Origin of the sequence: Lysinibacillus antri (genome assembly GCF_003977595.1) — a bacterium.
In the GTDB taxonomy this organism is placed as follows: domain Bacteria; phylum Bacillota; class Bacilli; order Bacillales_A; family Planococcaceae; genus Ureibacillus; species Ureibacillus antri.
The window spans coordinates 57,672-115,342 of record NZ_RYYR01000001.1 but is presented as its reverse complement, the minus strand read 5'-3'; the positions used below and the strand labels follow the sequence as shown (position 1 = coordinate 115,342).

The window sequence follows — 57,671 nt, the reverse complement described above, 5'->3', positions numbered from 1 at the left end:
GATACTTTGCAACAACGACAAAATTAATGCGTAAAGTCCCTGGTCGATTAGTAGGTGAAACGGTTGACCAAGAAGGACGCCGTGGGTATGTTTTAACGTTACAAGCACGTGAACAGCATATTCGCCGTGAAAAAGCGACTTCAAATATTTGTTCGAACCAAGCATTACTTGCTCTTGCAGCTTCTGTTGCGATGACAGCACTTGGTAAAGCAGGTGTGCAAGAAATCGCAAAACAAAACATTGTAAAAACTCGTTTTGCAAAAAATGCCTTTGAGAAAGCAGGTTTTGTTGTACCATTCCAAGGAGCACACTTTAACGAAATCGTTGTAAAAACAAATAAATCTGTAACTGAAATGAATAAAGATTTATTAGAAAAGGGCATTATCGGTGGTTTTGATTTAGGCCGTGTATACCCTGAATTAGAAAACCATGCGTTAATTGCTGTTACTGAATTACGTACAAAAGAGGAAATTGAAGCACTAGTTGCAGAAATGGGGGCTCATAATGCATAACGAAAATCAATCTCTTATTTTTGAGTTATCTAAAGAAGGGCGAGTAGGTTATAGTTTACCAGATTTAGATGTACCAGATTTTGATCTGAATGAACTATTACCAGAAGGATATGTTCGCGAAGAAGCTGCGGAACTACCTGAAGTTTCAGAGCTTGATATTATGCGTCATTATACGGCACTATCTCGTCGTAATCATGGAGTAGATTCTGGGTTCTATCCTCTTGGTTCTTGTACAATGAAATATAATCCGAAAATCAATGAAAATGTTGCACGTCTTTCAGGGTTTGCAAATGTTCATCCATTACAAGATGAATCGACCATACAGGGTGCGATGGAATTACTATATGAATTACAAACCTCATTAGTTGAAATTACAGGTATGGATGAAGTGACATTACAACCAGCTGCTGGAGCGCATGGTGAATGGACTGCTTTAATGATGATTCGCGCATTCCATGAAGCAAATGGAGAAGGTCACCGTACGAAAGTAATCGTTCCTGACTCAGCACACGGTACAAACCCAGCAAGTGCAACTGTTGCTGGATTCGAAACAATCACAGTTAAATCAAATGAAGATGGACTAGTAGACTTAGATGATTTACGTCGTGTAGTTGGGGAAGATACAGCCGCTCTTATGCTTACGAACCCAAATACATTAGGTTTATTTGAAGAGAATATTTTAGAAATGGCTGAAATTATTCATAGTGTTGGTGGAAAAGTGTACTATGATGGTGCCAACCTGAATGCCGTAATGTCAAAAGCACGTCCTGGCGATATGGGCTTTGACTGCGTACATTTAAACTTACACAAAACATTTACTGGTCCGCACGGTGGTGGTGGTCCTGGTTCAGGTCCTGTAGGGGTAAAAGCTGACTTAATTCCATTCTTACCAAAACCAGTTCTAGTAAAAACAGAAGATGGATCATTCCATTTTGATTACAATCGTCCACAATCAATTGGACGTGTAAAACCTTTCTACGGGAACTTTGGTATTAATGTTCGTGCCTATACGTATATCCGCTCAATGGGCCCGGATGGATTAAAAGCAGTAACTGAATATGCTGTATTAAACGCAAACTATATGATGCGTCGTTTAGAAGCTTACTTCGATCTACCATATAACCGCCATTGTAAACATGAATTTGTTTTATCTGGTCGTCGTCAAAAGAAACTGGGTGTCCGCACTTTAGACATCGCAAAACGCTTGTTAGACTTCGGTTATCATCCACCAACAATTTACTTCCCATTAAATGTGGAAGAAGGAATGATGATCGAACCTACCGAAACAGAATCAAAAGAAACGTTAGATGCATTCTGTGACGCGATGATTCAAATTGCGAAAGAAACGGAAGAAAACCCTTCAATCGTTCAAGAAGCACCTCATACAACGGTTATAAGCCGTTTGGATGAAACACGTGCTGCTCGTACGCCAGTTCTACGATATACAAAAGTAGAAGCATAATTATGGAAGGCGCCTCTTAATGGGGGCGTCTTTTCTTTTCGAAAAAGGACAAGTTAATCAGGTTTTAATTTTCACAAGGCATTAATATAGTGACATGAGGGAGGGGAAAGGTGCTTAAAGAATTCATTAACTTTGATCGATTGATTACAGGTGAAATTATTAAGTATCTATTCTGGATAGGCGCTGCAATTTCCGTTTTGATGGGGATTATTGCGTTTTTAACGGGTATTGTTACAGGGGAGTTTTTAGGGGCCCTTTTTGGTCTTATATTCATCATAATTGGTCCGTTAATTGTACGAATCTATTGCGAAATTGCCATTGTGTTTTTTAAAATTTATGAAGTGTTAAAAGAGATCAACGAAAAATAAATTTAGAACTAAGGTATTGATTATTGAACGAAAAAAACTCATATATAAAAGAATGGTTTATTTTAATAGGAAGAAACTCATTTTTTTCTATCTTTTTCGACATAGCTCGACGCGTTTATTTTAAAAAAATGGCCTAAAAAAACAGATATATATATATTGAAAAATGGGTGGCTCAATTACTTTTGAGCCATCCCATTTTTTGATTGTCGTTTTAACGCAAAAGATATAGTAAGAATTTCTTATTATGCTTTTGATTTTACTTTACCAGTCCAAGATTTAAAGCCACCTTGTAATTGGTAAACTTGATTGTATCCCTTCTTTTTTAAGAAAAGAGCAGCACGAGCACTACGCCCGGAATTTTGGCAGTAAAGATAAACAGGTAGGTCAGAACGTATTTCTTTATAGCGTTGACGTAATTGTGTTGATGGCACGTTACGAGCACCTAAAATATGACCTGCTTCAAACTCTTTTACTTCACGAACATCGATTAGTTGAGCTTTTCGATATCCTTGAATAAATTCATCCTGAGTTAAATTCGTTACTGCTTTTTTAAGTCGTAGCATATTTACTAGAACGTATATGATAATTAGACCTAGTATAATAGCAATTGTATAAAGTACTTCCACTAACTATTTCCCCTTTCTATCTTCATATCCATTATAAAAGAGAAAGTAGCGATAGTCCAATGAGTTTGTTAAAATGGTAATTATGTTAAGGAGATGAAGTGATGAAAGCAAAATGGTATTTTATAAACTCTGGACCATGTAGTCCGTCATATAATATGGCGTTAGATGAAGCATTATTGGATCTACATAGTGAAGGCAAAATTCCTCCTGTTATTCGTTTTTATGAATGGAACCCAGCCACTCTTTCTATCGGTTATTTCCAAAGTGCACAAAAAGATATTGATTTAGATGCTGTTAAGGCTCAAGGTCTAGGTTTTGTAAGACGGCCAACTGGTGGACGAGCTGTGTTACACGAACATGAATTAACATATAGCATTATCGTGTCTGAACAATACACAAATATGCCAGCAACTGTCACGGAGGCCTATCGTGTTCTTAGTGAAGGGTTACTCGTTGGTTTCCAAAACTTAGGGTTAGATGCCTATTTTAGTGTGCCGGATACAGAGGAAAAACGAGCGGATTTAAAAAATCCAAAAAGCGCGGTTTGCTTTGATGCACCAAGCTGGTATGAACTTGTTGTAGAGGGGAAGAAAGTAGCGGGAAGTGCCCAAACACGTCAAAAAGGTGTTATTTTACAACATGGTGCCATTTTACTAGATCTTGATGATGAAAAACTATTATCCGTTTTTAAATTCTCATCCCCAGAAGTAAAAGAAAGAATGCGAAGAAAGCTACCACAAAAGGCTGTAGCGATTAATCAATTAACAGATAAAACGATTACGATCCCTCAATGTATAACGGCGTTTAGAAATGGGTTTGAGGGTGCGTTAGATATTGAGCTAGTGCCTTACGAGTTAACAGCTGAGCAACTTGAATATGTAAAACAGCTTGAAGAAACAAAATACTTGACAGATGAATGGAATTTTAGAAAATAGCAATTAGAACGTACGTTTCTAAAATGTGAAAATTTTTTTTAGAGTTGAAAATCTTATATTTTCAAGGTTTTGTGCCGTTTTGAAAAAATCAAGCCCTTGCAATGATATTTTTTATGAGGTAATCTTTTCTAGTAATTAAAATAAAAAACCATATCTAGTATTACGTACATGATTGATGCACAATATATTGTGTTATCGTATGATGTATGTGATACTAGATATATTATTGTAAGGGAGGCTGGCAGATGGTAATGACAAGTAAGACTCAAGCAACCATCCTCGTAGAACAACTTAACAAGGACATTGAGCAATTTCCTCAAGTTCATCCAATCACACCAGATATGAAAATCACCCATAAAGGTGTATCAAGACTGGTGATGATTGACCGCTATTCATTTAAGGATACTGAAAAGAAAACATTAAAGCCTGGCGATTTTGTCGTATTAACGGTGAAGGAAGATCCAAAATTTCCTGCGCGAGGATTAGGGTATGTGCAATCAATTGACTTTGAAGCGAAAAAGGCAGAAATCTTAATTGAGGAAGAATATCGACATGTACTTGATACGCAAACAGAACAAGAAACAGGCATTATTGTTCGCTCCTTAGATGTGATTGAAAAGCCTCTTGAAGTTTTCTATGAACAAATCGCAAAACGAAATGCTACTGGGTTAGCAGTTGTAGAAGAAACCGAAGAAAAAAGACAAGAATGGTTTAATAAATTTTATGAACAACTCGTTTCATTAAAATTTATTCCTGCTGGTCGAGTACTTTATGGTGCTGGATCAGAAACAGAAGTTACGTTCTTTAACTGTTACGTAATGCCATTTGTCCCGGACAGCCGAGAAGGAATCAGTGACCATCGTAAATCGGTAATGGAAATTATGAGCCGTGGTGGTGGAGTTGGTACGAATGGTTCAACCCTTCGTCCACGAAATACACTAGCGCGCGGTGTCAATGGGAAATCAAGTGGTTCTGTATCATGGCTTGATGACATTGCAAAACTGACGCATCTGGTTGAACAAGGTGGGTCAAGACGTGGTAAGAGAATAGTTTAATTGAGAGTGCCTCGTCTATAAAATACCTCGTGAACTGCTGGGAAGTCTTTTACTGAAATATTTTCACTTAGCAAAATAAGGGTGATAAATATGGAAGTTTATAATACAAAATAGAGTTTAACAATGCTTCTGACTAATTATGTGAGAATAAGTATTATAAATGCTCTACTAGCTACAACGTAACTGGAAACGGTAAGCGTGAATGCTTAAAAATAGTAGAGGGATAAAGATTATCAGCAGCCAAGTTCCTGTAAAATGGAGAAGGTTCAACGGCCATCGAAAGCACATGCAAGGCATCAAGGCATGGAAGCGAGTAGAGTAGGGATGAAGCCATTCCGAAGTGCGAGGGCATCTACAATGATGTAAGATATGGTCTCAACATCTATGGTGACATAGAGAGTAAGTGTAGCGAACTTACGCAAGAAATCGGCTCAAATGATTATGCTAGCAGATTGGCACCCAGATATAGTGGAATTCATCATTTCAAAAATGCAAAATCCACGTATTTTACGGTTCCTAATTGAAAATACGAATGAAGAGTTAATCTCATCACTCGCAAATGAAAAATTAAAATTTAAACCATTAACACAACAAGAAGAAGCAATGTATCAAAGCATTGTAAATTATAAAAACATTCCTGGTTACGGTGGATTTAGCGAAGCAATTATTAAAGACGCAGAAGGTAAACTTCGTGACGGTGGAACATATAGCGTTCATAATCCGGAGTTTTTAACAGGTGCAAATATATCTGTTACTTTAACAAAAGATTTCATGCAAGCGATTGAAAACGATGAAGATTATGAACTTCGATTCCCGGATGTTGCGAACTATACGCCTGAAGAAATGGCTATTTATAATGAAAAATGGCATGAAATAGGGGATGTTCGTGAGTGGGAAGCGCTTGGTCATAGAGTTCGCACATATCGCAAAATTAAAGCCCGTGAACTGTGGAATTTAATTAATATTTGTGCAACTTATGCTGCTGAACCAGGGATTTTCTTTATCGATAACGCGAACGACATGACCAATGCTCGTGCATATGGACAAAAGGTTGTAGCGACAAATCCGTGTGGTGGACTTCGCCTCACGTTAAAAATTGCGGGATAAAGCGGGAAGGCTGAGACGCTAATCCGAACCGAAGACTAATGGTAAAGCGTTAGTCAGGGGCAACGCATACTCGGTGATCCTACTTATGTAGACTATAATCCGGGCAAGAGACCGCAACACTTGAAAAAGTGAAGAGATATGCTGAACTACCTCTGCACAACCAAAAAAATTCCAAAAAAGCTAGGATTTAAGGGGTGTGAAGACATGCTTCATAGGAATAAGGATTACAATAAATGGAGCATGCTGAAATGAAAGGGTAGAACTAGAGGATAAAAAGCCTTTAGGATAACAAAATGGAACAACCACTTGCACCGTTTTCTGTTTGTAACTTAGCTGCGGTGAATTTAGCTAAGTTTGCAGAGAAGGACACAAAAACAGTAAACTATAATGCATTACGCGAAACGGTTCAAATCGGTGTGCGGATGCAAGATAACGTTATTAACTCAACTCCATACTTCTTAGAAGAAAATCGTAAACAAGCATTAGGGGAGCGTCGTGTCGGTCTTGGTGTGATGGGACTAGCAGACTTACTCATCTATTGTGAAAAAGAATATGGATCACCAGAAGGCAATAAACTAGTTGATAAAATCTTTGAAACGATCGCCGTTGCTGCGTATGAAACATCGATTGAGCTTGGTAAAGAGCGCGGAAGCTTCCCATTCTTACAAGGTGAGACAGAAGAAGAAACAAATCGCTTAAGACAAGCCTTTATCAATACAGGCTACATGCAAAAGATGCCTGAGCATGTACGTCAAGGAATTTTAGAAAATGGTATTCGTAACTCTCATTTATTAACTGTTGCACCAACGGGTAAACATATTGCCCCATACATTTGTAAAAATGTAGCGTAAACTTGGCTATATGCGGGAAACTCTGGCGTATCTTTTACTACCTAGCTTTGCCAGCTACTATAGGGTAAAAACGTAAAAGTGTTGGTTTTCGCCTACCAGACAATCCGCAGGGAAGTCGTGGCTGACCCCTCAACGACTACATGCCGAGCAACCATTTGAAAAAGACATTCTAAAATGGTTGATGATATAGTCTGACCCATATGGCGACATATGGAACGGGTACTAATAATCCCGTCCTCTATATAGAGAGTAACAAAAGTGAGTACTGGTACAATGGTCGGAGTTGCAACTGGGCTTGAGCCTTACTTCTCCTTCGTATATTACCGTTCAGGTCGACTTGGTAAGTTTATCGAAGTGAAGGCAGAAATCGTTCAAGAATATATCGATCGACATCCAGAAGTTGATGAGAACAATCTACCAAATTGGTTCATCTCTTCAATGGAATTATCGCCTGAAGCGCATGCAGATGTTCAGTGTGTGATTCAGCGTTGGGTCGATTCATCTATCTCAAAAACAGTGAATGCGCCTAAAGGTTATACGGTGGAGCAAGTTCAAAAAGTATATGAACGTCTATATAAAGGTGGAGCAAAAGGTGGTACGGTCTACGTGGATGGTAGCCGTGATTCACAGGTGCTTACATTAAAAGCGGAATCTTCCCATGATGAGCAATTAGCATTCGATGAAGTGTTAGAGGAAAAAGTGAATGGGAAAAATCCTGTAGTTTTAGTGGATACGATTGCCCCTCTAACAACTACAAACGTGACAATTGGTTCTGAAGTAGGGAATACTTGTCCGGTATGTCGACAAGGTACTGTAGAAGAACTAGGTGGTTGTAATACATGTACAAGCTGTGGTGCCCAACTAAAATGTGGATTATAAGTGTAAAATTCACTCGCCAGTTTTAAAGTAACCAAAAACTAGTCTCTATATCTTAACAATAAAACGCCAATTTCTAATTATCGGAAATTGGCGTTTTTGTATGTAAACTATGAAGCCCAAAAGTAGTCATAGCTATTTTTAATAATTAGCACAACTGTCATGACAATGAAAAGTAGACGAACAAAGGTAGTTCCTCGATTTAATGTAAATTTCGTACCGGAGAAAGCCCCTGCCATCATCGATACTCCCATAATTAAGCCGTAAGAAAAGACGACTTCCCCGAGAAACAAAAACAGAATGAGCGCGGAAATGTTACTAATAAAATTTAATAGCTTGGCATTTCCGGCAGCTTGTAAAAAATCAAAGCCCATAATTAGAAAGATAAGGATAATAAATGACCCCGTTCCAGGACCGAAAAAGCCATCATAAAAGCCGATCAATACTAAACTACCAAAAAAGATAATTCTTCGTTTCCACGTAAATGGTTTTCAATCTTCCAGTTGTCCGAAGTCTTTCTTATATAGTGTATAAAGAAGAACGATGACGAGCATGACGATAATTAGGGGACGTAAAATTTCCGAATCAATCAAATGGACGGTCCAAGCGCGGAACATGGAAAAAATAAAGACAAAGGGTAAAATGGGGCCGATTAGTTTAAAGTCAACTTTGCCTGCTTTAAAGAAGATTAAAGTACCTGTTAAATTTCCCATAGAAGCGGCTAGTTTGTTTGTTGCAATGGCTGTGGAAGGGGGGAGCCCCACTAATAATAGTGCCGGTAACGTAATCAAACCACCGCCACCCACCGTTGCATTAATGAATGCCCCGACAAACCCGAAGAAAACTAATAATAGAACTTTTATTAAATCTAGTTCCGTGCTGTAAACTCCCTAATTTCTGCGATATTATCGAATCTGTCGGGAGTTGTGCATGCGTGCTCAAAAAATTACGTTAAAAAAGCGTGCTTGGCTTGTACCAAACACGCTTTACATTAATCATGATGTAATTCCATTGCTAGCTCTGGATTTTTTTCAACTTCGTGGAGCTTATTAAAGGAAGCAATGGCTACTTCAACCATTTCGTCTTTCGGCTCTTTCGTTGTTAATAATTGTAACCATAAACCAGGGTAGCCAAAGTATTTTAAAACTGGAATATCGCGTAGTGCATTTGTCGCTTGAAGCACTTCAAAGGAAATACCAAGTACTACAGGAATTAATAAAATACGAATGACAATACGTAACCATAATGGATCGGTCGGGAAGAAGAAGTAAACGAACATTCCAATGATTACAGTGAATAAAATGAAACTGGAGCCGCAACGATAATGTAAGCGAGATTGTTTTTGGACATTGGCAACCGTTAACTCCATGCCCGCTTCATAACAATTGATTACTTTATGTTCCGCACCGTGATATTGGAAGACCCGTTTTATGATCGGTGTCATCGATATAAAATATAAATACACAAGGAGTAATATGAGCTTAAACCCTGTTTCTAGGAATATTTGAGGATATTTCCCTGTTACCCATGGAGAAAATAACTCTGCTAAAAAAACTGGAACTAAAGTGAAGACAAATTTACCAAATATAAATGATATAACCCCGACAACCGCGACACCAAGAATCATTTGTAGCTTTGACATTTCTGGGCCATCAACCTCTTCTTCACCTGGGTCAACATCATAACGTTCACTTGCAAATTGTAAATGTTTTGCTCCGAGACCTGAAGATTCAATTAATGCTATTACACCGCGAACAAAAGGAATTTTCTTTAGCTTTTGAAAAATTGGCTTTTTTGGTTTTTTAGCATAGTAATAATCTATTGAATCATCATTTCTGCGGACTGCTGTTACGGTATGGTCCTGTCCACCAAACATAACGCCTTCTAGAAGTGCTTGACCGCCATAAACAGGTGCTGAATTACTCAAATTATGTACACCACTCTCTCAAAATATAAAACTAATAGCTATACTATTGTACTAAATTTTATGCAAAACCTCTACATTTTCGCATAACGAAATTTATTTATGGGGAAACTAACATAAAAAAGAGGTGTTGTAAATGATTTATTTAGCTGTTGTGACGAGTATTTTTGCGTCGATTTTTCTAACCATTTCAATGAAAGTACTTTCACTATTCCATTTTGTTAAGTGGAGTCCAGTAGGCTATACAAAAAGGTTAGGTATTCTTGAAAATAGTCATTGGTCCATCAAGTGGTTATTCCTATTAATTATCGTGTTTCTCATTACATTGATCTTTTATTTAATTATGCAATATATCATTCTTGTTCCGCATTTTTTAACTTCATTAGTTATTGGCGCATTATTAGCTTTGATTATTGAGTGGTTTATTTTTGAATTACCAGCAGAGTTATCGTCTTTTAAAAAATTATCTATTCCTTTTATGGTAACGGTGATTGTCACTGCTCGATTCGTCTTCGAAACGGCTGCATATCATTATCGCGCTCATGCTGAACGAAATAAGTTGCCCTATAAAGACACTGTGATAAAATAAATAAGTGGTAATTTTTCGCTAATAAAGGAGAATAATGAATGAAGCTATTAGTATTAAATGGCCCCAATTTAAATCGGTTAGGTAAACGTGAGCCAGAAATCTATGGCAGCGAAACGTTGGAGGATGTGAAAGAAAAATGTACATCTCTCGCTTCGTCATTTCAAGCAACTTTGGATTTTAAGCAATCGAATCACGAGGGAGTACTAATCGATTGGATTCATGAAGCGGAGGATACTGGAGTGGATGGGATTATTTTTAATCCTGGTGCCTATACACATACAAGTATTGCGCTTAGGGACGCCATTGCAGCGGTAAATGTGCCTGTCATAGAAGTGCACATTTCCAATATACATAAGCGAGAAGCATTTCGTCATGAATCAAAACTTGCAGCAGAATGTGTAGGGCAAATTTGCGGGTTAGGTACATTTGGCTATGAGCTAGCCATTAGAAAGTTCTTAGAACAATAAAGAGAGGATCTTTGACATGTTAAAATTAGAAAAGTTGCGTAAAGCGTTAGTAGAAAATAATATCGATGGGCTACTGATTACAAATGAATTTAACCGTCGTTATATGACTGGCTTTACAGGTAGTGCGGGTGTAGTGATTGTATCGAAAGATGATTCGGTATTTATTACGGATTTTCGTTACACGGAGCAAGCTAAAAAACAAGTTCAAGATTTTCGAATTGTTCAACATGATGGTGTTCTTTACAAGGAAGTTGCGAATCAAGTAGAGAAAATGGGTATTAAAACATTAGGTTTCGAGAAAGATACAATGACTTATGGGACATATGAAACTTATAAATCCTTATTAAAAGCTGATTTAGTGCCGTTTTCTGGATTAATTGAAAAAATACGCTTGATTAAGACTGAACAAGAGATTAATATTATTAAGGTTGCATGTGAGATTGCAGATCAAGCATTTACTCATATTTTAAAGTTTATAAAACCAGGCTTGACTGAGCTTGAAGTATCGAATGAATTAGAATTTTTCATGCGAAAACTTGGGGCAACTTCATCCTCTTTTGACACAATCGTTGCAAGCGGCGTGCGTAGTGCCTTACCACACGGAGTTGCCACAGATAAAGTGATTGAAAAGGGTGATTTCGTCACACTTGATTTCGGTGCATTATATAATGGCTATGTCTCAGATATAACACGTACAATCGCAGTGGGGCAACCTTCTGAAAAACTGATCGACATGTACAACACTGTTTTAGAATCGCAACTTTTAGCGTTGGAAAAGGTTGGTCCTGGTATGACAGGCATTCAAGCAGATGCGGTAGCTCGTGATTATCTAACATCGAAGGGCTATGGTGAAGCGTTTGGACATTCAACTGGTCATGGAATTGGTTTAGAAGTTCATGAAGGTCCTGCACTTTCATTCCGTTCAGAAGCAGTTTTAGAACCAAATATGGTTGTAACAATCGAACCGGGTATTTATTTACCAGGCATAGGTGGCGTTCGTATTGAAGACGATATTATTATCACAGAAACAGGTAATGAAAAATTAACACATTCGACAAAAGAACTAATTATTTTATAATGGAGGAATATTCATGATTTCAGTAAACGATTTCCGTACTGGTCTTACAATTATGATTGATGGCCAATTATACCGTGTATTAGATTTCCAACACGTTAAACCAGGTAAAGGTGCAGCATTTGTACGTTCTAAATTACGTAACCTACGTAACGGAAACGTAACAGAAAAAACGTTCCGCGCAGGTGAAAAAGTAGAGAAGGCGCAAATCGATAACCGTAAAATGCAATATTTATATGCACAAGGTGATTCTCATGTGTTCATGGATATGGAATCATATGAACAAACAGAATTAGCAGGAGCGCAAATTGAAGAAGAGTTAAAATATCTTCTTGAAAATATGGAAGTTCACATTCAAACGTATCAAGGTGAAATGTTAGGAGTAGAACTACCAAACACGGTTGTATTAGAAGTAAAAGAAACAGAGCCAGGAATTAAAGGCGACACTGCTTCAGGTGGATCAAAACCTGCTACAATGGAAACAGGTTTAGTCGTTCAAGTACCATTCTTCGTTAATGAAGGCGATAAATTAATTATTAACACTACTGAAGGTTCATACGTTTCTCGTGCATAACCTGTAATGCACATTCAGTAAGCTTAATTAAATAGAAAATCTAAGTCATCTATCTTTAAGGTAGATGACTTTTTTATTTGGTGCTTGGTCTATTTAATGGACAAAGCTCATATATTGCCTTACACAAGGAGGCGTCGTAATGGAGTTACAGGACGTTTTGCGAGTAGCAGGGGTAGGGCTCATTATTGCTTTACTTCATGTTTTTTTTGAGCAAATCGGCAAAAAGGAATTTTCATTTTTTATATTTTTCATTGCATATCTTTATATCACAGCTGAACTAATTCGATTTTTACGGCTTTTCTTTGACGACATTCTTACATTCTTCCAATGGCTCAATTTAAACTAGGTAACACAAAATGAACTACTTAATGTATGCTGTCATCTTAATTTTACTTCTCATATTTATTAAAGAAACCATTCATAAACTACACGGACTATTTGTCATTATATTTTTCTTCGTACTATTATATTTTTTACTGTCGATGCTCGCTATTCCATTTATAGAGCAGCTACTTTCTTATGCTTCAACAGTGCCTTATGTACCTCAACTTGTGTACTCTGCACTATTTTATCAGATAGGGTTGTTTTTTCAGTCATTATTTGATGAAGAAGAATATGGAACATTTGGTGAACTTGTGATGTTTTCAGTCCGTATCGTACTGCTCATTTATTGGACTAGCGAATTTGCAAAAGTACTAACGAATTTCTCGTCAATTTTAGAAAAGCTTCAGTAAGGGGCTTTAAACAATGAATGAAATACTTAATATTTTTATCGACCCATTAAAACTAGCTGGACAATCAATCATTTTAATCATGACGTACACCATTGTTTTTTTAATACTCGAGGCATTCGTCCCAGCGTTTAAAAAATGGGGTGACACGTTATTTGTCATTGTTCTCGTCTTAACGCTTGGACAAACTGTGATGGATGCGTTCTCACTAATGTCTCAACTGGTCAATATAGCATCAGATTTCTTTTTAGCCGTAACACCGATTTTAACTTCCTTGCTTGTTGTTTTAAACGCGGTGTTTTCATTTATTGCATGGAGCCCAATTGTTCTCTTTATATTTGAAATGCTCATGCTACTTTGCAAAAAAATCTTAATACCTGCAGTAACGGTTGCACTTGTACTTGATTTTTGTACAAGGTTTATCCAAGATCTTAGCTTTTCAAAAGCATCTGATCTCATTCGTGGTACCGTGATGACCTTAATAACGGCATCACTTCTTGGGATGGTGACAGTTCTTTCATTTACCGGGGTTGCTTTTTTTACGATAGACCAAGCTATCGCAAGCCCAGTAAAAAAGGTAATTGAACAAACGATTCCAATTGTCGGTTCTCTTATTGTAGAAGGTTTCTCAATATTCCATAAATATCAATCTACTGCTACAACCATAGCTGGATTTAGTGCAATGACTGCTTTTTGGGTTGCTGCCTTTTTTCCAGCAGGGAAACTATTAATCCATGCCTTAACATTTAAGTTTTTAGCTGCAATTGTTGAACCGTTTACTGGTGGCACAGTAAGCGGATTGTTAGATGATGTTGGCAAATCTCTATTATTACTTTGTGCAGTTGCTATTCTTTTAGGAATTGCCTTTGTATTTATTTGGTTAATCCTGATGGTCATTATGCAACTAGGGGTGGGGAAAAGCTTTTGATCAAACTAATTGCGATTATATTAATAGGAAAATGTTTATTACTTCTGGCGGATGAAAAAGATGTATTAGTCTATGTAAAACTAGCAACCTTATTAATTTTTTTAACAACAATGTTAGATTTTCTTAAACTCTAAAGCATAGACTTGGGACTAGCTTCATACAATGTGTTGAAACGTTAAACTTGTTCAGTCAAGAGCAATGCAACAATGAAAAACACGTGACTACTGAACAAAAACTCCAATATAGTGAACGCCACTTGCGAACGAACTTATTTGAACATCGCAATTAGGCGTATTGAATGGAAGGGGGGCGCAGGGGGACGTGAGGTGGAAAAGAAATGGACAAAGCAAAAACTAATTTTTATTCCCATTGCAGTATTAGCGTTCATTGCGTACATTTCTGTAACGTTAAATGATCCAGTAAAAGAGCAATATGACACTTCTTCAGAAGAAGGCAGACTTGAACATACCTTAAGTCAAATACAAGGGGTTGGACAAGTAAAGGTATACTTTCATTATGATGGTAGTCAAGCAACGAAATCGAAGGATAGCTTGCTAGACTTTAGTACAAGTAATGAAAAACAGGCTGTATCAGGATTGCTCGTCGTTTCAGAGGGCGCTTCTGACCCAGCAATACAAAAGAAACTGTTAGAAACAATTAGTCGAGTAATGCAAATGCCTACTCACAGAATTATGATTGTACCGATGGAGAACAAAGGAGATGAACAATGAAGGTAAAAAGAAGAACAGTATGGTTATTAACGCTACTTAGTTTAGCAGCCGTCATTTCAGTGTACTATGTATTTGAGCCAAATCGTGATGTGGATTTATTAACGATTTTTACAGATGACACACTAAAAGAAACAACATTGACAGGTGTAAATGAGGAAGAGATTTTAAAAACGACTTCAGAAAGTTATTTATTTGATGAAATGCGAATGGAAATAAGCAATGAACGTAGCCAAATTCGTGATCAGTTAACGCAAAAAATTGCATCAGATCAATATAGTGCTGAAGAGAAAAATGAAGCTTATAATGAGATGAATGCTTTAATTGAACAAGAATCTTCTGAATCAATGCTAGAAATGTTAATTGAATCCCTTGGTTACTCAGATGCGTTAGTAAGAGTTGAGGGTGAGAAAGCATTAGTAACGGTATTAACGGACGAATTATCAAAACAACAAGCAAACGAAATCATTTATATTGTTCGTTCAGAACTAGAAGAAGTTAGCGATGTAACGGTAAATCCTCAATCGAACTACTATTAATTGGAAAACTATCTTCTAATATAATAAAAACGAAAATGTTATATAACAGAAATTGCGCAGTGCGTTCGTTTTTACAACGAAAGCACTGTTTTTTACATTATTTCTATAAAAATAAAAATTAATTATTTCAAAATGTTTCAAAAAATTATAAAATGGTACTTGTAGTTATAAAAAATAAGGGGTGTCTATATTGTTTAAAGTACAAGAATTAAGAGAAATTATTAAATTAGTAGATGGGTCAACAATTGACGAGTTTGTATATGAAAATGAAGGTGCAAAAATTAAATTAAAAAAGAGCAATGGTGTTTTAACAGAAGTAGTAGCTCCTAAAAAAGAAGTAGCCGCTCCTGTAGTACAACAAACTCCAGTTGCTGTAGCTGCTCCAGCGCCTAAAGCTGAAGAAGTAAAAGTAGAAGAAGTAAAAGCTACTCCAGTTAATGTAGATGATTCTTCATTACATAAAATTACATCTCCTATGGTTGGAACATTCTATCAAGCTCCATCACCAGATGCTCCAGCATATGTAAAAGTTGGCGATGTTGTTGGCGATGAATCAATCGTTTGTATCGTTGAAGCAATGAAATTATTCAACGAAATCGAAGCTGAAATCAAAGGTGAAATTGTTGAAGTACTAGTGAAAGACGGTCAATTAGTAGAATATGGTCAACCACTATTCTTAGTGAAACCTGAATAAGGAGTGCTTCAATCATGAAAAAAGTATTAATTGCAAACCGTGGTGAAATTGCAGTACGTATTATCCGTGCTTGTAAAGAACTAGGCATCGAAACAGTGGCAGTATATTCTGAAGCTGATCGTGATGCACTTCATGTTAAATTAGCTGACGAAGCTTATTGCATCGGCCCAAAATTATCAAAAGACTCATATCTTAGCTTCCCAGCTGTTCTAGGTGTAGCTGAAAAAACAGGTGTTGATGGAATTCACCCTGGATATGGTTTCTTAGCTGAAAACGCTGATTTTGCCGAAAGCTGTGAACGTGCAGGAATTAAATTTATTGGTCCATCTTCTGATTCTATTAAAATCATGGGTATTAAAGACGTTGCGCGTGATACGATGGAAGAAGCAGGAGTTCCTCTTGTTCCTGGTACTGGAATTGTTCCAGATATCGAAACAGGTAAAGAATGGGCAAACAAAATTGGTTACCCTGTAATTATTAAAGCTACTGCTGGTGGCGGTGGTAAAGGGATCCGTGTAGCTCGCACAGAAGAAGATCTTGTAAAAGGTATTGAGATTACGCAAAAAGAAGCTGCTGCAGCATTCGGTAACCCTGGTGTGTATTTAGAAAAATTCATTGAATACTTCCGTCACTGTGAAATTCAAGTATTAGCGGATGGTCACGGTAACGTAGTGCATTTAGGTGAACGTGATTGTACAGTTCAACGACGCATGCAAAAATTAGTAGAAGAAGCGCCATCTCCAGCATTATCTGAAGAAAGACGTGCAGAAATGGGTGCAGCAGCTGTTAAAGCGGCACAAGCTTGTAACTATGAAGGTGCAGGTACAATTGAATTTATCTATGATTACCAAGCAGATAAGTTCTACTTCATGGAAATGAACACGCGTATCCAAGTAGAACACCCAGTAACAGAAATGATTACAGGTGTTGACTTAGTTCAACAACAATTAAAAATCGCTTCTGGTGAGAAGTTACCATTTGCTCAAGAAGACATTAAAATTAATGGTTGGGCGATTGAATGCCGTATCAATGCTGAAAATGCATACAAAAACTTTATGCCTTCAGCTGGTACAGTAGATACGTACATTACACCAGGTGGATATGGCGTTCGTATTGACTCTGCTGTTTACGCAGGTTATACAATCCCACCATTCTACGATTCAATGGTAGCAAAACTAATTGTTCATGCCGATACACGTGAAGAAGCAATTGCTCGTATGAATCGTGCATTAAGCGAATTTGAAGTATCTGGTCCTGGAATCAACACAACAATTCCATTCCACCAAGCTTTAATGAACAACGAAGTATTCCAATCAGGGAAATTCAATACAAAATTCCTTGAAGAGAATGATATTTTAAACGTTAAAAAAGAATCAGTAACGAAATAATATTTACTAAAAGGGGCTTTCTCATTTTGAGAAGGTCTCTTTTTTTGTAAGTGTAAATAAATGAATCAATTACAAATTCCCATTATACTAAAGGAGAAAGGGGAGAGAAGATGGTACCAAAATTATCCGTTTTGGATTTAGCACCCGTTTTAGAAGGTGAAACACCTGCTAAATCTTTTATTTATAGCCGAGAATTAATTCAACATGTTGAAAAGCATGGGTATTACCGTTACTGGGTAGCTGAACATCATAATATGCAAGGGATTGCCAGTTCTGCGACTCCAATTTTAATGAGTTATTTACTTGGTGCGTCGACATCCATTCGAGTTGGTGCTGGAGGGATTATGTTACCGAATCATGCTCCTTTAGTAGTCGCCGAGCAGTTTGGAACACTTGAATCCATGTATCCAGGCCGAGTGGATTTAGGTTTGGGTCGAGCGCCAGGGTCAGATATGATGACAGCAAGAGCATTAAGACGTGACGAACGTGGCGCATATGAGTTTGACAGTTTAGTTGGCGAATTAATGGGTTATTTTAAAGATATTGATCGACCGGTGATTGCCGTGCCAGGGAAAGGATTAAATATTCCTATTTGGTTGCTGGGGTCAAGTTTATATAGTGCACAGTTAGCTGGGAAATTAGGTTTACCGTATTCCTTCGCCAGTCATTTTGCTCCAGATTTATTAGATGATGCGTTAAATACGTACAGAAGAAATTTTGTACCATCGGAAGTTTTGGACAAGCCTTATGTGATGATTGGGATCAATGCTGTCGTTGGGGAAACCGATGAAGAAGGTGAATTTTTAGCTAGTACACTGTTCCAACAGTTTTTAGGCATGATTCAAGGAAAACGAGGGAAAACACCCCCACCACGAAATATGAGTGATCTTTGGACGGAACATGAGAAAAATATTGTGATGCAACAATTAAAATTCACATTCTTTGGCTCACAACAAACTGTTTATGAAAAATTAGTGGAAGTAATAAGCAATCGAGATGTAGACGAAATCGTTGTAAATAGTGCAATTTATGATCAAGAGAAAAGAAAAAAATCGTATCAATTACTTGCTGAAGTTTGGAATCGTTAAATATTGTTTAAAAACACGTATTGTATCCTACCGAGTAACGAAAAATGTTGTATAATAAAATACAAATAGAAGTCTTTGTGAAATCTGTATTTTTTCCACAATTTTGCGAAGTAGAGAGGATGAAGAAGATGGCTGAGAAAGTAGCAAAAGCTTTCGTACAACCAACTCCTTCTGGTAAAGAAGAACTTGGTCAAATAGAGGTAGCGCCGGAAGTAATCGAAGTGATTGCTGGAATTGCCACAACAGAAATTGACGGAGTGGCAGCTACAAGAGGTAATTTTGCTTCAGGAGTTGCAGAACGCTTTGGAAAAAAAGTGCATTCAAAGGGTGTAAAGGCTGCAATATCGGAGGATGGGCAAATAGTCATTGATGTATACTGCTCCGTAAAATATGGCTATTCCATTCCAAAAGTGGCAAAAGAGGTTCAAACATCCATTAGACAAGCAATATTTAATATGACATCCATTGATACAAACGAAGTCAACGTTCATATTACCGCAATTCAGTTTGAACAACTAAAAGATGAAGAATAACAAACAATTCGCGTAAGCCCTTCCTTTATTCACTAGGAAGGGTTTTTCTTTTGAAATAGAAGTACTTAATTGTAAAAATGTTTCCTCCTTTTGTAGCGAATAATTTATGTGCATCCATCCAAACTAATGCCGTAATTTCAATTACAATCAAAAGGAGCGAAACAAATGGCAAATCAAAGAAAACACAATCCAGATGATCGATCAGACAATGTAGAAAAATTACAAGCGATTGTCCAAAATACGTTGCAAAATATGGAAGCAGCAGAAGAAACAATTGCAAATGCTGGACCTGAAGAAAGAGCAAAACTTGATGCGAAAAATGAACGAAGAAAACAAGCGATAGTAGGTTTAAGAGAAGAAATTAAGGATGAAGCTGCAAATCGAAAACGATACGAATGACAATAAGTATTAAATTATGGAGTATGTCATAGGGCATGCTCTTTTTTCTTGTAAACAAACAAGGGATTACTAGATGTTGTATATAATAAAATAGAGAGAGAAACTAGTAGGGGAGAGTTGCGGATGCAAAAGTATATATTATCTTTAGATCAAGGAACAACAAGCTCGCGAGCCATTCTATTTAATGAAGAAGGAACTATTGAACACATTGCCCAACGAGAATTTAAACAGTACTTTCCTCATTCAGGGTGGGTTGAGCATAATGCCAATGAAATTTGGAGTTCCATTCTGTCTGTCATTGCGATGGTATTATCCGAAAAAAATATTCAACCTGAACAAATTGCAGGGATCGGTATTACGAATCAACGAGAAACAACTGTCGTATGGGATAAAACAACCGGTGAACCGATTTACCATGCCATTGTTTGGCAATCAAGACAAACCGCAGACATTTGCCAGCAACTGATTGATGATGGGTATAGTGATTTATTTCGAGAAAAAACAGGTTTAATTGTAGATGCTTATTTTTCCGGAACAAAGGTGAAGTGGATATTAGATCATGTTCCGGGGGCACGTGAAAAAGCACAAAAAGGCGAATTATTATTCGGGACAATTGATACGTGGATTATATGGAAATTAACAACTGGTAAAGTGCATGTAACCGATTATTCCAACGCGTCAAGGACATTACTTTATAATATTTATGAATTGAAATGGGACGAGGAGCTTTTACAACTATTAAATATTCCTTCCTCCATGTTACCTCAAGTTCGACCATCATCGGAAATTTACGGATATGTTTCGAAAAAGCACTTCTTTGGTGTAGAAGTACCGATTGCAGGGATTGCAGGTGACCAACAAGCAGCTTTGTTTGGTCAAGCATGCTTTGAGTCCGGAATGGTGAAAAATACATATGGCACCGGTTGCTTTATGTTAATGAATACGGGAGAAAAGGCAGTTTGTTCTAATCATGGATTATTAACAACGATTGCCTGGGGAGTTGATGGGAAAGTCGAATATGCTCTTGAAGGAAGCATTTTTGTGGCGGGTTCTGCTATTCAATGGCTTCGTGATGGTTTACGGATGTTCCGAGATTCTTCTGAAAGTGAACGTTATGCAGAAAAAGTGAAAAGTACAGATGGTGTATATGTTGTTCCTGCCTTTGTCGGTCTCGGAACGCCTTATTGGGATAGTGATGTACGAGGAGCGGTGTTTGGGTTAACTCGAGGTACAACAAAGGAACATTTCATTCGAGCAACGTTAGAGTCATTGGCGTACCAAACAAAAGATGTATTAGATGCGATGGAAAAAGATTCAGAACTCTCTTTGAAATCGTTACGTGTCGATGGAGGCGTTGTGAAAAATAATTTATTAATGCAATTTCAATCAGATTTATTAGCTGTCCCCGTCGAACGTCCCGAAATTAATGAGACGACCGCGCTAGGTGCAGCTTATTTAGCGGGCCTTGCAGTTGGATTTTGGGAAAGTAAAGAGGAAATCGCACACCATTGGAAATTGCAACGAAAATTTGAGCCATCAATGGAACAAGATCAAAAAGAAGCGTTGTATAAAGGATGGCAAAAAGCAGTTCAGGCGGCACAAGTTTTTAAATAAAAATAGGCTATCCAGATCGTACTTCCTCTGGATAGCATACATATTAAGGAAAACCACTTCTCCAATAAGATCATGTCAATACAGACTGGATCCAGGAGTGCTAACTACAAACAGGTCAATCGAATTCTAGAAATAAACGGATTTTGTGTATTTTTTCACTTGTATTGTTTGAAGGAGTGTTAGAAAAGCTAAAATATGTTATTATAAAACTTAATGTTAAGAATGAAGGAGATTTAAATAATGAAACGACATGACGCGCGAGAAAAAGCGGTACAAGTACTGTTTCAGTTAGATAACACGCAGGATCTAACTTTAGAAGAGGCGATTGGACATATATTAAATGAAGACGAGTCTGATGCGTTCTTTGAGCAGTTAGTCCATGGTGTGACAAAACATCAACAGGAAATCGACGAAGCACTAGAAAAGAACTTAGAAAATTGGTCACTCGGCCGTCTACCAAAAATCGAAAGAACAGTATTGCGTTTAGCTGTTTATGAATTACAATATATGGAGGACGCACCAAATCGTGTTGTATTAAATGAAGCAATTGAGCTTTGTAAAACGTTTGGTGACGAAAAATCAAGCAAATTTGTAAATGGTGTTCTATCGAAATTTACACAACAATAGTCGTATGAAAGGAAGTAACAAAAATGGCGAGCAGCATTATTAGTGGAAATGAAATTGGTCAAGAAATTCGTAAATCAGTAGCAGAACAAGTAGTGCAATTAAAGGAAGAGGGAATCACGCCTGGTCTTGCAGTAATTTTAGTTGGGGATAATCCAGCTTCTCAAACGTATGTCCGCAACAAACAAAAATCATGTGAAGCAATCGGGATTTTTTCTGAATTAATTAAATTACCTGCAGAAGTGACAGAGGAAGAACTCCTTGACCAAATTCGTATCTTAAATAATCGACATGATATTCACGGAATTTTAGTTCAATTACCTTTACCAAAACATATTGATGAAGACAATGTAATCGCAACAATTTCACCTGAAAAAGATGTGGATGGTTTCTCACCTGTAAGTGTAGGGAAAATGATGTTAGGACAAGATACGTTCTTACCTTGTACTCCATTTGGCGTAATGAAACTATTAGAGTATTCTGGTATCGAAATTGCTGGGAAGCATGCTGTAGTCGTTGGACGTAGCCATATCGTTGGTAAGCCAATGGGACAACTGTTACTTCAAAAAGACGCGACTGTTACATATACACATTCCAAAACACCAGATTTACCTGCTATTACGAAACAAGCGGATATTTTAATCGCAGCAGTAGGTCGAGCTAATTTTATTTCAAAAGAACATATTAAACCTGGCGCGGTCGTAATTGATGTAGGTATTAATCGTGATGAAAACAATAAACTCACTGGAGACGTGAATTTTGCAGAAGTAGAGCCAATCGCTTCTCATATTACACCAGTTCCAGGAGGAGTAGGTCCAATGACAATTACAATGTTACTTTATAACACTGTACAATCTGCACAAAAACAATTGTCACAGGCCAAGTACATTCAAAACATGTAATATAAATTGAACCTTCAACAAGTGAGGAGATTCGATGTACAGGATCTGTCTCGTTTTCGCTTCACTATACCTTGAAGTGAACGTCTATGCCCACTTTGTGGGATAAAATGACAGAAGCTGTTTTTCTAAAAGCGGATCAAGCTTGTTAAATAGATGATCCGTAGAAAACACCATTCTTTGTTGGAACGAATGTGACAAAGGGTGTTTTCTAAAGAGAAACAGCTTTTCTATTGGACAAAAAGTTTATGATTACTAAGGAGTCCTTATAGATGACATCAACTTCGTATTTAACTGTAAAAGCTTTAACGAAATATATAAGAAGAAAATTTGATGCTGATCCACATTTACGTGAGGTTTATGTGAAAGGCGAGTTATCAAATGTAAAAAATCATCCGTCAGGGCACATTTACTTCACTTTAAAAGATGATGCTTCCCGAATTACGGCAGCGATGTTTCGCATGAATGCGAGTAAATTAAAGTTTAAACCTGAGGAAGGTATGCAAGTGTTCATCCGTGGTGAAGTCAGTGTGTATGAGGCTACAGGTGTTTACCAGCTTTATGTCCAAACGATGGAACCAGATGGAGTCGGAGGTCTTTTTGTGGCCTTTAATCAGCTAAAGGAAAAGTTGATGAATGAAGGGTTATTTAATCCGAATTTTAAACAGCCGATTCCGATTTTTCCAAAAACAGTCGGAGTATTAACTGCAACTTCAGGAGCGGCTATTCGGGATATTTGTACAACAATCTCAAGACGCTATCCATTAGTTGAAATTATCATCTATCCAACAGTTGTACAAGGTGAAAATGCAGCACCAAATATTGTAAAAAATATTCAACTAGCGAACAGACAACAACGATGTGACGTCTTAATAGTAGGGCGCGGTGGTGGATCTATTGAAGACTTATGGGCATTTAATGAAGAAATTGTTGCGCGGGCAATCTTTGAAAGTAAAATCCCTATTATTAGTGCGGTTGGACATGAGACAGATACGACAATAACTGATTTTGTTGCAGATTTACGCGCACCTACACCAACTGCAGCAGCAGAGTTAGCAGTGCCAAATCAACAAGAATTAGTGCAACGTATTTTAAAAAACCGATCTCAGCTTCACCAAATGGTGTCAACTAAATTAAATTTTGAACGAAATCGATTAACAAAACTTCGAAACGCTTATCCGTTAGCATCACCGGAGCGTCTTTATCGACCGTTTACAGAAAAATTAATTCAAATGGATATGCAGTTAGGAAGAGCGTCACAACTGTATTTAATGAAGAAAAATAATGAATTGCAACAATTAGATACCGCACTTAAACTAAATTCACCTAAAAATGCAATCCAATATTATCAAAATCAATTAGAACAAACGTCGAATCGCTTAACACGGTCCATCAATTCAGTGATTGATAAGCAGAAAGATTCATACGTGGCTGCGATTCGAACATTAGAAGCATTAAATCCATTGGCGATCATGACGAGAGGATATAGTGTGTCCTATAAAGAAGATAAAGTGATTAGATCTGCATCCCAATTAAAAATAGAAGATACAATTTCCATTCATTATCATGATGGAGAAGCAGAAGCGAAAATAACAAAACTTAGGATGAAGGAGTGAGGCAAGGCATGGAAAAACAACAAAATTTTGCTATCGCCATGACACAGCTAGAAGATATCGTCCGCAAACTAGAACAAGGTGATGTACCTTTAGAAGAAGCAATTGATTTATATAAAAAGGGGATGGAATTATCTCATTTTTGCCATGAAAAATTACAAAATGCAGAAAAGCAATTAATTTCAATTGTAAATGAAAATGGCGAAATACAGCGATTCGACCCAACAAATGGAGAGGACAACGAATGACCACTACATTAAAACAATTTATTAACGACAATTTGCCAAAACTTGAAGAAGAATTATATTCACTAGTAGAAAATATAAAAGCACCATCACAATTAAAAGAATCGATGCTCTATTCTTTAAAGGCTGGTGGAAAAAGAGTACGTCCACTTTTTGTATTAGCTGTCTGCAATATGTTTCATAATAATCAAAAAGAAGCTTATACTGTTGGGGCAGTGGTTGAAATGATCCATACATATTCACTTATTCATGACGATTTACCAAGTATGGATAATGATGACATGCGTCGTGGAAAACCAACGAATCATGTAATTTATGGAGATGCATTGGCAACATTAGCTGGAGATGCATTAAATACGTTAAGCTTTGGGATTCTCGCAAGAATGGAAAACATTACTCCAGAAAAAAGAATTGAATTAATCAATTTATTAAGTGTAGCTGCTGGAGCAGAAGGAATGGTTGGCGGTCAAGTACTTGATATGGATGGCGAAAAGCGCACCCTTAGCCTACCAGAATTAGAAAACGTTCATGTCAATAAAACAGGAGCGCTTCTACGTTTTAGTATTGAATCTGGTGCAGTGCTATCAGATGCAACGATGGAAGAACGTTTTGCTCTAGTTGAGTATGCGCATCATATTGGATTGGCATTCCAAATCCAAGATGACATCTTAGATATCGTTGGGACGACAGAAGAACTTGGGAAAACAGCTGGTAAGGACGTTGAAAGCCACAAGAGCACATATCCGGCCCTTTTAACATTAGAAGGTGCAAAGCAAAAACTAGAAGAACACTATCAATTTGCAATTGCCGCTTTAGGTAAAATTGATAAGAATACAATAATTTTACAAGAATTTGCACAATATATCGTAAAAAGACACAACTAATTTCGTAGGAAAAACTTTAGAATTAGTGTTTTCATTGTTATAATAGTAAGAACGTTTTAGTATAAGATAAGAAAAGTAGGTTAAGTTCGCTTTTATATTTTGTTCTAGTTTTCGCCGTGAGCCGCTTTCGCTTTTCTTATAAATTTGATGAAAAGGTGTGTGAGAGATGGATTTAACTAAAATTACTAGTCCATCCTTTTTAAAAAATATGAGCAAGAAAGAGCTTGAATCATTGGCTAATGATATTCGTTCTTTCCTTATTGAAAAGTGTTCAATTACTGGGGGACATATCGGCCCGAATTTAGGCGTCGTCGAATTAACAATAGCGCTCCATAAAGCCTTTAATAGTCCAAAAGATAAGTTTTTATGGGATGTAGGTCATCAAGCGTATGTTCATAAAATATTAACAGGTCGTGCAAGTCAATTTGATACATTGCGTCAGTTTAAAGGTTTAAGCGGATTCCCTAAAAGAATGGAAAGCGACCATGATGAATGGGAAACTGGTCATAGCTCAACCTCTCTTTCAGCTGCGATGGGAATGGCCATAGCTCGTGACATTAAACGCGATCGAAATTACGTGGTACCTATTATCGGGGATGGTGCTCTAACAGGTGGTATGGCATTAGAAGCGTTAAATCATATTGGTCATGAAAAAACGAATATGATTGTCATCTTAAATGATAATGAAATGTCCATTGCACCGAATGTAGGGGCACTGCATAGTATTTTAGGTCGTTTACGTACGGCTAAGGAATATTCAAAAGCCAAAGAAGAATTAGAATCATTAATGAAGAAAATCCCTGTACTTGGTGGAAAAGTAGCAAGTACGGCAGAACGTGTAAAAGATAGCTTGAAATATTTAGTTGTCTCTGGTGTATTTTTTGAGGAAATGGGCTTTAAGTATTTAGGACCAATTGATGGACACGATTTTGAAGCATTAGAAAAAACGTTAGATTATGCAAAAAAGGTTACAGGACCAGTTCTTGTTCATGTTATTACGAAAAAAGGAAAAGGCTATAAACCTGCTGAGGAAGATACTGTCGGCACTTGGCATGGTACGGGACCATATAAAATGGAAACGGGTGACTTTGTGAAAGGGACTGTAAAAGGACCTGCTTGGAGTAGCTTAGTATCTGAATCCGTTCGTAAATTAATGAAAAATGATAAACGAATTGTTGCCATTACTCCAGCAATGCCTGTCGGATCCAAAATGGAAGGGATCCAAAGAGATTTTCCAAATCGATTCTTTGATGTTGGGATCGCTGAACAACACGCAACAACGATGGCAGCTGGATTAGCAACACAAGGAATGAAACCATACCTTGCAATTTATTCAACATTTTTACAACGTGCCTATGATCAAGTATTACATGATATTGCACGACCAAATTTAAATGTTTTTATTGGAATTGATCGATCCGGTCTTGTTGGTGCCGATGGGGAGACCCATCAAGGTGTATTTGATATTGCCTTCCTTCGTCATATTCCAAACATCGTACTTATGATGCCTAAGGATGAAAATGAAGGTCAACATATGGTCAAAACAGCAATTGACTATAATGATGGACCAATTGCTTTACGTTATCCTCGTGGAAACGGAATTGGTGTTCCAATGGATGAAGAAATGAAATCGATTCCAATTGGTAGCTGGGAAGTACTAAAAGAAGGTGAAGATGTTGCAATTCTAACCTTTGGGACAACAATTCCAATGGCTATGCAGGCAGCCGATGAACTTTCAACACAAGGTATAAATGCAAAAGTAATTAACGCACGCTTTATTAAACCATTAGATGTAGATATGCTACATGATTTAATGGCAAAGAAAACACCAATACTAACAATTGAAGAAGCCATTTTACAAGGTGGCTTTGGTAGTGCGGTATTAGAATTTGCAAGTGAAAATCAATACAGCGATATCTTAATTGACCGTATGGGAATCCCCGATCAATTCATTGAACAAGGTAGCGTGGATTTATTATTAGACGAAATCCATTTAACAAAGGATGAAGCAGTTACACGTGCTCAAAATTTAGTACAAAGTAACAAAACAATAGGAAAGAAGTTCGTATGACAAAACAAATAAAAGAACGAGTGGACATTTTACTTGTTGAACGAGGTTTATGCGAGACGCGGGAAAAAGCGAAAAGGTCGATCATGGCAGGTTTAGTTTTTTCCAATGAAATCCGAATTGATAAAGCCGGAGAAAAAATTTCCGTTGATGCCCCTCTACAAGTAAAAGGATCTCAATTAAAATATGTAAGTCGTGGTGGCTTAAAACTGGAAAAAGCGCTTGAAGTATTTGATCTCTCTGTGAAAGACAAACTCATGTTAGATATTGGCTCCTCAACTGGAGGATTCACTGACTGTGCATTGCAAAATGGCGCAAAACATTGCTATGCATTAGATGTTGGCTCCAATCAATTAGCATGGAAAATTCGATCAGATGAGCGCGTAACGGTCATGGAAAAAACAAACTTTCGCTATTCAAAGCCAGAAGATTTTACGAACGGATTACCTGAATTTGCAACGATTGATGTTTCCTTTATTTCATTGTCATTGATTTTACCGGTATTAAAAACAATTTTAATTCCAGGTGGCGATGTGATGGCTTTAGTGAAACCACAATTTGAAGCAGGTAGGGAAAATGTTGGTAAAAAGGGAATTGTTCGGGACCCTAAAGTGCATTTAGATGTTCTTTTGGATACAGCAAAAATGGCATCGGATATTGGATTTATTGTCAAAAATGCATCCTATTCGCCAATAACAGGTGGAGAAGGAAATATTGAATTTTTATTCCATTTAGTTAATCCAATGTTGAATGAGGAAATCGAGCCGTTTACGAATTTTCAACAAGTAGTAGAAGACGCACATAATGAATTAAAATAATACTAGTGCATATTTTAAACATGATAAAAAGGGACTGTCCAAACAGTAAAAAATGTACAATTCAGTGGGATGAATCTGAATTGTACATTTTTGCTTTCGGAGTCTGTTGATTTCCGCTAGGTGAACGTTTTAGCGTGGGCACGGCTTCAGCTAATATAACCTATAATAAGAAAGCGAGGCCAACCACTGTAAGCCGCGTACTATATCTAGAAACTTTTGTAGGTATTCACAAATGTGAGCGGACCTTTCACTAAGCACTAAGACAAATCGTAAAGACACGTACAACGTGGCTTTGCGGCTTGTGTGCTAAGTCCGCTCACTACGCTAACCTTTTTTGAAACTCTGTTCGCATCTATTGATTGAGAAAATTTTTATCATTTCTAAAGCTGCTATTACACTTTATAAGTGCGTATCAGACACTCTCTTTTTATTTCAATTTCTGTGATTGTATTCGCTACTTTGCAAATAAGGATGTATGCATTTTGTTCTTTTTGGCGAAAAATGCGTTTTAATAATAGTATTTAAATTGAGATGATAGTATAATTATACATAAATATTCATTTGGGGTGAGATAGATTGAATAAAGGTCAACGTCATATGCGCATTCGTGAAATCATTACAAATAATGAAATTGAAACACAAGATGAACTAGTGGATCGTTTAAAACAAAATGGCTATAACATAACACAAGCAACAGTATCAAGAGATATTAAAGAATTACATTTAGTGAAAGTACCACTACAAGATGGTCGTTATAAATATAGTTTACCGGCAGATCAGCGTTTTAATCCGCTACAAAAACTTCAAAGAGCATTATCAGATTCATTTGTTAGCATTGATGGAGTATCGCATTTTTTAATGTTAAAATCTTTACCGGGTAACGGTAATGCGATTGCAGTTTTATTAGATCATTTAGAATGGCCGGAATTACTAGGAACGTTATCTGGTGACGATACGATTTTAATTATTTGTCGTAGAGACGAAGATCGAGAAGTCGTGAAACAACGTATCATAGATTTATTATAAGATTTACTTAAATAAGAGGTGGATTTCTTGTTAAAAGAGCTTAGTATTCGTAACTTTGCAATTATTGATGACTTGACGATTGATTTTTCGGAAGGGCTTACAGTGTTAACTGGTGAAACGGGAGCAGGGAAATCAATTATTATTGATGCAGTTCATTTACTAGCAGGGGGACGAGCATCCCATGAATTTGTTCGTCATGGTGCAAAAAAGGCTGAATTAACAGGTCTATTTGTTATTACAAATGAAAACCACCCAATCTTCGGAAAACTTGTGGAATCAGGAATCGACAGTGAAGAAGGAACCATTATTCTTCGACGAGACATTAATGAAAATGGGAAAAGTGTTTGTCGTGTGAATGGAAAACTTGTACCTTTAACGATTTTACGTGAGATTGGTGGCACATTAATTGATATACATGGCCAGCATGAAAGCCAAGAACTAATGGATGAAAAGCAGCATATCCACTTATTAGATTATTTTGCAAGCTCACAGTTACTTGATGTAAAAGAACGATACACGGAAAAATATCAAATGTATCGGGATTTTAAACGCGAGCTTGCTGCTATAAACTTAGATGAACAACGAATTGCACAAAGAATTGATCTTTATCAATTTCAAATAAAAGAAATTGAAGAAGCAAACCTTAAAATTAATGAAGAAGAAATGCTACAGGATGAACGTCGCCGGTTAGTCAACTTTCATAAAATTTTTGAACGTGTGAGTGTTGCCTACAATGCTATTTCTGGGGAACAAAAAGGTCTTGATTTTATCGGTGATGCTATGAATGCCTTAAGCGATATTGTGTCCTTAGATGACCAATTTAATGAACCGCAAGAAACCGTTGCAAATGCATTTTATGGGCTACAAGACGCGGCACATCAAATTAAAAATGTATTAGATGAACTTGAGTTCGAACCAGAGCGCTTAAATGAAGTGGAACAAAGATTACAATTGTATCAGACAATGAAACGAAAATATGGTTCCACGGTCGAGGAAATTTTGAATTACTTTGAAAAAATAAAAGAAGAATTATTAAAGCTACAAAATCATGATGAAGCCATTCAAAATAGTGAGAAAAAATTAGCAGAAATGGAAGCTACATTAGAGGTACTAGCAACAGAACTCACAGCAATCCGAAATAAAAGTGCATTGGATTTAGCGGATGCAATTATGGAACAATTACGTGATTTACATATGGAAAAAGCAAAGTTTATCGTTAATTTTGAAACGTTACATAGTTTTGATATGAATGGGAAAGACTATGTATCATTCTATATATCAACAAATGTCGGGGAACCGCCAAAATCTTTACCTAAAATTGCCTCAGGTGGAGAATTATCTCGTATTATGCTTGCATTAAAAACCATTTTTTCATCTTCCAATGGGGTTACATCCATTATTTTTGATGAGGTGGATACTGGGGTAAGTGGCCGTGTCGCACAAGCAATTGCTGAAAAAATTGCTGCCATCTCGATGCACTCTCAAGTTCTTTGCATATCCCATTTACCACAAGTGGCTGCGATGGCAGATCAACATTATTTAATTCGAAAACATGTCGAGCAAAATCGTACTTATACATCTGTTTCAAATATTGATGTAAGCTCTCGTATTGAAGAGGTGAGCCGAATGATGAGTGGTGCAGAAATTACCGATCTAACGTTGCAACATGCATCAGAGCTACTGAAACTTGCCAATGTACGAAAACATGAAATGAAGAGCATGTCCGTTTAAATAATGAAATGAGCGTTAAAAAATGTTAGACAACCAAAATTGAAGGAAGAGCAGTCTCGTATTTTGAGACTGCTTTTTTCAACAATTACTTGCCTTATGAAAAAAGTCACGACAAATATTTACCTCTCATTAATGCTGTACAACTGACACATAGTAAATGTACGAAACTTAAAGGAGGTGGACTATGAGATTTCATTTGCGTAACCTTTTGACGTTGCTTTTGCTTTCGATATTAATTTTAACGCCGAGTGCTTTTGCATCCGCGAAAAAATTAATACCGATGGGTGAGTCAATCGGAATACAGTTACAATTGCCATTTGTATACGTTGCACATGATGTTCTTTTACCGAATGGACAATGGCTTAAAAAGGGAGATGTCATCACTGAAGTAAACGGTGAAACGATTTCTTCAGTTGAAAAACTAAAGCAACAAATTGAAGCCAATGATTTAACGATTTCGGTTAAACAGAAATCCCAAGAAAAACGTGATATCTCTTTAACAAATGAACAGGCAAATAATATTTTGCCGTTTTTAAAGGATGAAACAGATGGTATAGGAACATTAACCTTTATAGATCCGGATTCAAAGCAATACGGCGCTTTAGGTCATCAAATTATTGATGGTGTATTAAATGAACCGCCAAATTTTCAAAATGGGTCAATTTTTTTAGCCTCCATAGAACAAATAAAGAAAAGTAGTCCTGGTAACCCTGGCTATAAAATTTCAGTAATTGAAAAAAACGACATTCGTCTAGGAAATATTAATTCAAATGAGTCATACGGAATATTTGGAAACTGGGAAAGCAATTTAAAAGACAGTTTGCGTAAACCAATTGATATTATGCACGAGGAAGATATCGAATTGGGAAGCGCAGAACTTTATACGGCCATTGAAGGCTCTGAAGTTGAAGCGTTTTCAATTGATATCATTAAAATTGAGGATAACTTTTTACAATTCATTGTAACGGATAAAGAATTATTAGATAAAACAGGCGGAATATTACAAGGGATGAGTGGTAGTCCAATCATACAAAAAGGACAATTTGTAGGTGCTGTTACCCATATGTTTGTCGAACAACCTTCAAAAGGTGCAGCGATTACGGTAACAGAAATGTTAAAGAAAAAGCCGAAATAAGGAGAAAAGGACTATACTGATTAAAAAGTATAGTCTTTTCTTTGTTTTTTTATTAAAATAATACATGGCAAAAGTATGTGTTATAATCATCACGCTTCAATACATAAAGAAACTTGTCGATTTAACATGAAAGTATCATACAACTTGATTATTTTTGGGATTAAAAAAGGTTTTTAAGAAGAAATGTCGAAAATACAATTGTCAAGTATCAGAAAACTGTGACATAAAATGGGAAGCGGACCTATATCAAGTTGAAAGCTTGTAGTTACGATAAAAGGGGGACTTTTTTTGACGAAAGTAAAAGTGGCAATTGCCGACGATAACCGAGATTTAGTAAGGACAATGGAACAATATTTTGAAAATCATTCAGACATTGAAGTAGTAGCAACTGCTCCAAATGGTAAACTTTGTATAAAAATGTTAGAAGAATTTCAACCAGATGTACTCCTTCTAGATATTATCATGCCGCATTTAGATGGCTTAGGTGTGCTTGAGGCGATGTATAGTGATGATCGCATGGCAAAGACACAAGTAATTATGTTAACTGCTTTTGGCCAAGAAGATGTCATGAAACAAGCCGTAACGTACGGAGCATCATACTTTATGTTAAAACCGTTTGAATTTGATCAGCTTGTACAGAAAATTTTACATTGTGCTGGACAAAAAACAGAAACTGTAAAAAGACAGAGCATCCTACAACCTGAAACACAAACAAAGGTGAACCAACGTCAACTGGATACGACAATTACAGCTATTATTAAAGAAATTGGTGTCCCAGCGCATATTAAAGGGTACTCGTACTTAAGAGAAGCGATTCAAATGGTTTATTATGATATTGAACTATTAGGTTCCGTTACAAAAATTTTATACCCAGAAATTGCGAAAAAATTCGGGACAACGCCTTCACGTGTTGAACGTGCCATCCGACATGCCATTGAAGTGGCATGGAACCGTGGAAACTACGAGTCGATTTCACAAATGTTTGGTTACACAGTTCACCATTTAAAATCCAAACCCACGAACTCGGAATTCATTGCGATGATTGCCGACAAAATTCGTATTGAGTTGGTTGCGTCTTAAGAGTTGATGCAAGTGGGTCTGTAAGAGATAAGGAACCAATAAACTTTGGGAAATTATTACTTAACATCAATTTATAAACCAATACACTTTTGAATAAACGACCAATGAATTATTTTATTCGTTGGTTGTTTTTTTTAAGTTTTTTCAGGTGTTTTCTACATTCCTTCTAGTATTTACTTCAATTCCTACCTCATGTAACAACTTGAACTATTTATCAGTAACATTAATTTCCGCACGCGCTGTAAATTTAATGTCATGAAGTAATCTTCTCCTCACTCCAACTAGATTAGTGTGGGCGATAAAAGTGACAATTGATCTAGTTAACGATGAAAAACAGTAAAGTGAACTAATCCATATACTACTTAGAAAAGAGGCGACGATAATTTCTAGGAGGATCAAAATGGACTTTTCAAAGCAATTCGAACAAATAAAGGGCTCGGTGGTAAATATCTGTGTTCTCAATAGTCCAAAAGAAAAGAAAGTTATTTCATCTGGCTCAGGTGTTGTTATTGGAGATGGCACTAAGATCATCACTTGCTCCCACTGTATAAAGCCTAATCTTTTAAATATTGCTAGATTCTCGGGAGAAGATAACGCTCGGGAATGTAAAATAACTTTCAATGATCCAATTAAAGATATTGCCATTTTAGAGGTAGACAAATCCCTTGGCAAAGGGGTTAGAATGGGTGATTCTTCTGCGGTGAAAATTGGGCAGGAAGCATTTGTAGTTGGATTTCCGTTAAATATAAAAAAAATAACAGCCCTTTCAGCAAATATAGCTGGATTTGAGCCGGTGGATGGATTTGAATTAATTAGAATCGATTCATCTATTAACCATGGTAATTCAGGTGGACCGTTATTCAATTCGGAGGGCGAATTAGTTGGGATAGTGAATGCAAAACATGGGGGATTATCTTATATTTTGACAGAAGTGCAACAGGCAAAGTCAAAAGAAATGGAGGTAATTGGTGGAACTAATCTAGTGAAATTTATTCAAATTTTGATAAAACAAATGCAAAGAAATTTGAATCTTGGTATTGGTTATGCTATCCCTATAAATACAGTAGTGAATAGTTTAAAATCATCAAATTTATTAATAAAGAGGAAATTATAACCTTTCAAACTTTAAGAAACTATCAAGCACGTCTATTTATTGGTTTTATATCTACTAATTAATGGAGGTGCTTTTTATGCATAAAAAAACAGAACAGCTAACGAATTGCTCTATCATCAACAATATGCTCAGAATGCATGGACATACTTGCAGACAAAATTCGTATTGAGTTGGTTGCGTCTCAATAGATTAATATAATATTCATATAAAAACATTTCTATTTAACAAGTGCAAAATCTTGTTAGTTAGAAGTGTTTTTTTATTTTTGCTAATAAGCATCTAAAATATATTCTCATTATTCGCTATACCAGAACTACCAAGGGATTAATGATTTTCTAATAGGCATTCTTTTTATTTTGTAATAGATAATTTGAATAATATAGTAAGAAACTAATTATGAGATTGATAGAGGGGGTGAAAGAATGAAAATCAATTGGAAAGTTCGTTTAAGACATCGCCAGTTTTGGATAGCTCTTGTTTCTGCATTAGCATTACTAGCAAACCAAGTAGCTGCAATCTTTGGAGTAGATGTAACCATCATTAGTTCTCAGATTCAGCAAACGTTAGAAACGGTCTTAATGATTCTTGCCTTGTTAGGTGTCATTATCGACCCTACTACTTCGGGGATGAAAGATAGTAATCAAGCACTCACATATAAAAAGCCGAGAAAAGAATAATACGAAACTCCATTAGAAATTTTTCTAATGGAGTTTAGAACATGGAGAAAAATATGGGAAAATAGATTTTAACAAAATTTGTATTGAATATGAGAAAGGTCTCTAAACAAAAGATGAAACTTTCGATATACTTAAAGAAGGGAGGGATTTGGGTGATTATTTTTACAAATGACTTTTTAGAGCTTTTTGAAGAAAACGGTAAAGTGTATATTCGAACTATTAAAAAAGGATTTCCGATAAAAGAATTAGATCGGATTTTAAGATCTTATCCACGAATTAAACTAACGAACTTTTCAATGTTGAAAAACGCACTAGGAAAAGAAGCGGATCGTTCAGAAATTGGTCTATGGCTTCCGAATATTGAAATTGAAATCGCAAATGATAAAATGTCGGCTTCTGTTTTTATTTATGCAACAATTGATGAAATCCGCGAAGACCAAGAAAAAATTATAGCCCAAATAAAAGAGATGCTTTCTCAATATAATATTGTTCATGGTATCACTGATATTGATTTGAACAAAATTGTCCCTGGTAAAGCTTGTTTAATCGCTCAAGGAACACCCCCAACTGCTGGTGAAGACGCAGTGTTAAAATATTTAGAGATTCCAGAAAGAAAACCCGAAATTCGTGAAGATGGAAAAGCGGATTATTTTGAAATGAACTTTATTTTTGAAATAAAAGAGGGAGATTGGTTAGGGGAAAAAATTCCACCTAAACCTGGTATAGAAGGTAAAAATGTACATGGTGAAGTTATTCCGGCACCATTTGGTAAAGATGCACAACTAAAATACGACAAACATTCTGCTCGCGAAGTTGAAGAAGATGGAAAAGTTGTATTATATGCAACCAATAGTGGTGTAGTCGAAAATAGACAAGGCTTAATTTCCGTCAATCGACATTTACCAATTGATGGAGATATTGGACTCGAAACCGGAAATATAAAATTTGATGGGTCTGTTACAATCAGAGGTACGGTTTCAAATGGCTTTTCTGTTATTGCAACAGGTGACATATCGATTGAGGATCCTGGTGGTGTTTCAGGAGCTAAACTCATAAAATCCACTGAAGGAGATATTTACATAAAAGGTGGCATTTTTGGGATGGGAGAAACGGAAATTGAAGCAGGTGGCAGTATTTTTGTAAAGCATGTTAATGATGCGAACCTGATGGCAAAAAAGGAAATTGTAATCGGTTCTTATTCTTTAGGTTCATATCTCGTTGCCAATACGATCTTAGTCGATGAACGAAAAGGTAAAATTATCGGCGGTAAAGCTGTGGCGAAAAATATGATTGTGACGGCTTATGCTGGAAACCATTTAGAAAGAAGAACAGAACTCATAATTGAAAGCTTAAGTAAGCATCAAGCTTATGAAATTATTCAAGAGAAGGCTTCATTATTAAAAGAAACACAAGAAGAAATTGTTCAAATCACGACAAAAATTAATCTTATAGGACAATATAAAGAGAAACTAAGTAATCAACAAGCTCAAGCTTTAAAATTATTAAAAGATGAAATAGAGAAAAAGAAAACTAATGCTGTCAAATTAGATCAAGAAATAAAAGAGTTAATGTACAATTTGAAAAATGTTGGAAAAGAGGAGATTGTCGTGAAAAAGGAAGCGCATCCGGGTACATTTATACAAATTGGCACAAAATCATCTTTACTTACTAAAGTGACTCAAGGGACATTTCTCTTAGAGTTTGGCGAGTTGAATGTGTAATGGCTCAGGGTATTCCGATATTTGCTCACCGTGGAGCTTCTGCACAGGCATTAGAAAATACCCTCGTCGCATTCGAGAAAGCAAGAGTACTTGGTGCAGATGGTATTGAGCTCGACATTCAGTGTACAAAAGACGATATTCTTGTTGTATTTCACGATTTAGATTTATTTCGACTGACTGGTAAAAAGAAACGAATTAATGAACTGACTTTTAGTGAATTATCTACCTACCCACTAGGTAAAAATTTATTGCGAAGATTTTCTAAAAACCGCATTCCGACGTTTCAGGAAGTTGTGGAGTGGGCGAATGTGCATCAAATGCCGTTAAACATTGAACTAAAGGAATCGTTAGTAGATAATATGAAACCAATTATTGACGTGTTACAACGTTTACAAATCCCAAGTGGTAGTCACTTCTCTTCTTTTCACGATTCACTCATACGAATTGTCAAAATGCAAAGACCAGATGTTGAAACGGCGTTCATCGTGACAAAGAAATTTAAGTGGGAAACGATGGAAGCATCGACCCATTTTGATGCAATCCATGCCAATAAAAGCTACTACAAATCACAAAACTTAGATGTTTGTCAAAATGCACAAAAAGGGATTCGATTTTACAATATAAATGGGTCTGAATCTTTTTTATCAAATCCACATCCTGCTGTTATTGGTTGGATTACAGATTTTCCGGACCGCCTAGCAAAAACAACTAAAAAGATTAAATGAAAACAGACGTTCAAAGTAGGAATGAAATACCTATCCATTGAACGTCTGTTATTTATTTTGAACCCTTTTGGAATTTTGGGGCTACTTTACCTTTTTTGCGGTCACGATGTAGTAAAAAACCAGCAAAAAAACCAAGTCCAATTACAAAGAAAATGACCCCAACAACAAATTGTAACCAAATCCACGGGAATGGGGAAATGAGCTTACCAAATAATGTATCCCTCATAAATTTTATTCCAGCACCAGCCATTAATGCAGGGATCAGCATAATGATAAACGCTAGCATTCTTGCCATCTTGTATCCTCCTTACAACTACTTTAATTTTACAATGGTGAAAAGGAAAGTCAAGGAAGGGTGGCAAATTACATAAGATAGAATAATAATTAATTTTCTTTAAATAAAAACAATCCCATCTCTATAGGTGTATGAATTGATTTAATAGTCCGAAAATTCTTAATTAATTTAAATCAGATAATAATAGTTGCTTCAAAACGAAATTGTAAGTATTGTAAAATTAGGTAAGTGCTTTATTAGAAATATAATGTTTTTTTTAGTTATTATTTTATCTATTGCAGAGAGAAAGCGTTTTCATTTGAAGGGAGATTGGACTCGTGGAAATTTTCAAGTATATGGAAAAGTATGATTATGAACAATTAGTATTTTGCCAGGACAAATCTTCAGGTTTAAAAGCAATTATTGCAATTCATGACACAACATTAGGACCTGCTCTTGGGGGTTCGAGAATGTGGACCTATGCGACAGAGGAACAGGCAATTGAAGATGCACTGCGACTTGCTCGCGGAATGACCTATAAAAACGCTGCAGCAGGATTAAATTTAGGTGGAGGAAAAACCGTTATTATCGGGGATCCTTTTAAAGATAAAAATGAAGAGATGTTTCGTGCTTTAGGACGATTTATTCAAGGTTTGAATGGTCGTTATATCACGGCAGAAGATGTTGGAACGACGGTTACAGATATGGACTTAATTCACGAAGAAACGGATTATGTAACAGGTATCTCACCTACATTCGGTTCTTCGGGTAATCCTTCACCAATTACCGCATATGGTGTGTACCTTGGAATGAAAGCGGCAGCAAAAGAAGCGTTCGGAGTAGATATTTTAGAAGGACGCACAATCGCAGTTCAAGGGCTTGGAAATGTAGCCTATACGCTATGCGAGTACCTTCATAAAGAAGGGGCAAAATTAATCGTGACAGACATTAATAAAAAAGCAGTCGATCGCGTCGTTCATGATTTCAATGCGATTGCTGTAGATCCGGATGACATTTATAAACAAGATGTCGATATTTTTTCTCCTTGTGCATTAGGGGCGATTATCAATGATGAGACAATCCCTCAATTAAAAGCAAAAGTAATTGCAGGGTCAGCCAATAACCAATTAAAAGATTCGAAACATGGCCAAATCATTCATGAACAAGGAATCGTTTACGCGCCGGATTATGTGATTAATGCGGGTGGCGTAATCAATGTAGCAGATGAGTTGTATGGATATAATCGTGAGCGTGCCATGAAACGAGTAGAAACGATTTATGACAGCATATTAAAAATCTTTGATATTTCAAAACGTGATAATATTCCGACGTATTTAGCTGCAAATCGTTTAGCTGAAGAACGAATTGAACGAGTTGCAAAATCAAGAAAGCAATTTTTACGAAATGGTAAAAATATTTTAAACGGTAGATAAGGGGAACTTACATGGTGGGAAGTAAAGAATATCTTTGCTTCCCTATTATTTCACTAAAGTAAGGGATGAAATAAACCTACTTTATTTAGGAGGGGTATGTTTGGCACGTGAATATGATTTAGTTATTCTTGGCGGTGGAACAGGTGGCTATGTAGCAGCAATACGTGCATCTCAACTGGGATTAAAAACAGCAATTGTTGAAAAAGAAAATCTTGGCGGAACTTGTTTGCATAAAGGATGTATCCCAAGTAAGGCATTACTACGAAGTGCCGAAATGTATCGGCAAGCAAAAGTTTCCTCGCAGTACGGAATTGATTTGTCGACAATCAAGTTAAATTTCCAAGCAGTTCAAAATCGAAAACAGTCCATTGTTGATACACTACATCAAGGTGTGAAGGGATTAATGAAAAAGGGGAAAATCGATGTTTTCTATGGGACAGGGCGTATTCTCGGACCTTCTATTTTCTCACCAATGCCTGGGACAATCTCCGTTGAAATGGAAGATGGATCGGACAATGAAATGCTTATTCCTAAAAATGTAATCATCGCCACAGGTTCACGTCCCCGACTTTTGGATGGCATTGAGATTGATGGTCAGACCATTATTACTTCAGATGAAGCATTACAATTCGAGCAATTGCCACAATCTATCATTATTGTTGGTGGTGGGGTAATCGGAATTGAATGGGCGTCCATGCTTGCTGATTTTGGGGTAAATGTAACGGTTCTTGAGTATGGAAATCGAATTTTACCAACCGAAGATCAAGAGATTGTAAACGAAATAGAAAAGCAACTAAAGAAACGGGGCATTCACATTATTACGGGTGCTCATATCCAGGTTGACTCGATCACTCGACATGAGGGTGTTCATCTATCAGCGAAAATTGGCAATGAATTGCAGACATTTTCTGCCGATAAAATGCTATTAGCTGTTGGACGGACAGGAAATATTGAGGGAATTGGCTTAGAAAATACTGAAATTCAAACGGAGTCAAACTTTATTAAAGTGAACGAAAATTATCAAACAAAAGAACAACATATATATGCGATTGGGGATTGCATTGGTGGGATGCAATTAGCTCACATTGCCTCCCATGAAGGAATGGCTGCAGTTGAACACATTGTTCATGGTAAAACAAAACCGATCCATTATACAAATGTAGCTAGATGTATTTATAGTTATCCAGAAGTTGCAAGTGTTGGATTAACTGAAGAACAAGCTAAAGAGCAAGGTTACGAAATCAAGGTAGGGAAGTTTCCATTTAAAGGGGTTGGAAAAGCATTAGTCTATGGGGATTCAGATGGATTTGTAAAAATAATCGCCCATAAAGAGACGAATGATTTATTAGGCGTTCATATGGTTGGGCCAAATGTGACAAACATGATTTCAGAGGCTGCTTTAGGAATGCTCCTTGATGCGACACCTTGGGAAATTGGTGAAACAATTCATCCCCACCCTTCCTTAAGTGAAGTAATCGGGGAGGCAGCAATGGCAGTAGATCATCAGGCGATTCATATTTAACAATTGTTTTTTAATAGATTAGATTAATACTTATTGTTGTCTAAGTAGATAACTGATCCATTGATTAGGATTGTGTGTATATGAGTAACTTATTTTCGCCATTCCAATAGTAGATTAAAGAATAGTAAACTTTCATTTCGAGATGAAGAATGGGGGATGAAATGTATGGCTAATGAAACGATACACCATGAAGAGCTAGGTTTGACAAATAATGAAGTTTTAAAAATGTATGAAACCATGTTAATGGCAAGAAGACTAGACGAAAGAATGTGGCTATTAAATCGAGCTGGGAAAATCCCTTTTGTTATTTCTTGCCAAGGACAAGAAGCCGCTCAAGTAGGTGCAGCGTTTGCCCTTGATCCAACGAAAGATTATATAGCACCCTATTACCGAGACATGGGCATTGTTTTACATTTTGGGATGACGCCAAAAGAATTAATGTTGTCTGCATTTGCGAAGGCAGAAGATCCAAACTCCGGCGGCAGACAAATGCCGGGACACTTTGGACAAAAGAAAAATCGAATTCTTTCTGGTTCTTCCCCAGTTGCTACCCAAGTCCCTCATGCAGTGGGTGTAGCATTGGCCGGTAAAATCCAAAATAAAGACTATCTTTCTTTTGTTACCTTAGGAGAAGGCTCAACCAACCAAGGTGATTTTCATGAAGGGGCGAACTTCGCAGGGGTTCATAAATTGCCTGTCATCATTATGGTAGAAAATAATCAATATGCCATATCAGTTCCGGTAGAACGCCAATTAGGATGTGCAAAAGTATCAGACCGTGCAATTGGCTACGGAATGCCAGGTGTGACAGTGGATGGGAAAAATCCGCTAGCAGTTTATAAAGTTGTCAAAGAAGCGGCAGATCGTGCACGAAACGGAGAAGGTCCGAGTTTAATAGAAACGGTCACATATCGATTGACAGCACATTCTTCAGATGATGACGATCGCCAATATCGTACAGCGGAAGACATAGCCGAGGGAAAAGCCAATGACCCAATTCATTTATTTGAAAAGTATTTAATAGAAACGAAAGTAGCGACAGAAGATTTATTACGTCAAATTAATGAAGATCTTATAAAAACAGTCAATGAAGCAACGGATTACGCAGAAAACGCTCCTTATGCAGAACCTGAGCATGCGCTGAAATATGTGTATGAGGAAGGAGGAGATGGAAAATGGCAGTAATATCGTACATTGAAGCCATTAATTTGGCCATGAAGGAAGAAATGGAAAGAGATGAACGAGTATTTATTTTAGGAGAAGATGTGGGTCGTAAAGGCGGTGTATTTAAAACAACGGCTGGCCTTTTTAATCAATTTGGAGATTATCGCGTTCTCGATACCCCTTTAGCAGAAAGTGCTATTGCAGGTGTTGCGATAGGGGCAGCGATGGTTGGGATGCGTCCTATTGCTGAAATGCAATTTGCGGATTTTATTATGCCTGCTGTCAATCAAATCGTATCCGAAGCAGCTAAAATGCGCTATCGCTCCAATAACGATTGGCATTGTCCATTGGTAGTCCGTGCGCCATTTGGTGGTGGGATTCATGGTGCCCTTTATCATTCCCAATCGGTTGAAGCTATGTTTGCCGGGACACCAGGCTTAAAGATCGTCATTCCATCCACTCCTTATGATGCGAAAGGGCTACTAAAGGCGGCAATCCGTGATGAAGATCCAGTTCTTTTCTTTGAGCATAAACGAGCCTATCGATTAATTAAAGGTGAAGTACCGGCAGAAGACTATTGTTTGCCAATTGGAAAAGCAGATGTGAAACGCCAAGGTGACGACATCACAGTTATTACGTACGGTTTAGCCGTTCATTTTGCCATCCAAGCAGCGGAAAGGCTTGCAGATGATGGAATCCAAGCACATATTTTAGATTTAAGAACTGTCTATCCATTAGATAAAGAAGCGATTTGTGAGGCAGCAAGTAAAACGGGGAAAGTACTACTCATCACAGAGGATAATAAAGAAGGTAGTATTATGAGCGAAGTGGCAGCCATTATTGCAGAACATTGCTTATTTGACCTTGATGCACCAATTCAACGTCTTGCTGGACCAGATGTACCTGCTATGCCATATGCACCAACAATGGAAAAGTTTTTCATGATTAACCCTGAAAAAATAGAACAAGCAATGAGATCATTAGCAGCTTTCTAAGTTAGAAGAGGAGGTACTTCATGACCATTCAATCGATTCAAATGCCTCAGTTGGGCGAAAGTGTTACAGAAGGTACAATTGAAAAATGGCTAGTACAACCAGGGGATAAAGTAAATAAATATGACCCGATAGCGGAAGTGGTGACAGATAAGGTAAATGCGGAAATCCCGTCTTCATTTACTGGGACAATCCATGAACTAATAGCTAAAGAAGGTGAAACGCTTTCTGTTGGTGCTATCGTATGTACGATGGAGGTTGTCGATGAAGGAAACCCTGCAGTAGTTGTCCAATCAAAAAATACAAATGTTAGTTCAGCTATTTTAAATGCGGGAAGATTGATAAAAGCAGAGCCAGTAAATAATACAAAAACAGAAATGGTTCAGTTACAATCAAATACACAAAAAAAGCGATACTCTCCAGCAGTTTTAAAATTAGCGCAGGATCATCAACTTGATTTACAACAAATTTCAGGTACCGGGTTAGAAGGTCGCATTACAAGAAAAGATGTATTGAATTTTATTGAAAATGGACAAAAAGCACAACCGCAGACACAAGAAAAAGAGATTCCATCAACAAATGTTCAAAGTGTAAGTGTATCCCGCACGAACGATCACCATTCCTATGAAAATCAAAGTGGTGATATAGAGATTCCAGTTACTTCCGTTAGACGTGCCATCGCCAACAATATGGTTAGAAGTAAACAGGAAGTACCTCATGCATGGATGATGATGGAGATTGATGTAACGGACTTGGTGAGCTATCGAAATAAAATTAAAAAGGAATTCAAAGCAAAGGAAGGGTTTAATTTAACTTACTTTGCATTTTTCATAAAAGCTATTGCAACTGCCTTAAAAGAGTATCCGATGATGAATTCTGTTTGGGCACAAGATAAAATCATCCAAAAGAAAGACATTAATATTTCCATTGCAGTTGCAACAGAAGATGCGTTATTTGTTCCAGTCATCAAAAATGCCGATGATAAATCAATCAAAGGAATCGCCAAAGAAATACATGAACTTACTCAACTTGTAAGGAATGGTAAATTACGTTCTGAACATATACAGGGTGGTACGTTTACGGTGAATAATACAGGTTCATTTGGTTCTGTCCAATCGATGGGAATTATTAATTATCCACAAGCTGCCATTGTACAGGTGGAATCAATTGTAAAAAGACCTGTTATTGTAAATGAAAATATGTTTGCTGCAAGGGACATGGTGAACTTATGTTTATCTTTAGATCATAGAATTTTAGATGGTTTGATTTGTGGGAAATTTCTAAATAGAGTGAAAAATATTCTCGAAAATGTAAACGAAGACACGATTTCTGTTTATTAATTATACGTGGGAAGCCTTGTAAAATAAGGCTTCCTTTAATTTTTTTCTTTATTGGTAATGTTATCTAGGGTAAAATAAAATTATATACGTAAAGGGGGCAGCTATTAAGCGAGAGTATGTCAAAACAAATGAAAGAAATTCAATTTCCATCTGCAAGTTATGATCAGTGGAAGGAAGAAGCAACAAAAGCATTAAAAGGGAAGCCATTTGAATCATTATTTACAAAAACACAAGAGGATATAACATTATCACCACTTTATACGCAAGAGATGTTAGTTGAAAAGTTAGGGGATCAACTTGAAAATCAAATTTCAACTATCCGATCATTAAAGGAAGCAGAAGGGTTTAACGTTGCTCAACAAATCTTTGGTGGGACAACTGAACAATTTTTTGCAAACTTACAGGATAGTGTAGATAAAGGAAATAATTATATTACAATTGATAGCCGTACAGCATTTGAATGGGATAACGAAAGTTTAGCAAAGCTTGCAAACATCTTAACAACGACTCCATTCAAACTAATTGTACAAAATGACAATGATCCAATCCTTGCTGTTTTCAATCAAATTGAAGAGAAACAAAATATAAAAGGTTTTATTATTTCTGAAAAACAATTTACATTAAATGGCTTTGAAAATGTCCGAACTTTCTGTGCAAATAGTGCTACATATCATTATGAAGGTGCGAATGCAGTTCAAGAATTAGCGATTACTTTAGCATTAGCTTCGAAGTTTGCCAATGAATCGAGTTTTGAAGAGGTTTCCAAGAAGTTTTTTGTCAACTTTGCGATTGATACACAATTCTTCGCAGAAATTGCAAAATTACGTGCGTTTAAAGTGCTTTGGAAAGCATTTGCAGCAGCATTTGGTGTCGACAATCCACAAGCGATTCCTGTACTAGCTGAAAACTCTTTACGCAGCTATTCAAAATTAGATGTGTATGTAAATTTACTACGCGCTGGTAATGAAGCATTTGCAGGAGTAATCGGTGGTGCAGATGTGATTACGGTACATCCACATGATGTATTGTCAAAGCCAACTGATCAATCAATCCGAATTGCGCGTAATGTGTTACTTGTATTAAAAGAAGAATCTCGTGTGGCTGAAGTATTGGATCCATCAGGTGGTTCTTATTTCATTGAGACGTTAACAGCGGAATATGTTGAAAAAGCATGGGATTTATTCAATCAAATTGAAGAAGCTGGTGGTTTTGATGCGTATGCAAGTGCTGGCACATTACAAGCGGATTTAGAAGAAGTGTACAATGCTCGTTTACAAGCAGTTGAAACGCGTAAGGAATCATTAATTGGTACAAATATTTATGCAAACCCAGTTGATGAACTTCCAACTGAAACAAATCCAATCCTTTCAGATGTAAAACGTTTAGCAGTTCCATTTGAGCAATTACGTGAACAGTTTAAATTAGCGCAAGCAAAAATCGGCGTTTTAACTTATGGAAAACTGAAGGATTTCAAACCACGTGCTGATTTTGTGGCTGGGTTCTTTGCTACTGCAGGGAATATCCCAGAACAATCTGGAGAATTACTTACGGTTGAATCCGCAACGCAATGGTTACAAAATGCAAACTATGATTATGTCATTGTTGCAGCAAAAGACGATGATGCAAAAGAGCTTGTACCAGCTTTACTTTCAAATAAACCTGAAAACGTAATTTTAGATGTAGCAGGTAAATTTAAAGAAGAACAAGACGAGTGGCAACAATCAGGCTTAAACGGATTTATCTTTGCAGGCCAAAATATTGTCAAAAAGCTAAATGAGGTTCTTGAAAGTGTGAAAGGGGTACAACAATGACGAAACCAAATTTTAAATCAGTAAATATTGGACAAGTATTACAAAATGAAAATCTTCAATCAACTCGTACATTCATGACAAATGAAGGTATTGAAGTGAATGAGTTCTATAATAAAGCGGACATTCAAGATGCAAAACATTTAAATGACGTTGCGGGAATCGCACCAAATACGCGCGGTCCATATCCAACGATGTATGTTGCTCGCCCTTGGACAGTACGTCAATATGCAGGCTTCTCAACTGCTGAAGAATCCAATGCATTTTATCGTCGTAATTTAGCAATGGGTCAAAAAGGTCTTTCTGTTGCCTTTGACTTAGCAACACACCGTGGTTATGACTCGGACCACCCTCGTGTAAAAGGGGATGTAGGGAAAGCTGGAGTTGCCATTGACTCGATTGAAGATATGAAAATTTTATTTGACGGTATTCCGTTAGATCAAATGTCTGTTTCGATGACGATGAACGGTGCGGTTTTACCGATTATGGCATTCTATATCGTTGCTGCTGAAGAGCAAGGTGTAACACCAGAAAAGCTTGCAGGAACAATTCAAAACGATATTTTAAAAGAGTACATGGTGCGTAATACGTACATTTATCCACCAGAAATGTCGATGAAAATTATTGCGGATATTTTTGAATACACAAGTAAGTTTATGCCGAAATTTAACTCGATTTCGATTTCGGGTTACCATATTCAAGAAGCAGGGGCAACAAATGATATCGAGTTAGCTTATACACTAGCAGATGGCCTTGAATACGTTCGTACAGGCTTAAAAGCTGGTATCGATATTGATTCATTTGCACCACGTCTTTCTTTCTTCTGGGCAATTGGAATGAACTACTATATGGAAGTTGCGAAAATGCGTGCAGCACGTCGTATTTGGGCTCAAATGATGAGTACCTTTAATCCGAAAAATCCAAAAGCATTAGCTTTACGTACGCACTCACAAACTTCTGGTTGGTCATTAACAGAGCAAGATCCATTCAACAACGTAACGCGTACATTAATCGAGGCAAATGCAGCGGCAATGGGACACACGCAATCCCTTCATACAAATGCACTTGATGAAGCCATTGCATTACCGACAGATTTCTCTGCTCGTATTGCTCGTAATACGCAATTATTCTTACAAGAAGAAACAGCTATGACGAAAGTAATCGATCCATGGGGTGGTTCTTACTACGTTGAAAAATTAACAGACGAACTAACTGAAAAAGCATGGGCGTTAATTCAAGAAATCGAAGAACTAGGCGGTATGGCAAAAGCGATTGAAACAGGCTTACCGAAGATGAAAGTTGAAGAATCAGCTGCAAAACGTCAAGCGAAAATTGACTCGAAATCTGAAACAATCGTTGGTGTAAATAAATATCTATTAGATGTAGAAGAACCAATTGATATTTTAGATATCGATAATACGTTAGTTCGTACAAAACAAATTGAACGTTTAAATAAATTAAAAGAAGACCGTAATGAAGAAGAAGTACAAAAGCATTTAGCTCGTCTTACACATGCAGCACAAACTGGTGAAGAAAACTTATTGGCAGTAGCAGTTGATGCAGCACGTGCTCGCGCATCTTTAGGAGAAATTTCAGATGCTATTGAAAATGTTTCTGGACGTCATAAAGCGGTTATTCGTTCAATTTCAGGTGTTTATTCTTCAAACTTCTCAGATGATGAATTAATTACTGAAGTAAAACAAATGACAGAAGAGTTCCTAGAAAACGAAGGACGTCGCCCACGTTTACTAGTAGCGAAAATGGGTCAAGATGGTCATGACCGTGGTGCTAAAGTTGTTGCAACAGGTTATGCCGATTTAGGCTTTGATGTGGATATTTCACCACTATTTATGACACCTGAAGAAGCTGCACAAATGGCTGTAGAAAATGACGTTCACTGTGTAGGTGTATCTTCATTAGCAGCTGGTCATAAAACGCTAGTTCCTGAACTTGTAGAGGAGCTAAAGAAATTAGGTCGGGAAGATATTATCGTCATCGTTGGCGGTGTAATTCCTGCTCAAGATTATGAGTACCTATATGAATCAGGTGCAGTTGCCATCTTTGGACCAGGAACAGTGATTCCAGTTTCAGCGATGAAAATTATTGAAGAAATCTACAAACGTTTAGGTTATGAGGAAGTGTCTGAATAATGGATGAGCGTCATTCAGTTCCAGACAATAGTGCCTTATTTGTGATGCCTGGAGTTGAAGGAGGTCATGATGGCATGAACATTCAACCAAAGAAATTCCGTAAAAAGAAACAACAACCGATTGATTTAAAGAAATTAGCAAGTGAAGTACGCCTTGGTGACCGTACTTCACTTTCAAAGGCAATTACGTTAATCGAAAGCTCCAATAATGACCATAAGGAACAAGCGCAACAACTGCTTCAGGAACTGCTTCCTTATACAGGGAATAGTATTCGCATTGGGATCACGGGTGTACCAGGAGCAGGGAAAAGTTCTTTTATTGAGGCATTCGGAACGATGCTTTGTAATATGGGGAAAAAGGTTGCCGTTCTTGCCATCGATCCAAGTTCTTCTCTATCTGGCGGTAGTATTTTAGGAGATAAGACTCGGATGGAGGAATTGAGCCGAAACAAACAAGCCTTTGTTCGGCCATCTCCAAGTGCAGGAACGCTCGGTGGAGTGCATAAAAAGTCACGCGAAACCATGTTACTTTGTGAGGCTGCAGGGTATGATGTGATCTTAATTGAAACAGTAGGTGTCGGTCAAAGTGAAACCTATGTGCGCGGGATGGTGGACTTTTTCTTACTTCTTGTATTAACTGGAGCAGGCGATGAGCTGCAAGGGATGAAAAAAGGCATTATGGAGCTAGCAGATGGTATTGTTGTACATAAAAGTGACGGAGATAATGTACGCAAAGCGAAAAAAACGGTTCGTGAATATATGCAAATTTTACATTTCCTTCAGCCATCAACACCAGGCTGGATGAGTCAAGCGCATCCAGCATCTTCACTGGAAAAAACAGGCCTAACAGAAATATGGGATATGATGTGTCAGTTTGAAAAAACAATCAAAGAGTCTTCCTATTGGGAGACGAGAAGGCTAGAGCAGACGAAAGATTGGTTCCATTCCATGATAATCGATCATTTAATTGATTCCTTCTTTAACAACAGTGACAAAAAAGTTCAAGTAAAATCCATTGAGGAAGCGATCCTACAAGGGAAGTTAACCGTTACACAAGGTGTTACGAAACTATTCCCTCAATAAAAATCATAGTTGATGAAATCAATTTGTATTCCAAAATCAATGGTGATAAAATCTCCCTAAATGATTGATATTTCACTTTATGTTAAAATGAGTAGTTGAAAGGAGCGATTAATAATGAATATGGATTACGATTTATTTATGGAAGAAATCAAAAGAACGGCTCGTGCAGAAATTGAAGGTGCAGGTTATGAACAATTGCGCACACCAGAAGAGGTAGAAGCGGCATTTGCTAGACCAGGAACTACACTTGTTATGGTGAATTCTGTATGTGGTTGTGCAGGTGGCATTGCTCGTCCTGCTGCTGCAAATGCAGTTCATTACGATAAACGTCCAGACCATTTAGTTACGGTATTTGCAGGTCAAGATAAAGAAGCAACAAATGCAGCACGCCATCTTTTTGGTGACAATCACATTCCATCTTCTCCATCATTTGTATTATTAAAAGATGGAAAAGTAGTGGCAGATATCGGTCGTCACGAAATTGAAGGACATGATCCAATGTCTGTAATTACGAATTTACAAGCGAACTTTGAAGAGTACTGTGAAGAAGTATAATTAAAAAAGACAGGTCCTTAAAGGAAACTTTAAGGACGTGTTCTTCTTTTAAAACGATTCTTTGAGGGAGGAAGTTCGTATAAAGAAGTTTAAAATCGGCTATCGAACGATTAAAACTGCGGTAGGTGCCTGTATTGCATTATTGATTGCTGAATATTTCGATTTACACTATTTTTCATCAGCTGCAATCTTAACGATTTTATGTATCCAACCTACAAAGAAGAAGTCGCTCAATGCGATTTATACGAGAATTGTAGCGAGTTTAATAGGGATGCTTTATGCCTTTCTAGCTTTAGAATTAGTTGGCTATAACCCAATTGTTCTTGGAATTATGTTATTAGTGTTTATACCAACGTTAGTATCATTCAAATTTACTGATGGATTTATTTCAAGTGTAGTTATTATTATGCACATCTATAATGAAGCGAATTTTACAGTCAGTCTATTGTTAAATGAGCTAGCACTGATGGCCATTGGATTTGGTACGGCGCTAGCAGTGAATATGTACATGGGTGATCTTCAAAAGGATTTGGATCAGTACTTGAAAAATATTGAGGAATTATACCGTTCGATATTTTCAGAAATCGTCAAATATTTGCGCAACGGTGATACTTCTTGGGATGGGAAAGAAATTATTGAAGCAGCGAACCTATTAAATAAAGCGAAATCAATTGCCTTCAAAGATGTTGAAAACCATCTCACTCGAAAAGAAAACCAATTTTACTTATATTTTGATATGCGGGAAAAACAATTGGAAATTATCGAAAGAGTACTACCAAAAATAACGACGCTACCTGTTATGGTACAACAAGCTGAACTAGTTGCAGATTTCATGGAAGAATTGGCGAATAATGTACATTCTGGAAACACTGCAAAAAAATTTAGAAGTAAATTAGAGGAAGTAAAAGAGGAATTTGCAACAATGCCATTACCAGAAAACCATGAAAAGTTTCTTGCGATGGCGTCACTATATCAGTTTATTGAAGAGATGGATAAATATTTGGTTATAAAACAGACGTTTAGAGGGATTAGACGCTAAGAAAAAAGGCGATTACTTTATGAACGTAATCGCAACAACTCTTAGAAAAATGATAGTCCAAATGCTAATGTTGAAATAACCATAATGGCAATCATACAATAAACAACGAATTTTTGAAATTTTTTGTTACTCATATTCTCGTACTCTCCTTCTTTTCTTAAGTTTAGTTTATCAAATTTGAAAAATATCTCAAGTACGTAGCGCAATATTCGTAAATTCGTTACAATAGATATGTACTATAACAGAAGGGGTGCAGTAATGGAGAAAGTAGATCATATTGGAATCGCAGTAAAAAACCTAGATGAACGTATAGCCTATTATACAGAAACGTTGGGACTGAAATTACTGAAAATTGAAGAAGTTCCTTCTCAACATGTTCGTGTTGCTTTTATTGATGCAGGCAATGTGAAGTTTGAGTTGTTAGAACCTACAAGTGAAGAAAGTGCGATTTATAAACATATTGAAAAACGTGGGGAAGGCATTCAACATGTAGCATTTGGTGTTACGGGGATACGTGAAAGAATGCAAGAACTAACTGAAAAAGGGATTCGTTTACTATCTGATGAACCTAAACCAGGTGCAGGTGGAGCAGAAGTAGCATTTTTACATCCAAAAGATTCTTTTGGAGTACTGTATGAATTATGTGATAAAAGTGGCAAAGGGGATAAATAGAGATGGATATGTTCGACAAAATTAATGAGATGTATGACCGAAAGCGTGAAATCGAACTTGGTGGTGGCGATGCACGTATTGAAAAGCAACATGAAAAAGGGAAGCTTACTGCACGTGAGCGTATTGAATTATTATTAGATGAAGGTACATTTGTAGAAATCAATCCATTTATTACGCATAGAACAACTGACTTTGGCATGGACAAACAAGTTGGACCTGGCGACGGGGTTGTAACAGGTTTCGGTAAAGTAAATGGACGAAACGTTTATTTATTTGCACAGGATTTCACTGTTTTTGGCGGTGCACTTGGGGAAATGCATGCGAAAAAAATTGCTGCTGTAATGGATTTAGCTGCGAAAAATGGCACACCATTTATCGGTATTAACGATTCAGGTGGTGCACGTATTCAAGAAGGCGTACTTTCATTAGATGGATACGGTCACATTTTCTATCGTAATGCTATTTATTCAGGGGTAATTCCACAAATTTCAGTTATTATGGGACCTTGTGCAGGCGGAGCAGTTTATTCACCAGCGATTACAGACTTTATTTTAATGGTTGATAAAACTTCACAAATGTTCATTACTGGTCCAAAAGTAATTGAAACTGTAACGGGAGAAAAAATTTCATCTGAAGACTTAGGTGGTTCAAAAGTACATAACTCGATAAGCGGGAATGCGCATTTCCGTGCACCATCTGAAGAAGAATCAATCGAACAAATTCGCAAACTATTAAGCTATTTACCACAAAGTAATAAAGAAAAAGCACCAAAATATCCAAAACCAGAAGGCGATGACTATCGTCCGGATATTATTGATTGCGTGCCAATCGAACCTACTAAATCATACGATGTTCGTAAAGTAGTAGAGCAGGTTGTAGATGAAGGTTCATTCATGGAAGTTCAACCTGAATTTGCGAAAAACATTGTCGTTGGTTTCGCACGTATTGCTGGAGAATCAGTTGGTTTAGTATGTAATCAACCAAAAGCTTTAGCAGGCGGATTAGATATTGATTCATCCGACAAAGCTTCACGTTTCATCCGTACTTGTGATGCATTTAACATTCCGATTATTACCTTTGAAGACGTATCTGGTTTCTTCCCAGGTGTAAAACAAGAACACGGTGGAATTATTCGTCATGGTGCGAAAATTTTATATGCATACTCAGAAGCAACAGTACCAAAAATTACGGTTATTCTTCGTAAAGCATACGGTGGCGCATATGTTGCATTAAACTCTAAATCAATTGGAGCAGATCTAGTATTCTCTTGGCCAAATGCTGAAATCGCAGTAATGGGTGCAGCAGGGGCAGCAAACATTATCTTTGCAGGAGATATTGCAAAATCAGAAGATCCAGAAGCAACACGTGCTGCGAAAATTGAGGAATATAAAGAAAAATTCGCGAATCCTTATGTAGCAGCATCTCGCGGTATGGTTGATGATGTAATCGATCCAAGAGAAACGCGTATTAAATTAATTCAAGGCTTAGACATGTTAAGTGGCAAAGAAGAATCAAGACCAGCGAAAAAGCACGGAAATATTCCTCTATAATTTTTAACATGAATAGATTAAACGAGTTGTCCAATGCATTAAATTGGGCAACTTTTTTTGGCTTCGCGGCTTGTGTTCTTAGTCCTCTCATGAAAAGCTCCTGTTTCAATCTTCAGTTAAGTAAATTATCGATTCGCAATGTAGTTTGGTTGTTTTCGCAAAGTTAGAGGCGTAAAATAAGTAAGTAACAAGCAAATAAGGGAGTTTTCAACTTGAATAGTCGTTTAGTAAATGAATTTTTAGAACTTGTACAAATTGATTCTGAAACAAAACATGAAGAGGTAATCGCCCCAATTTTAGTTAATAAATTAGAAGAAATGGGTTTTGACGTGTTGCAGGATGATGCCCATACTCGAAATGGTCACGGAGCAGGGAACATTATTGCAACATTAAAGGGGTCTCTCGATGTAGAGCCGATCTATTTCACTGTGCATATGGATACAGTCGTACCAGGTGCTGGAATTAAACCAGAAATCCGTGACGATGGGTATATTTATTCTGATGGCACAACGATTTTAGGTGCTGATGATAAAGCAGGGATAGCCGCTCTTTTTGAAATGGCACGCCGTTTAAAGGAACAAAACATTGAACATGGCACAATTCAATTCATTATTACAGCTGGGGAAGAAAGTGGCTTAGTTGGTGCAAAGGAATTAAATCCAGAACAGATCATTGCGAAGTATGGTTTTGCAGTTGATAGTGATGGGAAAGTAGGTGGCATTGTAACAGCTGCTCCATTCCAAGCAAAAATTGAAACGAAAATTTTCGGTAAAACAGCTCATGCAGGGGTAGCACCAGAAAAAGGGATATCTGCCATTACACTAGCTGCTAAAGCGATTGCGAAAATGAATCTAGGTCGAATTGATGAAGATACAACGGCGAATATTGGACGCTTTGAAGGTGGAAAAGCAACGAATATTGTTTGTGATGAAGTATATATTTTAGCGGAAGCACGCTCCATTTATAAAGAAAAATTAGATCAACAAGTAGCGCATATGAAAGAAACGTTTGAAAAAGTTTCACAAAATCTTGGAGGACATGCAGAAGTGGAAGTAAAACTAATGTATCCAGGTTTTTCGGTTACTGAGAAGGATAAAGTCGTACAAGTAGCAGTGGAAGCTGTACGTAATATTGGTCGTGATGTGGTCCTTGGTCAATCGGGTGGGGGAAGCGACGCCAATGTCATTTCGGGATTTGGTATTCCTACAGTAAATCTTTCAGTAGGTTATGAAGAAATTCATACTACCAATGAACGTATGCCAATTGAAGAATTAGAAAAATTAGCAGATTTATTAGTCGAAGTCGTAAAATGTTCTGCAAAATAAATTATTCTGTGAGGTAACGTCAATGACATTTGAAAAATCCATCATATTTCGCTGTGTCAATGAGGAATACGCGATTCCTGTTGAACAGGTCGTATCCATTGAAAAAATTGGCCGCATTACGCCCATCCCACATTTACCTAATTATTTATTAGGATTTACGCGCATGCGGGGAGAGCTTATTCCGGTTATTGATTTTAATCGCATTTTATACAATAAGCCGAGTGTTGGAGAGTTAAGCCGGATCATTGTTCTGAATACGGATATTGTGAACTACGGCTTAGTCGTGGATGAGGCGAAAGAAATATTGAATTTTGCGCCAAACGAAATTCAACAAGTAGGTCTTGTTAATTATTCGAAAACGAAATATTTTACTGCCGTAGCAAATTTGGAAAATCGAATGATTACTTGTGTTGAGCCAAAAATATTAGTCAATTCTCTCGAAGGTATTCGAGAGATTATCGCATATCTCCATAAGATGCTTGAAAATGAGAACAATGTGAATGCTTAAAAAGAAAGAAGCTAGTCGAAACGCTATCGATTAGCTTCTTGTTTTAATTCTTCTTCATGGAGATGTTTTTTTCGGAATTGATTCAAAAAACCATAGATACTTGGAATAAACATCATCATGGTAATGAGGGAGAGGGTAAACAATAAATTGCCTTCAACCCATGCTACATTTCCTAAGGCAAATCCTGTGCCAAGCCAGATGGATGTCCAAAAAAATGCCCCCATCACATTAAAACGGATAAAATTTTTATACGGGTAACTAGTAAAGCCGCATATAAAGGGTGTCATTGTGCGCATTAATGGAATAAATCGTGAAAATGTAATGGCTACCCGATCATAGTCAGATAAAAATTCACTGGCTTTGTCGATGGACGTTTGAGGAATTATTTTTAAAAACATGGCCTTGTCGGATGACACTTTACTAAACATTCGCCCAATGAAAAAGTTGTTACTATCGGCTAATGAAGTGGCGATGAAAAATAACAAAAACAAGATGAAAAAATTTAATTGATCGATGGCAGCGATTGTCCCACTAGCGAAAACGAGAGAATCCCCAGGTAGGAATGTTAAAATAACAAAGCCGGTTTTTCCAAAAACAATTAAAAACAAGATAAAATAAATATATAAACCCAATTTGTCAATGTAATAATAAAGTTCGGTATCAAGCATTCGTAAAAACTCAAAAATATCTGATAAACCCATGTACCTAACCCCTATCTGTACAGTGTATATATTAGTTTACTAAAATTATATTCAAAATATAAATAATTCACCTTTGTCAGTCTATCCAGAAAGTAAAAGTTCAATCATCAGTGAAGGAGTACGATAGTAAAATTGAAACTTTTTGCATGATTATCCGTATTCTAGTTATACGATTTACGGTAAACTTGAGAAAGGAAGGCGAGTGAATGAACAATAAGCTACTCTATCGTCCCATATTAAAACTTCCAAAAACTAAAGTAGAGAAAATAATGGATGCAATGGGTCTAGGTATATTTTTATTAGCCATATTATTTCTAATCGTAAACTGGGGTAATATACCAGAGGAAGTACCAGGTCATTTTAATGCTACTGGGGAAGTCGATCGCTGGGGTTCGAAGGTTGAAGTAATCATTTTACCGATTATCGGAACGTTTTTATTTATGTTGATGAGTGCCTTTGAAAAAGCACCTCATATGCATAATTATCCAAAACGAATAAACGAGACCAATGCATATCAGTTTTATACACAAAGTACAAGATTACTAAATGTTGTGAAAAATCTTTGCCTAGTAATGTTTGCTTTTCTTATTGTACAGATTGTTCGAGTTTCACTTGGTGACATTCAATCTCTTGGTTTACTGTTCCTTCCTGTTTTTTTAATTATTTTATTTGGAGTAATGATCAGTGGCATCTATAAACAATCAAAAATTAAATAATGGAGTACAAGTTTTTTTCGGTGGAGTTGTGGGTGCAACATTACGCTTTGTTATTCAAACAAGTGTAGGAACGTTACCTATGCTCTGGTTTGTAAATATTTTAGGTAGTTTTCTGTTAGGTAGTTTAAATGGCTATTATGAGCGAAACGACAGCAAGTTAAAACTATTTTTTACCACAGGAATGTTAGGAGCATTTACCACTTTTTCTACATTTTCAGAACAAGCAATTTATTTGCTAAAAGAAAATACGTTAGTTGGATTATTATTTGTTCTAGGCATGTCAGTTGCTAGTATTACAGCAGCACTTGTGGGATATTTATTGAATCGAGGTCGTAAACAATGGTAGGGTTAATGGTGGCACTAGGCGGAGGAGTTGGCGCTACCCTTCGTTATATCACGCAGGTCGGAATTCAAAAAGGGAATCTTCCTACATACTATGCAACAATCATTGTAAATTTACTTGGTTCACTACTACTAGGGATTGCCGCAAACTGGAGCATAGAAAATCAAACCGATCTTTCCTTTTTAACGATTGGCGTGCTCGGTGGTTTCACAACATTTTCAACCTTTTCCTTCGATGTTGTAAAATTAATTGACCAAAAACAATATGTAACCATGATGATTTATATCGTCACCAATTTACTAGGTGGGCTTCTTTTCTTTTGGCTTGGCTGGAATTTTTAAAATGATACAAATACATAAAATATCGTAATTTACTGACTCATCACATCATAATAAAGAATGAAGTCATTTTTCTACTAAATTACGTTGTAAACAAGAGTGGGAGGATCATATGAAACGAACAGGTGAAAAAGCTTTAAGTATCATATCCGTTGTTTTAAATGTTTTGGGTGTCGGAATATTAATATTAACTTTGCTCGGTAGTAAAATGTTAATGAATGATCCGATGTTTCAAACTGAATTAGAAAATTCCTTTTACGGTTCAGGTTTAACAGATGCCGACATTACACTTGGTGTGGACTATATGAATAATTTACTTCAATTTATTAGTAGCATCGGTTGGATATTTGTTCTATTAGGTGTCGTTGCAATTATTTTAGCGATTGTTGGCGCTGTGAAGGTAAATAGCAATGCGAAACTTGCGGGGATCTTATTTATTATTGCATGTGTCTTATCCGGCATCATTTCGCTATCCGGTATTTTATTGCTGATTGCGGCAATCATGTGCTTCGCTAGAAAACCTAAAACACCGAATACCGAAACCATCGTCCAAAGAGATGAGAATGGATATATTATAGAGTAACGATTTAAAGCAGTGCTAATGTTAGCACTGCTTTTACTTATAGTGTATGCCCTCAAGCTGTAAAAGTTTTTCTTTCACGTCTAGTCCACCACTATAACCAGTTAATGTACCGTTCTTTCCTAGTACGCGATGACATGGGATGGCAATTGCGAC

At 36.9% G+C, this 57,671-nt stretch carries 58 protein-coding genes and 5 pseudogenes (2 of these 63 cut by a window edge); 56 read left to right on the top strand and 7 right to left on the bottom strand.

The window, feature by feature from the left end; genetic code table 11:
• The 3 genes from gcvPA to EK386_RS00590 all read left to right on the top strand — a co-directional run.
• Positions 1-512, top strand: partial view of an aminomethyl-transferring glycine dehydrogenase subunit GcvPA gene (gene gcvPA / locus EK386_RS00600; protein ID WP_126657069.1) — the 3' portion only. 835 nt of this gene lie to the left of the window's left edge; the window shows 512 of its 1,347 coding nt (coding positions 836-1,347); its start codon lies beyond the left edge, outside the window; it ends in the stop codon at positions 510-512.
• Positions 505-1,974, top strand: a complete 1,470-nt coding sequence (gene gcvPB, locus EK386_RS00595) for an aminomethyl-transferring glycine dehydrogenase subunit GcvPB (RefSeq protein ID WP_126657068.1) — start codon at positions 505-507, stop codon at positions 1,972-1,974. Before gcvPA ends, gcvPB begins: the two co-directional genes overlap by 8 nt.
• 110 nt (positions 1,975-2,084) lie before the next feature.
• Positions 2,085-2,342, top strand: a complete 258-nt coding sequence (locus EK386_RS00590; protein ID WP_126657067.1) for a DUF4282 domain-containing protein — start codon at positions 2,085-2,087, stop codon at positions 2,340-2,342.
• Between the two features lie 242 nt (positions 2,343-2,584).
• On the opposite strand, the gene EK386_RS00585 is transcribed toward EK386_RS00590, so the two are convergent.
• Complete coding sequence (locus tag EK386_RS00585; RefSeq protein WP_126657066.1) at positions 2,585-2,968, bottom strand: rhodanese-like domain-containing protein; 384 nt, start codon at positions 2,966-2,968, stop codon at positions 2,585-2,587.
• Between the two features lie 101 nt (positions 2,969-3,069).
• Between EK386_RS00585 and EK386_RS00580 the strand changes: the two genes are divergently transcribed.
• The 5 genes and pseudogenes from EK386_RS00580 to EK386_RS00560 form a co-directional block, all read left to right on the top strand.
• Positions 3,070-3,903: a lipoate--protein ligase family protein gene (locus EK386_RS00580; protein WP_126657065.1), complete on the top strand. Its 834-nt coding sequence runs from the start codon at positions 3,070-3,072 to the stop codon at positions 3,901-3,903.
• A 245-nt stretch (positions 3,904-4,148) separates the two neighbouring features.
• Positions 4,149-4,955: pseudogene (locus EK386_RS00575) on the top strand (ribonucleotide reductase barrel domain-containing protein); the annotation flags it as partial.
• 423 nt (positions 4,956-5,378) lie between these two features.
• Positions 5,379-6,032, top strand: a pseudogene (locus tag EK386_RS00570) (ribonucleotide reductase barrel domain-containing protein); the annotation flags it as partial.
• Between the two features lie 329 nt (positions 6,033-6,361).
• Positions 6,362-6,916, top strand: a pseudogene (locus tag EK386_RS00565) (ribonucleotide reductase barrel domain-containing protein); the annotation flags it as partial.
• Positions 6,917-7,177: 261 nt separating this feature from the next.
• Positions 7,178-7,795: pseudogene (locus tag EK386_RS00560) on the top strand (ribonucleotide reductase barrel domain-containing protein); the annotation flags it as partial.
• Between the two features lie 107 nt (positions 7,796-7,902).
• On the opposite strand, the pseudogene EK386_RS00555 reads toward EK386_RS00560, so the two are convergent.
• Both EK386_RS00555 and EK386_RS00550 read right to left on the bottom strand, forming a co-directional pair.
• A pseudogene (locus EK386_RS00555) lies at positions 7,903-8,655 on the bottom strand (TSUP family transporter).
• A 128-nt stretch (positions 8,656-8,783) separates the two neighbouring features.
• Positions 8,784-9,719, bottom strand: a complete 936-nt coding sequence (locus tag EK386_RS00550) for a DUF1385 domain-containing protein (protein WP_126657060.1) — start codon at positions 9,717-9,719, stop codon at positions 8,784-8,786.
• A 133-nt stretch (positions 9,720-9,852) separates the two neighbouring features.
• Here EK386_RS00550 and EK386_RS00545 point away from each other — a divergent pair, with 133 nt between their 5' ends.
• The 30 genes from EK386_RS00545 to EK386_RS00400 all read left to right on the top strand — a co-directional run bounded on the left by EK386_RS00545 (position 9,853) and on the right by EK386_RS00400 (position 37,423).
• On the top strand, positions 9,853-10,305 hold the full coding sequence (locus tag EK386_RS00545) for a hypothetical protein (protein WP_126657059.1): 453 nt from the start codon (positions 9,853-9,855) through the stop codon (positions 10,303-10,305).
• Between the two features lie 38 nt (positions 10,306-10,343).
• The gene (gene aroQ, locus EK386_RS00540) at positions 10,344-10,772 is read left to right on the top strand and encodes a type II 3-dehydroquinate dehydratase (RefSeq protein WP_126657058.1); all 429 of its coding nucleotides are present in this window, start codon (positions 10,344-10,346) and stop codon (positions 10,770-10,772) included.
• A 16-nt stretch (positions 10,773-10,788) separates the two neighbouring features.
• Positions 10,789-11,850: a M24 family metallopeptidase gene (locus EK386_RS00535; protein WP_126657057.1), complete on the top strand. Its 1,062-nt coding sequence runs from the start codon at positions 10,789-10,791 to the stop codon at positions 11,848-11,850.
• Between the two features lie 13 nt (positions 11,851-11,863).
• A complete protein-coding gene (gene efp / locus EK386_RS00530) occupies positions 11,864-12,421 on the top strand; it encodes an elongation factor P (RefSeq protein WP_126657056.1) in 558 nt (185 codons plus the stop codon).
• 139 nt (positions 12,422-12,560) lie between these two features.
• The gene (locus EK386_RS00525; protein WP_122971858.1) at positions 12,561-12,767 is read left to right on the top strand and encodes a stage III sporulation protein AC; all 207 of its coding nucleotides are present in this window, start codon (positions 12,561-12,563) and stop codon (positions 12,765-12,767) included.
• A 10-nt stretch (positions 12,768-12,777) separates the two neighbouring features.
• A complete protein-coding gene (locus EK386_RS00520) occupies positions 12,778-13,155 on the top strand; it encodes a hypothetical protein (RefSeq protein ID WP_126657055.1) in 378 nt (125 codons plus the stop codon).
• 13 nt (positions 13,156-13,168) lie between these two features.
• Positions 13,169-14,080, top strand: coding sequence for a stage III sporulation protein AE (locus EK386_RS00515; protein ID WP_126657054.1), 912 nt, complete (start codon positions 13,169-13,171; stop codon positions 14,078-14,080).
• A 326-nt stretch (positions 14,081-14,406) separates the two neighbouring features.
• A complete protein-coding gene (locus tag EK386_RS00510) occupies positions 14,407-14,811 on the top strand; it encodes a SpoIIIAG-related protein (protein WP_126657053.1) in 405 nt (134 codons plus the stop codon).
• Entirely contained in the window at positions 14,808-15,347 is a 540-nt protein-coding gene (locus tag EK386_RS00505) for a SpoIIIAH-like family protein (protein ID WP_126657052.1), read from the top strand. Before EK386_RS00510 ends, EK386_RS00505 begins: the two co-directional genes overlap by 4 nt.
• Before the next feature lie 190 nt (positions 15,348-15,537).
• A complete protein-coding gene (gene accB, locus EK386_RS00500; RefSeq protein WP_126657051.1) occupies positions 15,538-16,041 on the top strand; it encodes an acetyl-CoA carboxylase biotin carboxyl carrier protein in 504 nt (167 codons plus the stop codon).
• Between the two features lie 14 nt (positions 16,042-16,055).
• Positions 16,056-17,429 carry an acetyl-CoA carboxylase biotin carboxylase subunit gene (accC, locus tag EK386_RS00495; protein WP_126657050.1) on the top strand — a complete coding sequence of 458 codons (1,374 nt, stop codon included), beginning with the start codon at positions 16,056-16,058 and terminating at the stop codon, positions 17,427-17,429.
• Between the two features lie 110 nt (positions 17,430-17,539).
• Positions 17,540-18,517 carry an LLM class flavin-dependent oxidoreductase gene (locus tag EK386_RS00490; protein WP_126657049.1) on the top strand — a complete coding sequence of 326 codons (978 nt, stop codon included), beginning with the start codon at positions 17,540-17,542 and terminating at the stop codon, positions 18,515-18,517.
• A 128-nt stretch (positions 18,518-18,645) separates the two neighbouring features.
• Positions 18,646-19,050, top strand: coding sequence for an Asp23/Gls24 family envelope stress response protein (locus EK386_RS00485; RefSeq protein WP_126657048.1), 405 nt, complete (start codon positions 18,646-18,648; stop codon positions 19,048-19,050).
• Positions 19,051-19,215: 165 nt separating this feature from the next.
• Positions 19,216-19,449 (top strand): small acid-soluble spore protein Tlp, encoded by a 234-nt coding sequence (gene tlp / locus EK386_RS00480; protein WP_126657047.1) that lies wholly within the window; start codon positions 19,216-19,218, stop codon positions 19,447-19,449.
• A 123-nt stretch (positions 19,450-19,572) separates the two neighbouring features.
• Entirely contained in the window at positions 19,573-21,063 is a 1,491-nt protein-coding gene (gene glpK / locus EK386_RS00475; protein WP_126657046.1) for a glycerol kinase GlpK, read from the top strand.
• A 240-nt stretch (positions 21,064-21,303) separates the two neighbouring features.
• Positions 21,304-21,690, top strand: coding sequence for a transcription antitermination factor NusB (nusB, locus tag EK386_RS00470; protein ID WP_126657045.1), 387 nt, complete (start codon positions 21,304-21,306; stop codon positions 21,688-21,690).
• A 23-nt stretch (positions 21,691-21,713) separates the two neighbouring features.
• On the top strand, positions 21,714-22,589 hold the full coding sequence (gene folD / locus EK386_RS00465) for a bifunctional methylenetetrahydrofolate dehydrogenase/methenyltetrahydrofolate cyclohydrolase FolD (protein WP_126657044.1): 876 nt from the start codon (positions 21,714-21,716) through the stop codon (positions 22,587-22,589).
• A gap of 269 nt (positions 22,590-22,858) precedes the next feature.
• Positions 22,859-24,202, top strand: coding sequence for an exodeoxyribonuclease VII large subunit (gene xseA, locus EK386_RS00460; RefSeq protein ID WP_126657043.1), 1,344 nt, complete (start codon positions 22,859-22,861; stop codon positions 24,200-24,202).
• A gap of 8 nt (positions 24,203-24,210) precedes the next feature.
• Positions 24,211-24,447, top strand: coding sequence for an exodeoxyribonuclease VII small subunit (locus EK386_RS00455; protein ID WP_126657042.1), 237 nt, complete (start codon positions 24,211-24,213; stop codon positions 24,445-24,447).
• Positions 24,444-25,328 (top strand): polyprenyl synthetase family protein, encoded by an 885-nt coding sequence (locus EK386_RS00450; RefSeq protein WP_126657041.1) that lies wholly within the window; start codon positions 24,444-24,446, stop codon positions 25,326-25,328. The genes EK386_RS00455 and EK386_RS00450 overlap by 4 nt, the downstream gene beginning before the upstream one ends.
• A 166-nt stretch (positions 25,329-25,494) precedes the next feature.
• Entirely contained in the window at positions 25,495-27,399 is a 1,905-nt protein-coding gene (gene dxs / locus EK386_RS00445) for a 1-deoxy-D-xylulose-5-phosphate synthase (RefSeq protein WP_126657040.1), read from the top strand.
• Complete coding sequence (locus EK386_RS00440; RefSeq protein ID WP_126657039.1) at positions 27,396-28,214, top strand: TlyA family RNA methyltransferase; 819 nt, start codon at positions 27,396-27,398, stop codon at positions 28,212-28,214. The genes dxs and EK386_RS00440 overlap by 4 nt, the downstream gene beginning before the upstream one ends.
• A gap of 576 nt (positions 28,215-28,790) precedes the next feature.
• Positions 28,791-29,240, top strand: a complete 450-nt coding sequence (gene ahrC / locus EK386_RS00435) for a transcriptional regulator AhrC/ArgR (protein WP_126657038.1) — start codon at positions 28,791-28,793, stop codon at positions 29,238-29,240.
• Between the two features lie 27 nt (positions 29,241-29,267).
• The gene (gene recN, locus EK386_RS00430) at positions 29,268-30,971 is read left to right on the top strand and encodes a DNA repair protein RecN (RefSeq protein WP_126657037.1); all 1,704 of its coding nucleotides are present in this window, start codon (positions 29,268-29,270) and stop codon (positions 30,969-30,971) included.
• 184 nt (positions 30,972-31,155) lie between these two features.
• Positions 31,156-32,106, top strand: coding sequence for a SpoIVB peptidase S55 domain-containing protein (locus EK386_RS00425; RefSeq protein ID WP_126657036.1), 951 nt, complete (start codon positions 31,156-31,158; stop codon positions 32,104-32,106).
• 288 nt (positions 32,107-32,394) lie between these two features.
• Entirely contained in the window at positions 32,395-33,186 is a 792-nt protein-coding gene (spo0A, locus tag EK386_RS00420) for a sporulation transcription factor Spo0A (RefSeq protein ID WP_126657035.1), read from the top strand.
• A 400-nt stretch (positions 33,187-33,586) separates the two neighbouring features.
• Positions 33,587-34,300 (top strand): S1 family peptidase, encoded by a 714-nt coding sequence (locus EK386_RS00415; RefSeq protein ID WP_126657034.1) that lies wholly within the window; start codon positions 33,587-33,589, stop codon positions 34,298-34,300.
• A 422-nt stretch (positions 34,301-34,722) separates the two neighbouring features.
• Positions 34,723-34,977, top strand: coding sequence for a phage holin (locus tag EK386_RS00410; RefSeq protein WP_126657033.1), 255 nt, complete (start codon positions 34,723-34,725; stop codon positions 34,975-34,977).
• Between the two features lie 152 nt (positions 34,978-35,129).
• On the top strand, positions 35,130-36,698 hold the full coding sequence (locus EK386_RS00405) for a FapA family protein (RefSeq protein ID WP_126657032.1): 1,569 nt from the start codon (positions 35,130-35,132) through the stop codon (positions 36,696-36,698).
• Positions 36,698-37,423, top strand: coding sequence for a glycerophosphodiester phosphodiesterase (locus tag EK386_RS00400; protein WP_126657031.1), 726 nt, complete (start codon positions 36,698-36,700; stop codon positions 37,421-37,423). The genes EK386_RS00405 and EK386_RS00400 overlap by 1 nt, the downstream gene beginning before the upstream one ends.
• A gap of 52 nt (positions 37,424-37,475) precedes the next feature.
• On the opposite strand, the gene EK386_RS00395 is transcribed toward EK386_RS00400, so the two are convergent.
• The gene (locus EK386_RS00395) at positions 37,476-37,718 is read right to left on the bottom strand and encodes a DUF2627 domain-containing protein (protein ID WP_126657030.1); all 243 of its coding nucleotides are present in this window, start codon (positions 37,716-37,718) and stop codon (positions 37,476-37,478) included.
• Positions 37,719-38,035: 317 nt separating this feature from the next.
• On the opposite strand from EK386_RS00395, the gene bcd reads away from it, so the two are divergent.
• The 10 genes from bcd (at position 38,036) to EK386_RS00345 (ending at position 50,782) form a co-directional block, all read left to right on the top strand.
• Positions 38,036-39,130, top strand: a complete 1,095-nt coding sequence (bcd, locus tag EK386_RS00390; protein ID WP_126657029.1) for a branched-chain amino acid dehydrogenase — start codon at positions 38,036-38,038, stop codon at positions 39,128-39,130.
• A gap of 100 nt (positions 39,131-39,230) precedes the next feature.
• Positions 39,231-40,652: a dihydrolipoyl dehydrogenase gene (lpdA, locus tag EK386_RS00385; RefSeq protein WP_126657028.1), complete on the top strand. Its 1,422-nt coding sequence runs from the start codon at positions 39,231-39,233 to the stop codon at positions 40,650-40,652.
• Positions 40,653-40,817: 165 nt separating this feature from the next.
• The gene (locus EK386_RS00380; protein WP_126657027.1) at positions 40,818-41,837 is read left to right on the top strand and encodes a thiamine pyrophosphate-dependent dehydrogenase E1 component subunit alpha; all 1,020 of its coding nucleotides are present in this window, start codon (positions 40,818-40,820) and stop codon (positions 41,835-41,837) included.
• On the top strand, positions 41,828-42,811 hold the full coding sequence (locus tag EK386_RS00375; RefSeq protein WP_126657026.1) for an alpha-ketoacid dehydrogenase subunit beta: 984 nt from the start codon (positions 41,828-41,830) through the stop codon (positions 42,809-42,811). Before EK386_RS00380 ends, EK386_RS00375 begins: the two co-directional genes overlap by 10 nt.
• Before the next feature lie 20 nt (positions 42,812-42,831).
• Complete coding sequence (locus EK386_RS00370; RefSeq protein ID WP_126657025.1) at positions 42,832-44,148, top strand: dihydrolipoamide acetyltransferase family protein; 1,317 nt, start codon at positions 42,832-42,834, stop codon at positions 44,146-44,148.
• Between the two features lie 116 nt (positions 44,149-44,264).
• Positions 44,265-45,959 (top strand): methylmalonyl-CoA mutase family protein, encoded by a 1,695-nt coding sequence (locus EK386_RS00365; RefSeq protein ID WP_126657024.1) that lies wholly within the window; start codon positions 44,265-44,267, stop codon positions 45,957-45,959.
• Positions 45,956-48,106: a methylmalonyl-CoA mutase gene (scpA, locus tag EK386_RS00360; RefSeq protein WP_126657023.1), complete on the top strand. Its 2,151-nt coding sequence runs from the start codon at positions 45,956-45,958 to the stop codon at positions 48,104-48,106. Before EK386_RS00365 ends, scpA begins: the two co-directional genes overlap by 4 nt.
• Positions 48,106-49,188 carry a methylmalonyl Co-A mutase-associated GTPase MeaB gene (gene meaB, locus EK386_RS00355; protein ID WP_126657022.1) on the top strand — a complete coding sequence of 361 codons (1,083 nt, stop codon included), beginning with the start codon at positions 48,106-48,108 and terminating at the stop codon, positions 49,186-49,188. Before scpA ends, meaB begins: the two co-directional genes overlap by 1 nt.
• Positions 49,189-49,302: 114 nt before the next feature.
• Complete coding sequence (locus EK386_RS00350; protein ID WP_126657021.1) at positions 49,303-49,743, top strand: BrxA/BrxB family bacilliredoxin; 441 nt, start codon at positions 49,303-49,305, stop codon at positions 49,741-49,743.
• A gap of 61 nt (positions 49,744-49,804) precedes the next feature.
• Positions 49,805-50,782 (top strand): aromatic acid exporter family protein, encoded by a 978-nt coding sequence (locus EK386_RS00345; protein ID WP_246027545.1) that lies wholly within the window; start codon positions 49,805-49,807, stop codon positions 50,780-50,782.
• A gap of 41 nt (positions 50,783-50,823) precedes the next feature.
• On the opposite strand, the gene prli42 is transcribed toward EK386_RS00345, so the two are convergent.
• The gene (prli42, locus tag EK386_RS20125; RefSeq protein ID WP_158674351.1) at positions 50,824-50,916 is read right to left on the bottom strand and encodes a stressosome-associated protein Prli42; all 93 of its coding nucleotides are present in this window, start codon (positions 50,914-50,916) and stop codon (positions 50,824-50,826) included.
• Positions 50,917-51,040: 124 nt separating this feature from the next.
• Here prli42 and mce point away from each other — a divergent pair, with 124 nt between their 5' ends.
• The 4 genes from mce to EK386_RS00325 all read left to right on the top strand — a co-directional run bounded on the left by mce (position 51,041) and on the right by EK386_RS00325 (position 54,837).
• Positions 51,041-51,454 (top strand): methylmalonyl-CoA epimerase, encoded by a 414-nt coding sequence (gene mce, locus EK386_RS00340; protein ID WP_126657020.1) that lies wholly within the window; start codon positions 51,041-51,043, stop codon positions 51,452-51,454.
• A 2-nt stretch (positions 51,455-51,456) separates the two neighbouring features.
• A complete protein-coding gene (locus EK386_RS00335) occupies positions 51,457-53,004 on the top strand; it encodes an acyl-CoA carboxylase subunit beta (RefSeq protein ID WP_126657019.1) in 1,548 nt (515 codons plus the stop codon).
• 212 nt (positions 53,005-53,216) lie between these two features.
• Positions 53,217-54,329, top strand: a complete 1,113-nt coding sequence (locus tag EK386_RS00330; protein WP_126657018.1) for a M20/M25/M40 family metallo-hydrolase — start codon at positions 53,217-53,219, stop codon at positions 54,327-54,329.
• A gap of 22 nt (positions 54,330-54,351) precedes the next feature.
• Complete coding sequence (locus EK386_RS00325; RefSeq protein ID WP_126657017.1) at positions 54,352-54,837, top strand: chemotaxis protein CheW; 486 nt, start codon at positions 54,352-54,354, stop codon at positions 54,835-54,837.
• 23 nt (positions 54,838-54,860) lie between these two features.
• Here the strand turns inward: EK386_RS00325 and EK386_RS00320 are convergent, their stop codons facing one another.
• Positions 54,861-55,538 (bottom strand): VTT domain-containing protein, encoded by a 678-nt coding sequence (locus EK386_RS00320; RefSeq protein WP_126657016.1) that lies wholly within the window; start codon positions 55,536-55,538, stop codon positions 54,861-54,863.
• A 206-nt stretch (positions 55,539-55,744) separates the two neighbouring features.
• Between EK386_RS00320 and EK386_RS00315 the strand changes: the two genes are divergently transcribed.
• The 4 genes from EK386_RS00315 (at position 55,745) to EK386_RS00300 (ending at position 57,518) form a co-directional block, all read left to right on the top strand.
• Positions 55,745-56,254 (top strand): DUF1648 domain-containing protein, encoded by a 510-nt coding sequence (locus EK386_RS00315; protein WP_126657015.1) that lies wholly within the window; start codon positions 55,745-55,747, stop codon positions 56,252-56,254.
• On the top strand, positions 56,223-56,600 hold the full coding sequence (locus EK386_RS00310; RefSeq protein WP_126657014.1) for a fluoride efflux transporter FluC: 378 nt from the start codon (positions 56,223-56,225) through the stop codon (positions 56,598-56,600). The genes EK386_RS00315 and EK386_RS00310 overlap by 32 nt, the downstream gene beginning before the upstream one ends.
• Complete coding sequence (gene crcB / locus EK386_RS00305; protein WP_126657013.1) at positions 56,594-56,938, top strand: fluoride efflux transporter CrcB; 345 nt, start codon at positions 56,594-56,596, stop codon at positions 56,936-56,938. Before EK386_RS00310 ends, crcB begins: the two co-directional genes overlap by 7 nt.
• 109 nt (positions 56,939-57,047) lie before the next feature.
• Entirely contained in the window at positions 57,048-57,518 is a 471-nt protein-coding gene (locus EK386_RS00300) for a DUF4064 domain-containing protein (protein ID WP_126657012.1), read from the top strand.
• Positions 57,519-57,551: 33 nt separating this feature from the next.
• On the opposite strand, the gene EK386_RS00295 is transcribed toward EK386_RS00300, so the two are convergent.
• Positions 57,552-57,671: the end of a methylated-DNA--[protein]-cysteine S-methyltransferase gene (locus tag EK386_RS00295; RefSeq protein ID WP_179965979.1), read on the bottom strand. It continues 399 nt past the right edge of the window; the window shows 120 of its 519 coding nt (coding positions 400-519); its start codon lies off the right edge, out of view; its stop codon occupies positions 57,552-57,554.

Bases quoted from the DNA above. Each gene is read 5' to 3' on its own strand.
- gcvPB (WP_126657068.1), top strand. From the start codon at position 505: ATGCATAACGAAAATCAATCTCTTATTTTTGAGTTATCTAAAGAAGGG.
- EK386_RS00580 (WP_126657065.1), top strand. From the start codon at position 3,070: ATGAAAGCAAAATGGTATTTTATAAACTCTGGACCATGTAGTCCGTCA.
- EK386_RS00545 (WP_126657059.1), top strand. From the start codon at position 9,853: ATGATTTATTTAGCTGTTGTGACGAGTATTTTTGCGTCGATTTTTCTA.
- aroQ (WP_126657058.1), top strand. From the start codon at position 10,344: ATGAAGCTATTAGTATTAAATGGCCCCAATTTAAATCGGTTAGGTAAA.
- EK386_RS00535 (WP_126657057.1), top strand. From the start codon at position 10,789: ATGTTAAAATTAGAAAAGTTGCGTAAAGCGTTAGTAGAAAATAATATC.
- efp (WP_126657056.1), top strand. From the start codon at position 11,864: ATGATTTCAGTAAACGATTTCCGTACTGGTCTTACAATTATGATTGAT.
- EK386_RS00525 (WP_122971858.1), top strand. From the start codon at position 12,561: ATGGAGTTACAGGACGTTTTGCGAGTAGCAGGGGTAGGGCTCATTATT.
- EK386_RS00520 (WP_126657055.1), top strand. From the start codon at position 12,778: ATGAACTACTTAATGTATGCTGTCATCTTAATTTTACTTCTCATATTT.
- EK386_RS00515 (WP_126657054.1), top strand. From the start codon at position 13,169: ATGAATGAAATACTTAATATTTTTATCGACCCATTAAAACTAGCTGGA.
- EK386_RS00505 (WP_126657052.1), top strand. From the start codon at position 14,808: ATGAAGGTAAAAAGAAGAACAGTATGGTTATTAACGCTACTTAGTTTA.
- accC (WP_126657050.1), top strand. From the start codon at position 16,056: ATGAAAAAAGTATTAATTGCAAACCGTGGTGAAATTGCAGTACGTATT.
- EK386_RS00490 (WP_126657049.1), top strand. From the start codon at position 17,540: ATGGTACCAAAATTATCCGTTTTGGATTTAGCACCCGTTTTAGAAGGT.
- EK386_RS00485 (WP_126657048.1), top strand. From the start codon at position 18,646: ATGGCTGAGAAAGTAGCAAAAGCTTTCGTACAACCAACTCCTTCTGGT.
- tlp (WP_126657047.1), top strand. From the start codon at position 19,216: ATGGCAAATCAAAGAAAACACAATCCAGATGATCGATCAGACAATGTA.
- glpK (WP_126657046.1), top strand. From the start codon at position 19,573: ATGCAAAAGTATATATTATCTTTAGATCAAGGAACAACAAGCTCGCGA.
- nusB (WP_126657045.1), top strand. From the start codon at position 21,304: ATGAAACGACATGACGCGCGAGAAAAAGCGGTACAAGTACTGTTTCAG.
- folD (WP_126657044.1), top strand. From the start codon at position 21,714: ATGGCGAGCAGCATTATTAGTGGAAATGAAATTGGTCAAGAAATTCGT.
- xseA (WP_126657043.1), top strand. From the start codon at position 22,859: ATGACATCAACTTCGTATTTAACTGTAAAAGCTTTAACGAAATATATA.
- EK386_RS00455 (WP_126657042.1), top strand. From the start codon at position 24,211: ATGGAAAAACAACAAAATTTTGCTATCGCCATGACACAGCTAGAAGAT.
- EK386_RS00450 (WP_126657041.1), top strand. From the start codon at position 24,444: ATGACCACTACATTAAAACAATTTATTAACGACAATTTGCCAAAACTT.
- dxs (WP_126657040.1), top strand. From the start codon at position 25,495: ATGGATTTAACTAAAATTACTAGTCCATCCTTTTTAAAAAATATGAGC.
- EK386_RS00440 (WP_126657039.1), top strand. From the start codon at position 27,396: ATGACAAAACAAATAAAAGAACGAGTGGACATTTTACTTGTTGAACGA.
- EK386_RS00425 (WP_126657036.1), top strand. From the start codon at position 31,156: ATGAGATTTCATTTGCGTAACCTTTTGACGTTGCTTTTGCTTTCGATA.
- EK386_RS00415 (WP_126657034.1), top strand. From the start codon at position 33,587: ATGGACTTTTCAAAGCAATTCGAACAAATAAAGGGCTCGGTGGTAAAT.
- EK386_RS00410 (WP_126657033.1), top strand. From the start codon at position 34,723: ATGAAAATCAATTGGAAAGTTCGTTTAAGACATCGCCAGTTTTGGATA.
- EK386_RS00400 (WP_126657031.1), top strand. From the start codon at position 36,698: ATGGCTCAGGGTATTCCGATATTTGCTCACCGTGGAGCTTCTGCACAG.
- EK386_RS00395 (WP_126657030.1), bottom strand. From the start codon at position 37,718: ATGGCAAGAATGCTAGCGTTTATCATTATGCTGATCCCTGCATTAATG.
- EK386_RS00380 (WP_126657027.1), top strand. From the start codon at position 40,818: ATGGCTAATGAAACGATACACCATGAAGAGCTAGGTTTGACAAATAAT.
- EK386_RS00375 (WP_126657026.1), top strand. From the start codon at position 41,828: ATGGCAGTAATATCGTACATTGAAGCCATTAATTTGGCCATGAAGGAA.
- EK386_RS00370 (WP_126657025.1), top strand. From the start codon at position 42,832: ATGACCATTCAATCGATTCAAATGCCTCAGTTGGGCGAAAGTGTTACA.
- EK386_RS00365 (WP_126657024.1), top strand. From the start codon at position 44,265: ATGTCAAAACAAATGAAAGAAATTCAATTTCCATCTGCAAGTTATGAT.
- scpA (WP_126657023.1), top strand. From the start codon at position 45,956: ATGACGAAACCAAATTTTAAATCAGTAAATATTGGACAAGTATTACAA.
- meaB (WP_126657022.1), top strand. From the start codon at position 48,106: ATGGATGAGCGTCATTCAGTTCCAGACAATAGTGCCTTATTTGTGATG.
- EK386_RS00350 (WP_126657021.1), top strand. From the start codon at position 49,303: ATGAATATGGATTACGATTTATTTATGGAAGAAATCAAAAGAACGGCT.
- prli42 (WP_158674351.1), bottom strand. From the start codon at position 50,916: ATGAGTAACAAAAAATTTCAAAAATTCGTTGTTTATTGTATGATTGCC.
- mce (WP_126657020.1), top strand. From the start codon at position 51,041: ATGGAGAAAGTAGATCATATTGGAATCGCAGTAAAAAACCTAGATGAA.
- EK386_RS00335 (WP_126657019.1), top strand. From the start codon at position 51,457: ATGGATATGTTCGACAAAATTAATGAGATGTATGACCGAAAGCGTGAA.
- EK386_RS00325 (WP_126657017.1), top strand. From the start codon at position 54,352: ATGACATTTGAAAAATCCATCATATTTCGCTGTGTCAATGAGGAATAC.
- EK386_RS00320 (WP_126657016.1), bottom strand. From the start codon at position 55,538: ATGGGTTTATCAGATATTTTTGAGTTTTTACGAATGCTTGATACCGAA.
- EK386_RS00315 (WP_126657015.1), top strand. From the start codon at position 55,745: ATGAACAATAAGCTACTCTATCGTCCCATATTAAAACTTCCAAAAACT.
- crcB (WP_126657013.1), top strand. From the start codon at position 56,594: ATGGTAGGGTTAATGGTGGCACTAGGCGGAGGAGTTGGCGCTACCCTT.
- EK386_RS00300 (WP_126657012.1), top strand. From the start codon at position 57,048: ATGAAACGAACAGGTGAAAAAGCTTTAAGTATCATATCCGTTGTTTTA.